The following is a 57671-nucleotide window of genomic DNA, read 5'->3' as shown; positions in this document are numbered from 1 at the left end:
GCAACAGGTGCGCCGGCATTGCCGGGCGCCCGTGCGCGACTTCGCGCACGGCCCACAACAGCCCGGCAAACAGCACCGGCCCGGCCAGCGCGACCAGCAGCTGCAGGATCGTCGCCAGCGCCGGCACCGCCAGGCCCACGGTCATCACCAGCGACGCCAGCAGCCCCCACAAGGCGCCGAGCGCGCCGAGCGCCAGCGGTGCGCGCCGCAGCAGGGCGAAGCCGCCCAGCAACCATTCCGCGCCGTCCGAAGCCGGCAGCTTGCGTATCGTGTCCATCCCGTTCCCGTTGCCGCGCCCCGACGTCGGAGGCGCGCGTGCATTATCGGCCAAGCGCGCGCGGCGGCATACGCCGGCCGCGGGGTTGTTCAGGCATGTCCGGGCCGGGCGGGCGTGCCGCGCGCATGCTGGACGAAGCGTCGCAGCAGCCTGCGCGCCAGCGGCGCGGCGCTGACCTCGCGCGCGACCGTGCGCGGGCAGCGTCCGTGGCGGCGCAGGCAATCGGCGCGCGCGTTGACGTAGCCGCGCATGTGGTGGGTGGCGAACTCCGGGTGGAACTGCACGCCCCAGGCGCGCTCGCCCCAGCGGAAGGCGTGGCAGCCGTCCTGTTCGGACCGGGCCAGCACGGTGGCGCCCTCCGGCGGCCGCAGCACGGTCTGCAGGTGGGTGGCATGGGCGGCGAAGCGCGCCGGCAGCGCCGCGAACAGCGGATCCTCGAACGCGGGCGGGTGCAGGTCGATGAACACCGTGCCCGACTCGCGCCCCGCCGGGTTGTAGTCGACCTGGCCGCCCAGCGCATGGGCCAGCAGCTGGTGGCCGTAGCAGATGCCGAACAGTGGCGTGCCGGCGTGGACGGCCTCGCGCATCCAGCCGGCGGTGCGCTCGCTCCATTCGGCGCGGTCGGTCACGAAGGCGGCCGAGCCGCTGACGATCACCCCGGCCAGGTCCGCGGCCGGCGGCAGCGGGTCGCCGCGTTCGGCGTTGACCTCCACCACCTCGTGCGCCGACAACCCGGCGGCGACCCTGATCCAGTGCGGGAAGCGGCCGTAGCGCTTGAGGCTGTCCACCGGCTGGCCGGTCTCGACGATCAGGAAAGGCGCGCGGGGAACATTCAAGGCGGCGAACCGGCGGAAAAGTAGCCGTTGAAACGGCCGAAACCCGCATGGCACGGGGCTCGGCCCTATACTAGCCCGCTTTTCCGCAGCGCAATAATTCCGATGACCGGACCGACTTTCCAGGGACTGATCCAGGCGCTCAACGCCTACTGGGCCGAGCAGGGGTGCGTGCTGATCCAGCCGCTGGACCTGGAGGTCGGCGCTGGCACCTTCCACCCGGCCACCTTCCTGCGCGCGCTGGGCCCGGAGCCGTGGAACGCGGCCTACGTGCAGCCTTCGCGACGCCCCACCGACGGCCGCTACGGCGAGAACCCCAACCGCCTGCAGCGCTACTACCAGTACCAGGTGGTGATGAAGCCCAACCCGGACAACATCCAGGAGCTGTACCTGGGTTCGCTGAAGGCCCTGGGCATCGATCCGCGCGTGCACGACCTGCGCTTCGTCGAGGACAACTGGGAATCGCCGACCCTCGGCGCCTGGGGCCTGGGCTGGGAGGTGTGGCTCAACGGCATGGAGGTGACCCAGTTCACCTACTTCCAGCAGGCCGGCGGCCTGGAATGCCGGCCGGTGCTGGGCGAGATCACCTACGGCCTGGAACGGCTGTGCATGTACCTGCAGAACGTGGACAACGTCTACGACCTGGTCTGGACGGTCGGCCCGCAGGGCGTGGTCACCTACGGCGACGTCTACCACCAGAACGAAGTCGAGCAGAGCACCTACAACTTCGAGCACGCCGACGTGGCCGAGCTGTTCCACCGCTTCGACGCCTGCGAGGCCGAGGCGCTGAAGCTGGTCGAGGCCGGCCTGCCGCTGCCGGCCTACGAGCAGGTGTGCAAGGCCAGCCACAGCTTCAACCTGCTCGACGCGCGCCGCGCGATCTCGGTGACCGAGCGCCAGCGCTACATCCTGCGCGTGCGCAAGCTGGCCCAGGCCGTGGCCGAGGCCTACCACTCGCAACGCGAGAAGCTGGGCTTCCCGGGCCTGAAGCGCGGAGCCACGGCCTGATGTCCGGCCGCCCCGCAGTCGACGGCACGATGATCCTGATCGGCATGTACGACTCGCCGTTCACCCGGCGCGTGGCGATCGCGCTGGCGCTGCTCGGCTACGAGTTCGAGCATCGCGCCTGGTCGGTCGGCGCCGATTTCGACCGCATCCGCCAGTACAGCCCGCTCGGCCGCGTGCCGGTGCTGGTGCTGGCCGACGGCCAGGTGCTGACCGAGTCGGCCGCGATCCTGGACTGGCTGGAACACGAACCGGGCGGGGCGATGCTGATGCCGGCCGGCGGCGCCGAGCGGCGCGAGGCGATGCGCCTGGTCGGCCTGGCCAGTGGGGCGGCCGACCGCTGCGTGGCCAGCGTGCTCGAGCGCATCTTCCATCCGGCGGAACACCGGTCGGCCGCGCTGCTGGAGCGCAACCGCGTCCAGGTGGAGGGCGCCCTGGCGGCGCTCGACGACGCCTGCGCGGCGCGCGGCGACCGCTGGCTCGCAAGCGGAGCGATGACGCTCGCCGACATCACCGTCGCCTGTTACGCCAACTACGCGGCGCAGTCCCTGCCGCTCGACCTGTCGCCCTGGCCGGCGCTGGAAGCGCACGTCGCCCGCTGCGAGGCGCTGGACGTGTTCCGCGCCCACTACGCCCCCTTCTTCACCCCGCAACCCAAGGGCACCAAGGAATCCATCGCATGAAGCCGTTGCTGATCGAACTGGGCACCGAGGAACTGCCGGTCAAGGCGCTTCCGGGGCTCGCGCAGGCCTTCTTCGACGGCGTGGTCGCGGCGCTGGAAAAGCGCGGCGTCGGCTTCGACGCCGCGGACGCGCGGCCGCTGTACACCCCGCGCCGGCTGGCGGTGCTGCTGCCGGCGGTCGATGCCGAACAGCCCGAGCAGCGCAGCGAAGTGCTGGGCCCGTACCTGAACATCGCGCTGGACGCCGAAGGCAAGCCGACCCGGGCGCTGGAAGGCTTCGCCGCCAAGGCGGGCATCGAGTGGACCGCGCTGGAACGCACCAGCGATGCCAAGGGCGAGCGCTTCGTGCACCGTGCGGTGAAGCCGGGCGCGCAGACCGCCGCGCTGCTGCCGGAGATCGTCGCCGAGGCGATCGCGGCGATGCCGATCCCCAAGCCGATGCGCTGGGGCGACCACGACTACGCCTTCGCCCGCCCGGTGCACTGGCTGGTGCTGCTGCTCGGGTCGGACGTGGTGGAGGCGCAGGTGCTGGGCGTGAAGTCCGACCGGATGAGCCGTGGCCACCGCTTCGAACACGACAAGCCGGTGTGGATCGGCCAGCCGCAGGACTACATCGATGCCCTGCGCGCCGCGCACGTGCTGGTCGACCCGGTCGAGCGCCGCGCCCGCATCGTAGCCGAGGTCGAGGCTGCCGCCCGCCAGGCCGGCGGCAGCGCGCGCATGACCGACGACAACCTCGAGCAGGTGGTCTGCCTGACGGAATGGCCGGCGGCCGTGCTGTGCAGCTTCGAGCGCGCGTTCCTGGCCGTGCCGCAGGAAGCGCTGATCGAGACCATGGAGGTCAACCAGAAGTTCTTCCCGGTGCTCAGCGACGGCGGCAGGCTAACCGAGCACTTCATCGGCATCGCCAACATCGAGTCGCGCGACGCCGCCGAAGTGCGCAAGGGCTACGAGCGCGTCATCCGCCCGCGCTTCGCCGACGCCAGGTTCTTCTTCGACGAGGACCTCAAGCAGGGGCTGGTGTCGATGGGCGACGGCCTGATGACCGTCACCTACCAGGCCAAGCTGGGCTCGGTGGCCGACAAGGTCGCGCGCGTGGCCGCGCTCGCCGAGGCGATCGCCACGCAGGTCGGGGCCGATCCGGCGCAGGCGCGCCGCGCCGCGACCCTGGCCAAGAACGACCTGCAGTCGCGCATGGTCAATGAATTCCCCGAGCTGCAGGGGATTGCCGGCCGTCATTACGCGCTGGCCGCGGGCGAGCCGTCCGAAGTGGCCCTGGCGATCGACGAGGCCTACCAGCCGCGCTTCGCCGGCGACGACATCGCCCTGTCGCCGCTGGGCAAGGTGCTGGCCATTGCCGAGCGCCTGGACACGCTGGCCGGCGGTTTCGCCGCGGGCCTGAAGCCGACCGGCAACAAGGATCCGTTCGCCCTGCGCCGCAACGCGCTGGGGCTGGCGCGGACGGTGATCGAGAGCGGTCTCACACTCGATCTGCAGAAGATGTTGGACGCGGCCATCGAGACCGTCGCCGCCGACATGAAGCGCCTCGGCACACTCAAGCCCGTGAGTGGAGAGGGCAAGCCGTCTCTGGACGAGATCCTCCTGGGCGGCGAGCTCTACGACTTCATCCTCGACCGCCTGCGCGGCTACTACGCCGACAAGGGCGTGCCGGCCGCGCACTTCAACGCGGTGGCCGAGCTCAAGCCGGCCTCGCTGTACGACTTCGACACCCGCATCGACGCGATCGGCACCTTCGCCACCCTGCCGGAAGCCGAGGCGCTGGCCGCGGCCAACAAGCGCATCGGCAACATCCTCAAGAAGGCCGACACCGCCATCCCGGCGATGGAGGATCCGGCGCTGTTCACCGAGCCGGCCGAGCGCGCGCTGGGCGAAGCCGTGGAGGCTGCACTGGACGACACCACCGCCGCCCTGCACCAGCACGACTACGTGCGCGTGCTGAACCGGCTGGCGCTGGTGCGGCCGCAGGTCGATGCGTTCTTCGACCAGGTGATGGTCAACGCCGAGGATCCGGCGATCCGCGCCAATCGCCTGGCCCTGCTCAAGCGGCTGGCCGACCGCTTCGGCGCGGTGGCGGCGATCGGCCAGCTGTCAACCTGAACGTTGCCGCCGTGAGGACGCGCTAACGGGGCCGGTACCGGCCCCGTTATCCTGCGCGCATGCGACCCCGCCCGATCCTCGCGCTGCTCCTGGCCTTGGTGGCCCTGCCCGCCCTGGCCCGCGGCACCATCGAGCGCGTCGAGATCCGCGGCCTGGAGGACCAGCCGGCCCTGCTGAACAACGTCCGCCTGGCCTTGTCGGTCAACGACGAGATCGGCAAGCGCCAGGGCGAGTCGCGGCTGGAGTTCCTGCTGCTGAACGCCGAGCGCGAGGCGCGGCAGGCGCTGGAGCCGTTCGGCTATTACTCGCCGACCATCACCGTCGATTCGCCACGCGACGCCGAGGACCGCATCACCGTGATCGTCACGGTCGAGCCCGGCGAGCCGGTGCGCGTGCGCGAGTCCAACGTGGCCATCGTCGGGCCCGGCGGCGAGGACCAGTACCTGGCGCGCGACCTGGAAGCCTTCCGCCCGCGCCAGGGCGATGCCTTCGACCACGGCACCTACGAAGCCAGCCGCGACGGGATCAGCCGCCGCCTGGCCGAGCGCGGCTACTTCGACGCAGACTTCATGGAGCGCGAGGTGCGGGTGACCCGCGCCGATCTCGCAGCGGACATCGACCTGGTCTGGGACAGCGGCTTCCGCTACGACATGGGGCCGACTACCTTCCACCAGGACTTCTTCCGGCCCGGCCTGCTGGACAAGCTGGTGACCTGGGAGGAGGGCAGCTACTTCCACCAGGGCAAGCTGGACCGCCTGCGGCAGTCGCTGGTCAAGCTCGACTACTTCAGCGCGATCGACATCCAGCCGCTCACCGACCAGGCCACCGACGACCTGCGCGTGCCGATCGACGTCACCCTGGCGCTGGCCAAACGCACGGTCTACACCGCCGGCCTGAGCTACGGCACCGAGAGCGGCATGGGCGTGCGCTTCGGCATGGAGCGCCGCTACGTCAACGACCGCGGCCACAAGCTGGTCACCGACGTGGACTACGCGCAGAACCGCAAGAACCTGCTGGTGCAGTACCGCATTCCCGCGTTCGCGTGGCTCGACGGCTGGTACACCGGCGCGTTCAGCGCCTACGACGAGCAGACCGACTACATCGATTTCCGCAACGTGCGCCTGCTGGCCAGCCGCAGCGGCGAACTGACCGACCGCTGGACCGCGACCGGCTCGCTGATCGCCCTGCGCGAGCGCTGGAGCTACGACATGGACGCTGACACCGGCCAGCGCCTGTACACGTACTCCACGCTGTTCTACCCGGAGGTGACCGGCAGCTACATCGGCGTGGACAACCGCCTGTTCCCGCGCCACGGCCTGAGCCTGAACCTGGCCACGCGCGCCGGCTCCGAAGCCCTGGGTTCGGATACCAACTTCCTCCAGGGCTGGGCCAGCGGCACCTGGTTCCAGGGCGTGGGCGAGGCCGACCGCCTGATCGTGCGCGGCGAAGCCGGCGCCACCTGGACCAGCGACCTGGTGGCCATGCCGCCGAGCCTGCGCTTCTTCGCCGGCGGCGACCGCAGCATCCGCGGCTACGCCTGGCGCGAGGTGGGCCCGCGCACGCCGCCACCGGACAACTTCGCCATCGGCGGGCGCTACGTCGTCACCGGCTCGGTCGAGTACGAGCACTACTTCAACGCGGGGCCGTGGGGCATGGCCGGCTTCGTCGATGCCGGCGACGCGTTCGACAGCCCCAGTGAGTTCGACCTGCGCGTGGGCGTCGGCGTCGGCGCGCGCTGGCGCTCGCCGATCGGCGGCGTGCGCATCGACATCGCCCACGGCCTGGACGACCCCGATTCGAGCTTCCAGATCTACCTCAGCCTGGGGGCGAACCTGTGAGCACGCCGGCATCCCCGCCGTCGCCGTCGCCGTCGCCGGCACCCGCGCCGCGGCCGCGCCCGCGCTTCTACCGCCGGCGCCGGTTCTGGGCCTGGTCCGGACTGGGCGTGCTGGCCATGGTGGTCGCTGCGGTGGTGCTTGTGTACTGGCTGCTGCAGACGGTGGCCGGCCGCGACGTGCTGCTGGCGCAGATCATGTCGCGGCTGCCGGTCGGCGCGACCCTGACCTGGGAGAAGGTCGAAGGCCCGATCGCCGGGCCACTGACGATCCACGGCCTCGATTTCCGCTACGAGGACTACCGCTTCACCGCGAGGCGCGCCTACCTGGACCCGGACATCCGCCCGCTGCTGGGCCGGCGCCTGCGCCTGGATGCGTTCGAGATCGAGGGCGCCACGCTCAACCTGGCGCGCAGCGACGAGCCGTTCGAGCTGCCGCGCTGGCCCGAGTCGCTGCCGCCGATCGAGATGCCGATCGCGATCCAGGCCGACCGGATCGTGATCGACGGCCTCGACGTCAGCTCCGGCGGCGAGCACGTGATCGACATCCGCTCGCTGCGCGGCGGCATCGACATCGCCAACGGCTCGCTGCATGCCGAGCGCCTGGCGATCGACAGCGACCTGGGGCTGTTCACCGTGCACGGCAGCTACGAGCCGGTGCACGACTATCGCAGCGACATCCTGGTGACGGCGGTGCTGCCGGCGCCGCGCGGGCAGAGTCCGGCGCGGCTGGGCCTGCTCGCACGCGGCGACCTGTCAAAGATGGAAGTGGGCATCGGTGGGCGCGCGCCGGACCCGCTGCGCGCCACGCTCACCCTCGGCGGCGACGAGGATGCGCCGGCGTGGCGCCTGCAGGCCAGCAGCAAGGGCCTGGAGCCGGCGTTGTTCACCGGCGGCGAACCGGCGGCCGAGCCGGTCACGTTCGACTTCGTCGCCAGCGGCACCGGCGGCCGCGCCAGCCTGTCCGGCGAAGTCGGCCGCGGCACGCAACAGCTGACCATCGCCCCATCCCAGGTCCACCTCGAGAACCAGGTGCTGACCGTCGCGCCGCTGGTGCTGGAAGCGCAGGGTGGCCAGGTGGTGCTCAAGGGCCGCGCAGACTTCACCGACCCGGAAGACGGCCGCTTCCGCTTCTCGCTGGTGGCCCGCGACCTGGTGTTCGAAGGGGAGGATCCGGCCGCGCCGGCGATCGGCGTCGATGCGGCGCTGGGCCTGGCCGGGTCGCTGCAGCAGTGGGCCGCCTATGGCGATGCGACCCTGCGCCGCGGCGACCAGCAGGCCGACCTGGTGCTGGACCTGCGCGGCGACGAATCGCGCGCACGCATCCACGCGCTGCAGGCGACCATGCCCACCGGCACGCTGCAGGCCACCGGCGAGGCCGGCTGGGACCGAGTGCTGCACTGGGACCTGGCGCTGGTGCTGGAAGGCTTCGACCCCGGCTATTTCGCGCCGGGTTGGGACGGCAATGTCCAGGGCCGCATCGCCACCACCGGCCGTGCCCGCGACACGGGCGGCTTCGACGCGCAGGCCGACGTGCAGTCGCTGGGTGGGCGCCTGCGCGGGCGCCCGCTGTCGGGCAACGGCCGCTTCGTGCTGCGCGGCGACCAGGGCGAGGGCAACCTGGCCCTGTCGCTCGGCAACAGCCGCGTGCGCGCGAACGGCCGCGTCGGGGACCGCCTCGACATCACCGCGCAGCTGCAGCCGCTGCAGCTGGACGACCTGCTGCCGACCGCCGCGGGCACGGTGGAGGGCTCGCTGCGCCTGACCGGCACCCGCCAGGCGCCGAACGTGCAGGCCGACCTGCGGGGTCGCGGGCTGCGCTGGGACGAGTGGAGCGCGAACGCGCTGGACCTGCGCGGCCAGCTGCCCTGGCGGGGCAGCAACGGCGACCTCACCGTGCAGGGCAGCGAGCTCCAGGTGGGAATTCCGCTTCAGCAGCTCACCGTGCATGCGCAGGGGGCGGTGGAGAACCTGCGCCTGCAGGTGCAGGCCGACAGTCCGCAGGCCGCGGGCCTGAGCATCGCTGGGCAAGTGCAGCGCCGCGGCGCCGGCTGGAGCGGCTCGCTGGACCAGCTGCGGATCGAGCCAGCGCGCGGCAACGCCTGGGCGCTGTCGTCGCCGGCCGAGTTCACCCTGGTCGGTGAACGGTTCCAGCTGCAGCCGGCCTGCCTGGCTACCGCCGGCGCCCACGGCGACGCCTCGCTGTGCGCGCAGGCCGACTGGCCGCGCCAGGGCCTGGTGGTGAACAGCGAGCGCCTGCCACTGACCCTGCTGGCACCGTGGCTGCCGGAGCAGGGTGGCCGGGCGCTGGTGCTGCGCGGCGAACTCACCCTGGACGCCGACATCCGCCCCCAAGGCAACCGCTGGGTCGGCGGCGTGCACCTGAAGTCGCCGGAAGGCGGCATGCGCCTGGGCAACAACGCGCGGCGCGAGATCGCCCGCTACGACAACTTCAGCTTCGACCTCACCTTCGACCCGCAGAAGATCCAGGGCCGGCTCGGCACCGGCTTCCAGGGCAACGGCTACGTCGACGCGACCTTCAACACCGGCTGGGATCCGTATTCGCCGTTGACCGGCGAACTCTATACCTACGTTTCGCAGCTGTTCTGGCTGGAGCTGTTCTCGCCGGACCTGGTGCGCCCGCGCGGGGTCGTGCGCGGCCACATGAGCGTGCGCGGCACCCGGGAGACGCCGCTGATGGCCGGGCAGCTGTTGCTGGAGGACTTCCAGGGCGAGTTGCCGGCGCTGGGCCTGAGCCTCACCGATGGCGAAGGCAGCCTGGATGCACAGCAAGACGGCTCGGCACGCCTGTCGGCGTCGGTGGATTCCGGCGGCGGCCGCCTGACCGTGGATGGCAGCCTGTCCTGGTTCGGCCAGGCCACGCCGCTGGAGCTGGACATCCGCGGCCAGGACGTGCTGATCGCCGATACGCCGATGCTCAGGGCCACCGCCAACCCGGACCTGCAGTTCAGCATGGACGGGCCGACCATGGTCCTGCGCGGCCAGGTCGAGGTCACCGAAGCGACGGTCAACCTGGAGCGGCTCGAGCAGGGCGCCTCCGTCTCCGAGGACGTGGTGGTGGTGGACCCGGCGGACCCGGAAGAGCAGGCCAGCGCGCCGCTGGACATGGACCTGGCCCTGATCCTGCGCGACAACAACGTCAGCGTCACCGGCTACGGACTGCAGGGCACGATGGGCGGCCGCCTGCAGGTGCGCTCGCGCCCGGGCCACGAGATGGTGGCCACCGGCGCGCTGGAGGTGGGCGGCCGCTACAAGGCCTACGGCCAGGACCTGACCATCACCACCGGCCAGCTGACCTGGAGCAACAACCAGATCGCCGATCCGCGCATCAACGTGCGCGCCGAGCGCCGGGTCGGCGACGTGATCGCCGGCATCGACGTGTCCGGGCACGTGAGCGCGCCCCAGCTCAACGTCTGGTCGAACCCGTCGATGCCGCAGTCCGAGGCCCTGGCCTACCTGATGCTGGGGCGCAGCCTGGAAGGCGCGACCCGCGACCAGGCCCAGCAGGTCACCGCGACTTCGGCCGCGATGTCGGCGGGCACCGGCCTGCTGGCCGCGCAGATCGGCACGCGGCTGGGCTTCGACGACGCCGGCGTGATGCAGTCGCGCGCGCTGGGCGGATCGGTGGTCGGGGTCGGCAAGTACCTGTCGCCGCGGTTGTATGTCGGCTACGGCGTGTCGATGGTCGGTGCAGGCCAAGTCGTGATCCTGAAGTACCTGCTGCGCAAGGGCTTCGACATCGAGCTGGAATCGAGCACGGTGGAGACGCGCGGTTCGGTCAACTGGCGCACGGAGCGCTGAGCCCGCGCATGACCTGCGGCGGTTGTCCGCGCCGCGCACGGCCGCTAACGTCACCGGTCCGCTTGCATCGATGGACCGCCGATGACCCAGAACACGAAGGCCGCGCGGGCGACGCCGAGCCGCCTCGCCCGCGCCGCCCTGGCCTGCCTGGCCGCCCTGGCCGCGCACGCGCACGCCGACGAAGGCATGTGGATGCCCTCGCAGCTGCCGCAACTGGACCGCCAGCTGCGTGAAGCCGGCTACGCCGGCGATCCAGCCACCCTGGCCGACCTGACCGCCGCGCCGCTCAACGCGGTGGTGCGCGCCGGCGGCGGCACCGGCGCGTTCGTGTCCGCCGACGGACTGGTGCTGACCAACCACCACGTCGCCTTCGGCGTGATCCAGTACAACAGCACGCCGGCGCGCAACCTGATCGACGCCGGTTACGTCGCCGCCGACCGCGCCGGGGAATTGCCGGCCAACCCCGACTTCCGGGTGCTGGTCACGATCGGCTTCGACCAGGTCACCGACCAGGTGCTGGGTTCGGCGCGTGGCAAGCGCGGGCGCGCCTACTTCGATGCCGTCGACGCGGCCAGCAAGCAGGTCGTGGCCGAGTGCGAACGCGAGGCCGGTGTCCGCTGCAGCGTGGCCAACATGTACAACGGCACCGACTTCTACCGGATCCGCCAGCTGGAGCTGCGCGACCTGCGCCTGGTCTACGCGCCGCCGCGCAGCATCGGCAATTTCGGCGACGAGACCGACAACTTCATGTGGCCGCGCCACACCGGCGACTTCACCCTGCTGCGCGCCTATGTCGGCCCGGACGGCAAGCCGGCCGCGTTCGCGCCGGACAACGTGCCCTACCAGCCGCCGTCGCACCTGCAGGTCGCCAGCGAAGGCCCGCACGAGGGCAGCTTCGCCATGCTCGCCGGTTACCCGGGCACCACCTATCGCCACCGCACCGCGGCCGAGTTCGCCGAGCAGGTCCAATGGACCCTGCCGGCGCGGGTGGAGGTATTCGATGCGCTGATCGCGGCGATCGAGGCGGCCGGCCGCCAGGACGCGCAGGCGCGCACGCTGTACGCCTCGCAGCTGCAGTCGCTGAAGAACAACCGCAAGCGCGCCGCCGGCGAACTCGATGGCCTGCGCCGCAGCGACGCGGTCGGCCAGCGCGCGGCGGACGAGCGGGACATGCTGCGCGCGACCGCGCGCGGCGACCGCCGCGAACTGGAGGCACTGGACCAGGTGCTGGCGCAGGCGTCTGCCATGCGCGAGCGCGACCTGCTGCTGGGCCTGGTGGTGTCGCAGAGCCAGCTGCTGCGCTCGGCGCTGGTGCTGGAGCGGCTGCGGATCGAGGCGGGCAAGCCGGACCCGGCGCGCGAAACCGGCTACCAGGCGCGCGACCTGGCCCTGATCGAGGGCACGTTGAAGCAGGTGCAGCGGCGCTACGACCCGGCGGTGGAGCAGGCGTTGCTGGGCGAGCTGCTCGGCCGCTACCAGCGCCTGCCCGATGCGCAGCGGCTGGCGGAGTTCGATGCGGCGTTCGGCCGCACCCCGGCGGAGCTGGCGGCGGCCCTGCAGTCGCTGTACGCGGGCACCGCGCTGGGCGATGAAGCGGCGCGGATGGCGGCCTTCGCGGCGGCCAGGCAGGGCGCCGCCCTGCCGGCCGATCCGCTGCTGCAGCTGGCTGCCCGGCTGGTACCGGCGCAGCTGCGGCTGGAGGACGAACGCAAGGCGCGCGACGGCGAGCTGCTGCGCCTGCGCCCGGTGTACATGGCCGTGCTCGCCGGATGGCGCGCGCACCAGGGCCGGCCGCTGTACCCGGACGCCAACGGCACCCTGCGCGTGAGCTACGGCCGGCTGGAGGCGTTGCAACCGCGCGACGCGGTGACCTATTCGCCGCTGACCAGCGTGGCCGGCATCCTCGAGAAGCACACCGGGCAGGTTCCCTTCGACGCGCCGCAGCCGCTGCTGGACGCGATCGCGCGCGGCGACTTCGCCGGCACCGCCGACGCGTCGCTGGGCACCCAGCCGGTCAACTTCCTCACCAACCTGGATACGACCGGCGGCAACTCCGGCTCGCCGGTGCTCGACGCGCACGGCAGGCTGATCGGCCTGAACTTCGACAGCAACTGGGAAGCGGTCAGCGCCAGCTGGTGGTTCGATCCGCGCTACAAGCGCGCCATCCACGTCGACATGCGCTACATGCGCTGGCTGATGGACCAGGTGTATCCGGCGCCGCACCTGCTGCGGGAGATGGGACTGGATGGCTGATCGCAGCGCGCGCCGCGAATCCGCCCGTCCACAGGAACAACAAGGAACCGCATGAAGACCTTCCCCGCCGCGCTCGTCCTTCTCGCCATCGCCGTGCCGTGCGCGCCGTCGCGTGCCGCAGAGCCGGGGTCGCGCCCGTCGATGCAGGCGCTGCAGAAGATGGTGGCCACCCGGACCCCGGAGACGCGGGTCGATTCGGTCGACCAGGAACGCCTGGTGGTGCGCCGCATCGACGTGGTCGACGAGCACAACGTGATCCGCCTGTCCCTGGCCTCGCCCACGCCGGCGCCGGTCATCGACGGCATCCAGTACAAGCGCGCGTTCCCCGTGTCCGGGCTGGTGATGTTCGATGCCGAGGGCAACGAGCGCGGCGGCTACGGCGTGGCCGACATCGAGGGCACCGCCACGGTGCTGGCCCAGGACCACGTCAACGGCGACGCGGTCGGCTGGCGGGTGATGCCCGACGGCTCGGTCAGCTTCAGCATGAACCAGCGCGCGACCGTGCATCGCGAGCCGGCGCTGGGCGACCGCATCATCCCCGGCACCGACGGCGCCACCCGCATCGCGATGACCGTGGCCGCCGACGGCACGCCGGCGATCGCGCTGGCCGATCGGCAGAACCGGCCGCGCCTGCGCCTGACGGTGACCCCGGAGGGACATGGCGCGATCGAGTTCCTCGACGCGAGCGGGAAGGTGATCGAGACCCTGGCGCCGGAAGCGCGGCGTACGGCGCCCTGAAACCGGCATCCGGCTGCGCGACTGGCGACGGCTTGTCAACGGCTTACATCGGCCGGTGGCGATTGCCACAATCGGACTCCGCTTTCCGCCACAGAATCCGCAGTCCATGACCGAACTCTCCGCCGCGCTCGCGCGCAAGATCGCCCAGACCATCGCCGGGGAGATCGGCGCGCAGCCGGCACAGGTGGTCGCCGCCGTCGACCTGCTCGACGAGGGCGCGACCGTGCCGTTCATCGCCCGCTACCGCAAGGAAGTCACCGGCGGCCTCGACGACACCCAGCTGCGCAACCTCGAAGTGCGCCTGGCCTACCTGCGCGAGATGGAAGAGCGCCGCGCCACGATCCTGGCGAGCATCGACGAGCAGGGCAAGCTGACCGACGAACTGCGCGCCGAGATCGAGGCCGCCGACAGCAAGTCGCGGCTGGAGGACCTGTACCTGCCGTACAAGCAGAAGCGCCGCACCCGCGCGCAGATCGCGCGCGAGGCCGGGCTGGAGCCGCTGGCCGATGGCCTGCTCGCCGATCCCTCGCAGGTGCCCGAGGCGTTCGCCGCGTCGTTCGTCGACGCCGACAAGGGCGTGGCCGACGCCAAGGCCGCGCTGGAGGGCGCGCGCGCGATCCTGATCGAGCGCTGGGGCGAGGACGCCGCGCTGCTCGGCGAGCTGCGCCAGTGGCTGGAGGCCCACGGCGTGATCCGCGCCAAGGTCGTGGAAGGCAAGGAAGCGGCCGGCGAGAAGTTCCGCGACTACTTCGACCACGCCGAGCCGCTGGCGAAGATCCCCTCGCACCGCCTGCTGGCGCTGTTCCGCGGGCGGCGCGAGGAATTCCTGCAGCTGGAGCTCGACCCGGGCACCGACGCCGAGACCGGCAACGCCTACGCCGAGGGCCGCATCGCCCGCCATGCCGGGATCGAGGACCGCGGCCGCGCCGCCGATGCCTGGCTGCGCAATGCCTGCCGCCTGGCCTGGCGCGCCAAGATCCACCTGCACCTGCTGCTGGACCTGTTCAACCAGGCGCGCGAGAAGGCCGAGGCCGAGGCGATCGCGGTGTTCGGCGACAACCTCAAGGACCTGCTGCTGGCCGCACCGGCCGGGCCAAAGGCCGTGCTCGGCCTGGATCCGGGCCTGCGCACCGGGGTGAAGGTCGCCGTGGTCGACGCCACCGGCAAGCTGGTGGCCACCGATACGATCTACCCGCACGAACCCAGGCGCCAGTGGGACGCGTCGCTGGCCTCGCTGCGCAAGCTGTGCGTCGCCCATGGCGTACAGCTGGTGGCGATCGGCAACGGCACCGCTTCGCGCGAGACCGACAAGCTGGCCGGCGACCTGCTCAAGCTGGTGCCCGAACTGAAGATGCAGAAGATCGTGGTCAGCGAAGCCGGCGCCTCGGTGTACTCGGCTTCCGAGCTGGCGGCGAAGGAATTCCCCGGCCTGGACGTGTCGCTGCGCGGCGCGGTCTCCATTGCCCGGCGCCTGCAGGACCCGTTGGCCGAGCTGGTCAAGATCGAGCCCAAGGCCATTGGCGTGGGCCAGTACCAGCACGACGTGGACCAGTACCGGCTGGCGCGCGCGCTCGATGCGCGGGTGGAGGACTGCGTGAACGCGGTCGGCGTGGACGTGAATACCGCTTCGGCCGCGCTGCTGGCGCGCGTCTCCGGCCTGTCCTCGACGGTGGCCGAGAACATCGTCGCCTTCCGCGACCAGAACGGCGCCTTCCCCTCGCGCAAGGCGCTGCTGAAGGTGCCGCGGCTGGGCGAGAAGACCTTCGAGCAGTGCGCCGGCTTCCTGCGCATCGCCGACGGCGAGCAGCCGCTGGATGCGTCCTCGGTGCACCCGGAAGCCTATCCGGTGGTCGAGCGCATCCTCGCCGGCAGCGGCCGCGCGGTGAAGCAGATCATCGGCGACAGCGCGTTCCTGCGCTCGCTCAAGGCCGAGCAGTACACCGACGAGCGCTTCGGCCTGCCGACCGTGCGCGACATCCTCAAGGAACTGGAGAAGCCCGGCCGCGACCCGCGCCCGGAGTTCAAGGCGGCCAGGTTCGCCGACGGCGTGGAGGACATCAAGGACCTGCGCCCGGGGATGGTGCTCGAGGGCGTGGTCAGCAATGTCGCGGCGTTCGGCGCGTTCGTCGACATCGGCGTGCATCAGGACGGGCTGGTGCACATCTCGGCGCTGTCGGACCGCTTCGTCAAGGATCCGCGCGAGGTGGTGAAGGCCGGCGACATCGTCAAGGTCAAGGTGCTGGAGGTCGACGTGGCGCGCAAGCGCATCGCCCTGACCCGGCGCCTGGACGATGAGCCGGGCCAGCCCGCGCCGCGGCCGGGCGACCGCGAGGCCGCACGCCGCGAGGCCGCGCGGACCGGCGCGCCGCGCGACGCGCGTGGCAACGACCGCAATCGCGGCGGCGGCGGCAACGCGCGTCCGGCGCAGCAGGCCGCGCCGTTCAACAGCGCGATGGCCGATGCACTCAAGGGCCTTCGCCGCAGCTGACCCGCGCCCTCGTGCGCAGAGCCGGGCCTGCCCCGTTGCCCTGGTTTCCCCTTGACCGCAACAGCGGGGCATAGCCCCGCTCTACGACGGCGGCCTCACTCGGCCCATCCCCGGTCGGTGGTGAAGGCGATGGTGAGCCAGCGGTCGGGCGAATCGCCGCCGATCGCTTCGCCGATCTCGTCGCGCAGCGCATCCCATTCTTCCAGCGTGCGTGCCGGCCAGCCGGACGGCGCGATGAAGTAAAGCTCGATCTGCCGGCCGCGCCCGACCTTGGCCACGTAGGCGCGATAGCCGGTGAAGCCATGGCGCGCGACCACCTCGCCGGCCACCCGGTCCACGTGCTGCTTCAGTTCGGTCGGCGTGACCAGCAGGATCTCCTCCAGCGCCTGTCGCACAGCGCCGAGCGGGATCGGGAAGACCACCAGGCACACCAGCGCCAGCACCGCCGGGTCGATGTACGGCGAGATCCATTCCAGCGCCGTGCCCTGGATCGCCAGGCCGATGACGAAGGCGGCCAGCAGCGCGGCGGTGATTGCCGCCGACATCAGCCAGCCCCGCACGTCCATCGCGATGAAGTCAGAGCGCAGGCGCCGGTTGGCGCGACGCCCGTACCAGGCCATCGCCAGGCTGATCAGCACGGTCGCCACGGCGTAGACGATGGCCTGGCCGAACTGCAGCGGCCGGCCACCGGCCATGAAGCTGCCGACCGCGTTGATGAAGGCGTAGACCGCGGCGCCGGACAGCAGCAGGCCGGTGGCGCCAAGCACCATCGGTTCCAGGTGCCAGAAGCCCATGGTGAACTTCTCGACCAGGCGCCGGTTCGACGTGCCGCTGGCGTTGTAGTTCGCGATCAGGTTCGCGACCAGCAGCGCGACCACGCTGGTGGCGCCGTCGGCCAGCGAATAGATGCCGTCGAAGACGATCGCGTAGGAGCCCGACAGCAGGCCGAAGGCGATGCCCAGCGCGGCCACCATCGCGGTGGCGATGATCGATACCCGCAGCACCCCCGCTTCGGTGGCGGCGTACCACGGCGTCTTCCCCGGTTCGCCCGGCGCGTGCATGGCCCCAGCCTGCCCCAGCCCCGGCTTCGATGCCAGCACCTGGGCGCGGTGGCGTCCGTAGAGCCGGGCTTGCCCGGCTGACTCCGCCACCTGGGGCGCGTCGCGAGAAGCAGCCGGGCAAGCCCGGCTCTACGACAGGCGAGCCCGGTCCGGTCGCCGGTCAGGCCACCCGGCTGCGCCGCAGGCGCTCCAGGTGGACCAGCAGCAGCGAGATCGCCGCCGGGGTCATGCCGGGAATGCGCTGGGCCTGGCCGATGGTCAGCGGACGCACGCGTTCGAGCTTCTGCTGCACCTCGGCCGACAGGCCGCGCACGGCGGCGTAGTCGAAGGCGGCCGGGATGGCGGTCTCCTCATGCCGCTGCTGGCGCGCGATCTCCTCGCGCTGGCGCTCGACGTAACCGGCGTACTTGATCCCGATCTCGACCTGCTCGGCCACCTGGGCGTCATCCACGCCCGGACCGAGCGCCGGGACCCGCATGAGCGCCGCGTAGCCCAGTTCCGGGCGCCTGATCAGGTCCAGCGCGCTGGTCTCGCGGCTGACCGCCACGCCCAGCACGGCTTCCAACTCGCGCCCCAGCACGTTGGCCGGCGCGGCCCACAGCGCGCCCAGGCGCGTGGTTTCGCGTTCGATCGCCTCGCGCTTGGCCTCGAACCGCGCCCAGCGCGCCTCGTCCACCACGCCGAGCTCGCGACCCTTCGCCGTCAGGCGCAGGTCGGCGTTGTCCTCGCGCAGCTGCAACCGGTACTCGGCGCGACTGGTGAACATGCGGTACGGCTCAGTGGTGCCGTGGGTGATCAGGTCGTCGACCAGCACGCCGAGATAGGCCTCGTCGCGCCGCGGCGACCAGCCGTCGTGGCCGCGCACGAAGCGCGCCGCGTTCAGCCCCGCCAGCAATCCCTGCGCGGCCGCCTCCTCGTAGCCGGTGGTGCCGTTGATCTGGCCGGCGAAGAACAGGCCCGCCACCAGCTTGGTCTCCAGCGTCGCCTTCAGCCCGCGCGGATCGAAGAAGTCGTACTCGATCGCGTAGCCGGGCCGGGTGATGTGCGCGTTCCCGAAGCCGCGGATCGAGCGCACCAGCTCCAGCTGGACGTCGAACGGCAGCGAGGTGGAGATGCCATTGGGGTAGATCTCCACGACGTCCAGCCCTTCGGGCTCGACGAAGATCTGGTGGCTGGCCTTTTCGGCGAAGCGCACCACCTTGTCCTCGATCGAGGGGCAGTAGCGCGGGCCGATGCCCTCGATCTGGCCGGTGTACAGCGGCGAGCGGTCCAGCGCACCGCGGATGATCTCGTGGGTACGCTCGGACGTATGGGTGATCCAGCACGACACCTGGCGCGGATGCTCGCGCACGTCGCCCAGGAACGACATCACCGGCATCGGGTCGTCGCCGGGCTGCTCCTCCATCACCGAGTAGTCGAGCGTGCGGCCGTCGATCCGCGGCGGCGTGCCGGTCTTGAGCCGGTCGATCGCGAACGGGCGCTCGCGCAGGCGCGCGGCCAGGGTGGTGGCGGGCGGGTCGCCCATGCGCCCGGCGGTGTACTGGGTTTCGCCGATGTGGATCTTGCCGGCGAGGAAGGTGCCGGCGGTCAGGACCACGGCGGGCGCGTGGAAGCGCAGTCCGGTCTGGGTGACCGCGCCGCGTACGGCGTCGCCCTCGCCCGTGCCGTTCTGGATCAGCAGGTCGTCCACCGCGGCCTGGAACACGGTCAGGTTCGGCTGGCCCTCGACGATGCGGCGGATCGCGGCGCGGTACAGCGAGCGGTCGGCCTGGCAGCGGGTGGCGCGCACCGCCGGGCCCTTGCTCGCGTTGAGCGTGCGCCACTGGATGCCGGCCAGGTCGGCCGCCCTTGCCATCGCCCCGCCCAGCGCGTCGATCTCCCTGACGAGGTGGCCCTTGCCGATGCCGCCGATGGCCGGGTTGCAGCTCATCGCGCCCACGGTCTCGATGTTGTGGGTCAACAGCAGCGTGCGCGCGCCGGCGCGCGCGGACGCGAGCGCCGCCTCGGTGCCGGCATGGCCGCCGCCGATCACGATGACGTCGTAGTGGTGGAAGGAGTGGCTCATGGGCGGGGTCGGTGCCGGCGGCGGGAAGACTGCCGCGGGGTGGCGATTCTACCGCCAGTCGGCCCAACGGCCTGGCGGCGTTGGCACGCTTCCTGCGGTAACCATCCCGTGCACCCATCGCGGCAATGCGTCGGGGGCGCGGGCTGGAATTGGAACAGGGGCCAGCCACGCGCGCGATGGGGAAGCCGAGGGGCCGGTAGTCGGGGGACTGCCGGCCCCATTTTTTTGTCCCGAGCCCACCCGCCGTGACGACGCCCACAAAAACAGGCAGCCCGGCCGGGGCCGGGCTGCCGTAGGGGCGTCGACGTCCGACAGGGCCGGAACAGGGGGGATCCAGATTTCCCTGCCGGACATCGACATGGACTGGGCCAGTCGGGTCAGAACCTGACGCAACCGGTCACGTACGGCCTTAGATTGCGACCAGACTCAGGCCAAAAGCAAGCGATTTTTCAGGGCTCGATTGTGTCGTGCGTCGCACTCCGGCCCGACCTCTGGCGCGTGGCATCCGACCTCGGAGCGCTGCGCTGGGGCGCGCTCTGGCTGCGCCCGGAGGGACGTGGCGCCATCGAGCGTTCGCCGGCGTCAGCACCCCCCATCCCGGACACCCGCGTGGCCGGGGGACGGTACCCCTGCGGCGGTGCGGGCCGGACCCCATTGCCCGGTCGCGGACCGACCTGGCCGCCGACCACGGGCCCACCGCCCGCGTCGAGCGTGCCCGGTCGCGGCTGGCGCGGCGGCGGCGTGCCTTCGCCGTACTCGCCACGGCGCAGCCGTTCCAGGTCGCGCCAGGGCGCGCGATTGAGCGGCGGCGGCTGGCCGTCGTTGGCGACCGGCGGACGCTCCGGCCGGCCGCCGTGGTCGGGACGGCCGCCGTGGCCATGGTCGTGGTCGTGGTCCGGACGCGGGTGGTAATGCGGTGGCCGCGGGTAGTACGGACGCCCGTAGTACGGCGGGCGATAGGGACCGCCGGGGTAGTAGTAGTACGGGTAGCCATAGGACAGCCCGAACGAGACCCCTGGGCGGTAGGCGTAGTACGGCGCGCCATAACCGTATCCGCCGTAGCCATAGCCGTACCCGGAGTAGCTGTACTGCGTGGTCGGCGCGCCGGTGTAGTAGCCGCCGCCATCGCCCACGTAGCCATACGTGGTGCATCCGCCCAGCGCCAGCGCGAGCGCCGCGCCGGTGATCAGTCGAAGTTTCATGGCGGTCCCCCCGCGTTATGTGGATCCAGCTTCGGCGTGGCGCATTGAATACGTGCTTAACCCACCGGGTCGCGGCGGCAACGGTTCAGGCGCGGCGGCGCGGCGCGCCGATGCGCTAACCTTCGCACATGCCTGCCGCACTGCCCGTCGCCGACGACGTCCTCGCCGCCGCCACCCGCATCGCCGGCCATGCCGACCTGACCCCGGTGCTGCAATCGCGCACGCTCGATGCGATGGCCGGCTGCCAGCTGCTGTTCAAGGCCGAGCACCTGCAGCGCGGCGGCGCCTTCAAGTTCCGCGGTGCCTGCAACGCGGTGTGGTCGCTGTCCGAGGCGGAGGCGGCCCACGGCGTGGTCACCCATTCGTCCGGCAACCACGGCGCCGCATTGGCGCTGGCGGCGCGGACCCGCGGCATCGCCTGCCACGTGGTCGTGCCCGACGGGGCGGTCGCCGCCAAGCTGGCCAACATCCAGCGGCATGGGGCGACCCTGTGGCGCTGCGAGGCGACCCAGGCCGCGCGCGAGGCGACCTGCGCCCAGGTCCAGCAGGCCACCGGCGCGCTGCTGGTGCACCCGTATGCCGATGCCCGGGTCATCGCCGGCCAGGGCACGGCGGCGCTGGAACTGGCCGGGCAGGCGGGCGCACCTGACGTGATGGTCGTGCCGGTCGGTGGCGGCGGCCTGGCTGCCGGCACCGCGCTGGCGCTTGCCGCGGTGGCGCCGGATTGCCGGCTTGTGCTGGCCGAGCCGGCCGGCGCCGCCGACACCGCGCGCTCGCTGGCGGCCGGCGAGCGTCACATCGACTTCGTGCCCGACACGGTCTGCGACGGATTGCGCGGCGCACTGGGCGCACCCAACTTCGAACTGCTGCGAGCCGCCGGCGCCGGGGTCGTGGTGGTCGACGACGACGCCACGATCGCGGCGATGCGCCTGGCCTGGCAGGTGCTCAAGCAGGTGGTCGAGCCGTCCTCGGCGATCGCGCTGGCCGCAGTGCTGGCCGAGCCGGCGCGCTTCGCCGGCAAGCGGGTCGGGCTGGTCCTGAGCGGCGGCAACGTCGACCTCGAGGCGCTGCCATGGCGCGCATGAGCGCGTCGGCGCGGCGCGGGCGCCGCCGCGGCTGGTCCGGCTGGCTGGCGCGCCTGCTGCTGCTCGCGCTGGCCTGGCTGCTCGGCGTGGCCGGCTGGATCGTCTGGGTCGGCCAGCGCGACCAGGCGGCGCAGGCCGACGCGATCATCGTGCTGGGCGCCGCGGCGTACCACAAGAATCCGTCGCCGGTGTTCAAGGAGCGGATCAACCATGGCCTGGACCTCTACCGCCGCGGCTATGCACCGGTGCTGCTGTTCACCGGCGGCTACGGCAACGGTGCGCCGTTCGCCGAATCGCAGGTGGCGCGCAAGTACGCGTTGCAGCAAGGCATCCCCGACTCGGCGATCATGATCGAAGCGGTCTCGCGCAACACCCGTGAGAACCTGCTGCAGGCACGCAAGCTGATGCAGGAGCGCGGCCTGCACCAGGTGATCGTGGTCAGCGACCCGCTGCACATGTCGCGCGCGCTGCGCCTGTCGCGTGAACTTGGCATCGACGCGGTCGGCTCGCCGACGCCGAGCACGCGCTTCCGCACCGTGCACACGCAATGGCGCTTCCTGCTGCAGGAGGTGTACTTCTTCCATCGCGACCTGGTGGCGCGCGTCGCCTGAGCGGGCTGGCGCGCGGGCACGTGCAGGCTGGAGCCCCGCGCCCGGGAGTATCATGCCCCCCCTCGAACTGCGGACATCCCCATGAAGATCGACGGCACCCGCCGCCAGGACCGCGCCATCGAACTCGTCCTCGCGTACTACGCCGCCTTCAACCGTGGCGACCGCGAGGCGATGCTCGCGCTGCTGCATGAGGAGGTGGTGCACGACCTCAACCAGGGCGCACGCGAAACCGGCAAGCCGGCGTTCGCCATGTTCATGCAGCGCATGGATGCGAGCTACCGCGAACAGCTGCGCGACATCGTGGTGCTGGCCTCGCAGGACGGCGACCGCGCCGCCGCGGAGTACGTGGTCCATGGCCAGTACCTGCGCGACGACGAAGGCCTGCCGCCGGCGCACGGCCAGCCGTACGTGCTGCCGGGCGGCGCATTCTTCGACATCCGCGACGACCGCATCGCGCGGGTGAGCAACTACTACAACCTGCAGGACTGGATCGCCCAGGTATCGCGCTGAGCACCGCCATCGGCCGCCTGCTGCCACGCCGATGCGGCGACGCCATGGGGTGACCGGCACAGGCGACGCCACCGGTTCCCCGACGCCCGTGTCGCCCATGCGGATGGCCTCCTACAAAGAGAGGGACCGCCGCCGCCTATGCCGAGAGGCGTCGCTGGCGCTGTAGGAGCCGATCCTCATCGGCGACCCGACGCACGCAGGGACGGGACGCCATGGGTTGCAGGCGCGGGCGAGGCCAGCGGTCGCGCCGCTGAACGTGTCGCCCGGGAAGAGGGGGCCCTACGGCTGCGGCCGCCGGCGGATCGGGATCTGCGACAGCGGTACCGCGGCGACTTCATGGCCGCCTTCGCGGATCGGCATGCCGGGCGCTGGCGCCCAGGCCTGGGCGTAGATCACTTCCCAGCTGCTGGGCAGGCGCCCCTGGCCGTCGCGCAGGGGTTCGTAGGCGGCGGCGGCGGCGGCGAAGCGCGCCCGTCCGGTCAGGCTGCGGCGGCGCGAGGCCATCGCGTTGGTCGCACCGATCGCGCGCAGCTCGCGCATCAGCGCCGGCAGGTCGGGGTAGGTCAGGTTGAACAGGTCGCGGTCGACTACCGGGTCGCGGAAACCGGCCGACAACAGTGCGTCGCCGAACTGCGCGATCGAGGCGAACGGGCTCACGTGCGGGGACGCGTCGGCCTGGGCGAACGCCTCGCGCAGCTCTGCCAGCGTCTCCGGGCCGAAGCTCGAACACAGCATGAGGCCGCCGGGCCGGAGCACGCGGCGGAACCCGGCGAACACCGCCGGCAGGTCCTCGACCCATTGCAGGCACAGGTTGCTGAAGATCACGTCGACGCTGCCTTCGGCCAGCGGCAGGGCGCGCGCGTCGGCGCAGACGCGGTGGAACGGCTTCCACCAGCCGGCCTGCCGGCGCGCCTGGCGCAGCATCGGCAAGGCGAGGTCCAGCGCGACCACCCGCGCCCTGGGCCAGCGCTTCCTCATCGCCGCCGCCGCGTGGCCGGTCCCGCTGCCGACATCGAGCACGACCGACGGCTGGCGGTCGTCGAGATAGGCCAGCGACTCGAGCAGCCGCGTGCGCACCTCGGCCTGCAGCGCGGCGGCGGCGTCATAGCCGGCGGCCGCGCGCGAGAAGGCGCGCCGCACGTGGCGGGAGTCGAACAGCGGGTCCATTGCGGGGAAGGGCGGCGTCAGGGGGCGATATTGTCGGCGAAAGCGCCGATCTCCGCTGCGACGTCGGCCGCGTGGCCCAGGAAAGGCGCGTGCGCGGCCCCGGCCAGTTCGACGAAGCGCGAACGCGGCGCCAGCGCCGCCGCCGCGGCCATGCCGCGCGGATCGACCAGCCGGTCGCGGCGACCGCCCAGCCACAGGCTCGGCACCGCCAGGCGCGGCAGCGCGCGGCGCATGTCGCTGGCCTCCAGCAGGCGCAGGCCCGCCTGCAACGCTTCGGGGTCCGGCTCGCCGCGCGCGTGCAGCAGGGCGCGCAGGGTCTTGAGCTCGGCGCGGCCGTGTTCCGAACCCAGCGTGTCCAGGGCGATGAAGCGGTCCAGGGTGCCGGCGTAGTCGCCCGCCAGCTCCTCGCCGAAGCGGCCGAAGACGGTGGCGTCGACCGCATGCGGCCAGTCCGCGGCGCGGACGAAGCGCGGGGTCGCCGCGACCATCACCAGGCCGCGCACCGTCGGCAGGGTGGCCGCGGCGCGCAGCGCGAACAGGCCGCCCAGCGACCAGCCGAGCCATATCGCCGGCGGCGTGCGCGCGGCGATCATGCTGGCCACGCCGGCCAGCTCCAGCGGCTGGTGCGGATCGCGACTGTAGCCATGCCCGGGCAGGTCGACCAGGTGCAGGCGGAAGCGGTCCGCCAGGTGCTCGGCCAGCGGCGCGAACACGCCGCCGTGCAGCGCCCAGCCGTGGATCAGGACCAGGTCGGGGCCATGGCCCAGGGTTTCGATATGCATGGCGCCATTGTCGCCGACGGCGGCACGGCGCGGGCGCCGTAGGAGCCCATCTTCATGGGCGACACGGGCGTACCGGATCGCGAGGCGCCGCGGGCATGCCGAAGTGCGCCGGGTCGCCGATGAAGATCGGCTCCTACAGCGACGTGGGCGCCGGCCCGCGACGGCCCGGTCAGGCCGCGGCTTCGCGCGCGAGGCGGTCGCGGGCTTCGGCCAGGGCGCCGAGCAGGGCATTGACCTGTTGCGGGGTGTGCAGCGAGGTCAGGGTCACGCGCAGGCGCGAACGCCCCTCGGCCACGGTCGGCGGCCGGATCGCGGTGACCAGGAAACCGCGTCGCTCCAGCGCCGCCGACATCGCGGTGGCCGTGGCTTCGTCGCCGCAGAGCACCGGCTGGATCGGCGTGCTCGAAGGCATCAGCTCCAGGCCGAAGCGGCCGGCACCGGTGCGGAACTGGCCGACCAGTTCCTGCAGCCGCGTCCGGCGCCAGTCGTCGCGGCGGGCGAGCCGCAACGCGGCCAGCGACGCGGCGGCCAGGGCCGGCGGCAGCGCGGTGGTGTAGAGGTAGGGGCGGGCCGTGCCGGCGAGATGCTCGACCAGGTCCGCGTCGCCGGCGACCACTGCGCCGTAGCCGCCCAGCGCCTTGCCGAGCGTGACCAGCTGCAGGGGCACGTCGGCCACGCCCAGGCCGGCCTCGGCCGCGGTGCCGCGGCCCTGCGGGCCCAGCACGCCGACGCCGTGGGCGTCATCGACGTACAGCAGCGCATCCTGGGTACGCGCGACCAGCGACAGCGCGCGCAACGGCGCGATGTCGCCGTCCATGCTGAAAACGCCATCGGTCGCGAGCATCGCCGCGCCGCCCGGCGCGTTGCGCAGCTGGCGCATCGCGCCTTCCGGGTCCAGGTGCGGGTAGCGGCGCAGGCGCGCGCCCGCCAGGCGGGTGGCGTCGATCAGGCTGGCGTGGTTGAGCCGGTCCTGGACGCAGACATCGTCGTCCTCCAGCAGCGCCTGCTGCACCGCCAGGTTGGCGGCGAAGCCGCTGCCGAACAGCAGCGCGCGCGGCACGCCGAGCCATTCGGCCATCTCGCGCTCGAGCTGCGCATGCAGGGCGTGGTGGCCGCAGACCAGGTGCGAGGCGGTCGCGCCGGTGCCTTCGCGCGAGACCGCGTCCTGCAGGGCGGCGCCGACCTCGAACTGCGAGGCCAGGCCCAGGTAGTCGTTGCTGCAGAAGCCGGTCAGCCACTGGCCGTCGACCTCGACCCGCACTCCGTCGCGGCGGGTCACCGTACGCCGCTCGCGCAGGCGCCCCTGCGCGATGCGCTGGCGGCGCTGGGCGAGGACGCGTTCGTGGATGTCGGTACGGGCCATCGTTGCCCCTCCCCCCGGAGAGCGTTGCGCGGCGTGGTCAGGCCGCGCGTCCGCAGGCGGGCGACGGCTCGAGGATGTCGGCATGCACGGTAGCGCCAGCCCCCGTCGAGATTCCGTGACCGGATTCACAATGAACGAGTGGCATGGGCCGCAGACCGAGCCGCGCGAACAGCGCCTGGTCGCGCTCCACGTCGGGATTGCCCGTGGTCAGCAGCTTCTCGCCGTAGAAGATCGAGTTGGCACCGGCGGCGAAGCACAGCGCCTGCAACTCGTCGGACATCGCCTCGCGCCCGGCCGACAGCCGCACCATGGAACGCGGCATGGTGATCCGGGCCACCGCGATCGTGCGCACGAACTCGAACGGATCCAGCTCGGCGGTACCGGCCAGCGGCGTGCCGGGCACCTGCACCAGGCGGTTGATCGGCACCGAGTCCGGGTGCGCCGGCAGGTTGGCCAGCGCCTGCAGCAGGCCCGCGCGCTGGGCGCGGGTCTCGCCCATGCCGACGATGCCGCCGCAGCAGGTCTTCAGCCCGGCGTCGCGGACATGGCCGAGCGTGTCCAGCCGGTCCTGGTAGTCGCGCGTCTGGATCACCTCGCCGTAGAACTCCGGCGCGGTGTCCAGGTTGTGGTTGTAGTAGTCCAGGCCGGCGTCCTTCAACGCGCCGGCCTGGGCCGGCGAGAGCATGCCCAGGGTGGCGCAGGTCTCCAGGCCCAGCGCCTTCACCCCGGCGATCATCTCGGCCACCTTGGGGATGTCGCGGTCCTTGGGGCTGCGCCAGGCCGCGCCCATGCAGAAGCGCGACGCACCGGCCGCCTTGGCCTGGCGGGCCTTCTCCAGCACGTCGGCGGCGTCCATCAGCTTGGTCGCGTCCACGCCGGTGTGGTAGCGCTGCGCCTGCGGGCAGTAGCCGCAATCCTCCGGGCAGCCCCCGGTCTTGACCGACAGCAGGGTCGACACCTGGACCTCGGCCGGGTCGAAATTGGCCCGGTGCACGCTCGCCGCGCGGAACAGCAGTTCCGGCAGCGGCAGGTCGAGCAGGGCGAGCAGTTCCTCGCGACGCCAGTCATGGCGGGTTTCCGAAGGCATGGCGGGAGGTTTCCTGACGGCGGCACTGGACCGGGCGGGGCAGTCTGGAAAGCCACCCGCGACCTGTCAACCCGGAATCCACCCCGATGGTTTACGACCCCTCCACTACCCACCGGAGGCCCGGCCAGCTGGCCGGCCTGCTGGCCGCCCTGGCCGCCCGGCTCCTGCCGCCACGCTGCATGGCCTGCGGCGAGCCGGGCGAGGGCGACCGCGACCTCTGCACCGCTTGCGCGTGCGCGCTGCCCCTGGCCGGCCAGGCCTGCCCGCGCTGCGCACTCCCGCTGCCGGCCACCGCCGCCTGCGGCGCGTGCCTGCAGCGGCCGCCGCCCCTGCAGGCCGCACGTGCGGCCTTCGTCTACGCGGCGCCGGTGGACCGGCTGCTGCGCCGGCACAAGTTCCACAACGACCTGGCGGCCGGGCGCCTGCTGGCGCAGTTGATGGCGCCCGCCTTCGCCGGCTGCGAGCGCCCCGGCGCACTGGTCCCGGTGCCCTTGCACCACGCCCGGCTGCGCGAACGCGGCTACGACCAGGCGCTGGAGCTGGCGCGCCCGCTGGCCCGCCGCTTGCGCCTGCCGCTGCGCACGGACCTGCTCGCGCGGGTCCGCCATACCCCGGCCCAGTCCGAGCTCGACGCCACCGCCCGCCGGCGCAACCTGCAGGGCGCGTTCCGCGTGGCGCGCGGACTGCTCCCCGCGCACGTGGTCCTGTTCGACGACGTCATGACCACCGGCGCGACCCTGCATGCGGCGGCCACCGCGTTGCGCACGGCCGGGGTGGCACGGGTGGATGCGTGGATCTGCGCACGCGTGCCATGAGTGGCGGCGACCCCTCGCCGTGCGCGGGCCGGGGTGGCACGGGGTCTTCATTTGACAGTGGCCGGCGCACAGGAGTATCCCGGGCACGCCGGCGGGCCATCGCGGCTCCCCCTCATGGCGCAGGAGGCAGCATGCAAGCGGGTACAGCGGAAGAGGTACGACGCAGCTGGTGGGTCTCGGTACTGTTCGGCCTGATCGGAATCGCCTTCGGCCTGCTGACCCTGGCCAAGCCGTTCCAGGCGCTGGTGGCGATGGCCTGGGCCTTCGGCATCCTGGCCCTGGCCGACGGCATCGCCAGCCTGCTGGCGCTGTTCGACAAGCGCGTGGCGATCCCCAAGCTCCTGTTGCTGTTCTACGCGGTCGCTTCGATCGCCTTCGGCGTGGTCGCGGTTTCCAACCCGAAGGCCACCGCGGGCATCCTGTTCTTCATGCTGTCGTTCTGGCTGGTCATCGCCGGCATCTTCCGCATCGTCTTCGCCATCCGCGTGCGCAAGGAGATCGTCGGCGAATGGCTGATCGCGCTCAGCGGCGTGCTGGCGATCGTGCTGGGCATCGCGTTCCTGCGCAATCCGGCGATCGGCCTGTTCACCACCGCCATCTGGATCGGTGCCGGCGCGCTGGCCTATGGCGTGCTGCAGGTGTTCGCCGGCTTCCGTTTCCGCAAGCACAAGCCGCTGCAAGCCTGATCCGGCAACCGCGACCCATCGCCGGCGGCCATGGCCGCCGGCGCCAACTCACGCCTGTGGAGTCCGTCATGTCCCGAGCCTGGTGGGTGTTCCTGCTGTACGGCCTGTTCGCGATCGGCTTCGGCCTGTTCGCCCTGTTCCAGCCGCAATCGACCGTATGGGTGCTGATCATGGCCTTCGGCCTGCTGGCGCTGGCGGACGGGGTGGTCAGCCTGCTGAGCGTGTTCCGCAAGGACGTGGCGCTGCCCAACTGGCTGTTGCTGCTGTACGCGGCCGCGTCGATCGGCTTCGGCCTGCTGGCGATCTTCCAGGCGCAGATGGTGGCGACCGTGCTGGTCTGGCTGCTGGCGATCTGGCTGGTCGTCGCCGGCATCGCCAGGATCGTGTTCGCGGTGCAGATGCGCCGCCTGGTCGAGGGCAACTGGCTGCTGGCCCTGAGCGGCATCCTCGCCCTGTTGCTGGGACTGCTGTTCATCGCGCGGCCGAACATCGGCGTGGCCACGCTGGCGGTGTGGCTGGCGATCGGCGCGCTGCTCTATGGCGCGCTGCAGGTCGCACTGGCGTTCTACATGCGCAGGCGGCTGGCCGCCTAGCCGCGTTGCGACCGCCCGCTTCCATCGCCCGACGCGGGCCGGGAGCGGGCGCGGGAGCGGGCGGCTTCCCGCCCCGCGCAACTCCATAGGCAAGGCCGGTCGCCGGTGGGAGAATGCCCGCCTGCATGCCGCGCGGCGCCTATACGAGGCGCCGCAGCGCGCGGCATTCCTCCCGTACCGAACCGAGGCCACCCATGACTCCCCAGCCCGTCGCCGTGAAGATCAATCACGCCGTCACCGTCGCCAACGACGCGCCGTTCGTGCTGTTCGGCGGCCTCAACGTGCTGGAAGACCTCGACTCGACCCTGTTCGCGGCCGAGCGCTACGTCAAGGTGACCGGCAAGCTCGGCATCCCGTACGTGTTCAAGGCCTCGTTCGACAAGGCCAACCGCTCCTCGATCCACTCCTACCGTGGCGTCGGCCTGGAGGAAGGCCTGCGCATCTTCCAGGAGGTCAAGAAGCAGCTCGGCGTGCCGGTGATCACCGACGTGCACGAGGTGGCGCAGGCCGCGCCGGTGGCGGAGGTCGTTGACGTGCTGCAGATCCCCGCGTTCCTGGCGCGGCAGACCGACCTGGTCGATGCGATCGCGCGCACCGGGCGCGCGGTCAACATCAAGAAGCCGCAGTTCCTCAGCCCGTCGCAGATGAAGAACATCGCCAGCAAGATCCGCGAGGCCGGCAACGAGCGGATCATCCTGTGCGAGCGCGGCGCGCAGTTCGGCTATGACAACCTGGTCGTGGACATGCTCGGCTTCCGCGAGATGGTCGAGTCGACCGGCGGCCTGCCGGCGATCTTCGACGTCACCCACAGCCTGCAGCGCCGCGAGTCGGGCGCGGAGGCGTCCGGCGGCCGCCGCCGGCAGGTGCTGGAGCTGGCCCGGGCCGGCATGGCAGTGGGCCTGGCGGGCCTGTTCCTGGAAGCGCATCCGGATCCGGACCACGCGCGCTGCGACGGCCCCAGTGCGTTGCCGCTGGACAAGCTCGAACCGTTCCTGGTCCAGATCAAGGCGATCGACGACCTGGTGAAGGGCTTCGCGCCGCTGGAGATCCGCTGAGCGTAGCGCCGGGCTCGCCCGGCGACGCACGCCGGAGGCCACGCCGGAAGAAGGCCAGCGGGGCAGGCCCCGCTCTACGCCATGGCGTGCACGCGATGCAGGCGAAGTCGCGGGCGCGTCGATGTATGTAGATGACATCTTGGGGAAGAGCAGCGCGTAGAGCCGGGCTTGCCCGGCTGCACACGCCGGATCCGCCGCCTCGCCGGAGCAGCGCCGCCGCCGCGGGTTTACCCGGCGGAGGGCAGGGTGTACTGCACGGCGATGCCGGCGAACACCGCCGCGCCGATCCAGTTGTTGTGCAGGAACGCGCGGAAGCACGGACCGCGCTCGCGATGCCGCGCGATCCAGAATTCCCAGACCACCAGCACCGCAGCGACTCCCAGCGCCGCCCAGTACGCCGTCCCCAGTTGCGCCTGGTGACCGACCAGGACCAGCGCCAGCAGCGTCAACGCATACAGGATGCCCTGCGCGACGAGGTCCAGGTCGCCGAACAGGATCGCGGTCGACTTCGATCCGGCGCGCAGGTCGTCCTCGCGGTCGACCATCGCATACCAGGTGTCGTAGGCCGTGGCCCAGAGGATGTTGGCGCAGTACAGCAGCCAGGCCAGCGCCGGCACCGTGCCCTGGACCGCGGCGAAGGCCATGGGGATGCCCCAGCCGAACGCCATGCCCAGGTAGACCTGCGGCAGGTAGGTGTGGCGCTTGAGGTAGGGATAGGTCGAAGCCAGGAACAGGCCGGCGAAGCTCAGCCACACCGTCAGCCGGTTCAGCGTCAGCACCAGCGCGAACGCGGCCAGCATCAGCACCGCGAACACCGCCAGCGCCTCGCGCCCGGACACCGCGCCGGTGGCCAGCGGGCGCGCCTTGGTGCGCTCCACCTGCGGATCGAGCCAGCGATCGGCGTAATCGTTGATCACGCAGCCGGCCGAGCGGGTCAGCCACACGCCGGCCGTGAACACGAACAGCGTCCACAGCGGCGGCACGCCACCGGCCGCCAGCCACAACGCCCACCAGGTCGGCCACAGCAGCAGCAGCACGCCGATCGGGCGGTCGCCTCGCACCAGCTTCCAGTATTGCGACAGGCGCTCGCGCCACCAGGGTGGCGGCACGTGGACCGGGGTTTCGTAGCGTTCGTAGGGCATGGGGGAAGGATAGCAACCGCATGCGCAGACCAGGGGCGGACGCGCGTGAACGCGTGCAGAAGCTCATCCGACCCGTGAGGGCATCCGCGAGGGCGGAGCCCTGCCGACGCACGCGGCTTCGCCCATCGGGATGGGCTCCTACAAGAGGGGCCTTTCGGAAGCGATAGCCCGGGAGGTACGCGGCCGTGCCCGTCCGCCAGGCGTTTCCGCCCGACGAGTACTCTTAGAAAGCCGTGGCTGCAGTAGCCGTTGACGCCCTTTTCCACACCCCAGAGTTCGTTTCCAGAGCCGGCGATAGCTGGCCCCCGGCGTCCGTAATGGGACGCCGGGCCTACCAGCGCTCGGCGATATCAGACCAGGGGCAATTCGTGTTGCGACTGGATATCGTCGATTGGATTGGAGACATGGAGAATCCCCAGTTCCAGCCCTGCCGCCTGGGGCACTCCCATCGACGGTGACGACCGCACTGCGGCTTCAGCGAACAAGCCGATAGCCGTACCGCCATCGTCGGCGCCGACCAGCACTTCGTGCAGGGCCGGCAGGACGTGCGAACCGGCCGTTGGGAGCTCCCCCTGCATAGCCGTTCCTAGACCGACGCCGGACTCGCACCGGCCCATGATACCCCCGTGGCCACCATCGGGAAGGGTATCGATCGATCCAACCGGCAAGGCCGGAATGCCGTCGCCGGATGCATATGCACCCAGCGGCTGCATCGAGAACATCGCCGCATCGACCACCGGTGTGATTGTGACGTACACGGTGACGTTGGTACTGCCTCCCTGCCCATCGTCCACCCGCACGACGAAATCATCGGTGCCCGTGAAGCCGGACGGAGGCATGTACGTGTAGCTGCCGGTCGCAGTATCGACCACCACGCTGCCGTAACCGGCTCCGCCCCACAGCTGGTAGGTCAAGGTTCCGCCATCGATATCGGTGGCGGTCACGCTTCCGTGCACGGGCGTGTCCTCGATCCCGGACACCATTGCCGGGGTGACGATCGGCGCGTCGTTTACCGGGTTCACCGTGACCATCACTGTCGCAGTCGTGACTCCGCCTCGACCGTCGCTCGTCTCGACCACGAAACTGTCGGGCCCGTTGTAATCCGGGTCGGGGTCGTAGGAATACTGGAGCGTCGTGTGCCCGACCGTACTGATGGTGACGCTGCCATGGGCGGGGGCCGTATGGATCCGATAGACCAGATAGGCTCCGTCGGGATCCGAGAAGGTGATGGAGCCCCATCCGCGGGTGTCCTCATCAACCACGAGCGGTTCGTTCGAAGTGACTATCGGCGCCTGGTTGGGCGGTGCCACCTCCACCGTCAGCCATTCGTCGGAAACGAGGCCTTGGCTGTCGGTCACCCGCACCAGGAACCGGTCCGTGCCCGCGAATCCGGCGGCCGGCGTATAGGTGTATGTACCATCGACGCGCATGTCCACATGACCCGCGGTGGTGCCTGCCGGCACCGGTGCCAGCTGGTACGACATCGCATCGCCATCGAAGTCGATGGCGATGACCGCTCCTGTCAGGGGCGTCTCCGCTTCGGTTGCCAGGGTCTGCGGCAGGATCCACGGTGCGTCGTTCACCGACTCGACCGTGACCGTGACTGTGCTGGTGGCGGTGCCGCCCTTGTTGTCGCGCGCGATGACGGTGAACGTATCCGTGCCATGGAAGTGGTCGTCGGGGATATAGGTGTACGTGCCATCCAAGCGCATGATGAGCCTGCCATGCGCCGGGTCCGACCCTCGGATGTAATCCAGCGCGTCGCCATCGATGTCCTGCGCTATCACCTGGCCGTTGACGGGCGTGTCTTCGAGCGTGGTCACGACCTGGTCTTCCACGGTCGGCGCGTCGTTGACCGGTTCGAAGAAGATCCTCGCGCCGGTAGTGGTGACCCCGCCGTTGCCGTCGCTCACGGTTACCGTGAATTCGTCGTAGCCGTTGACGTCCGCATCCGGAACATAGGTGTAGGTTCCATCGGCGTTGACCGTGACGGTGCCATGAGCCGGCGCCCGGTCCAGGGCGTAGGAGAGCGTATCTCCCTCCGGATCGCTCGCCTTGATCCGGCCATTGAAGACCGCGTCTTCCGGCGAGAAGAATTCCTCGAACAGCGCTGTTGGCGCATCGTTCGCCGGTGCGAGCGTGATGGTCACCTTGTTCAACGCGGTGCCACTATGCCCGTCATCGGCCAGTACCGTGAACGTGTCGACCCCGTGGTAGTTGGCCGCCGGCGTGTAGACGTAGGTGCCGTCCGGGTTGACCACCACGCTGCCGTGTTGCGGACCGGTGGCCAGGCTGTAGACCAGCGTGTCGCCGTCCCGATCCGAAGCGCCGATCGAGGAGGAGAACGACAGGTCTTCCAGTCCCTCATGGGTGTAGTCAATGCCGTACGGTGCATCGTTGACCGGCGTGACCGTCACTTTGACGGTCACCGTCGTGCTGCCGCCCTTGCCGTCCTCCACCGCGATCGCGAAGCTGTCCTCGCCGTGGTAGTGGGCCTTGGGCGTGTAGTCGTAGGCGCCGGTTTTTGGGTCGACGGTCACGCTGCCGTGGGTCGGGCCGGTGGCCAGCCGGTAGGTCAACGTGTTGCCGTCCGGGTCGCTGGCCGTGATCCGGCCCAAGCCCGGCGTGTCCTCGTCCAAGGACAGCGGCTGCGCGGTGGCGGTGGGCGGGTTGTTCACCGCTGGCGCCGGGCTGTCGTCGCCGCCGCCACCCCCGCCGCCGCCGGCCGCCGCCAGGGCGCCGGCACCGCCCAGGCCGGCCAGCACCCAGGGCATGCTGCTGCCACCGGCTCCGGCCGCGGCCGCCACAGGCGCGGCTTCGGCCGGCATCTGGGTGAAGTGGAAGTCCGCACCGGCCCCGGTGCGCTCACCCAGCCAGGACACCCCGTCCTGGCCCTGCAGCACCAGGTCGCTGCCCTGGCCTTGCGCGTCGACGGCGAAGAAGTCCGACACGGTGACCTTGCGGCCGTCCTTGAGCACCAGCACCAGGTCGTCGCCGGCACGCTCCAAGCGCAGCACCGACTGCGGGTCCACGCCCAGCTTCACCGTCGCCGGGCCTTCGAGCTGCATGCTCGTGGCCTCGCTGGCCACGCGTACCCCGTTGGACTTGTAGACCACTTCTGACGTAAGCGACATCGTGCTTGCTCTCCTGGGTTGGAACCGGGCAGCTGCGCTGGCCGGCTGTTGCAGACGGTCGGACTAGCGCTCGCGCAGTGCCTCGCGCGCTCGGTTCATCGGTTTGATCAGGTATTGCCACACCGTCTTGCTGCCGGTACGGATATCGGCGGTGGTGACCATGCCGGGCACGATCGGAAACCCGGTACCGGCCTTGTTGCGCAGCTCGTCGCTGTCGGTGCGCACGAACACGCGGTAGTAGACGATCTCGGGCTTGACCTCGTCGCGGATGGTGTCCGGCGAGACGGTCACCACCTTGCCGGGCAGCCCGCCGTAGATGGCGTAGTCGTAGGCGGTGACCTTGACCAGCGCATCCTGCCCCGGATGGATGAAGGCAATGTCGCGAGGCGATACCCGCGCCTCTACCAGCAGGCGGTCGCCCAGCGGAACGATCGTCATCAGGTTGCCGTTGGGCGGAACCACGCCGCCGAGGGTGGTGACCTCGATGTCCTTGACAACGCCGCGCACGGGCGAGCGCAGGGTCAGCCGGTCCAGCGAGTCGGCACGGCCACGCATCACCGAAGAAAGCGACTCCACCTCGGCGTTGGCCTTTGCCAGCTCCTCGCGGCTGCGCACCATGTATTCCGAGCGCACTTCGGCGATCTTCAGGTCCAGCTCCGAGCGCTGCCTTTGCAGGCGCAGCAGTTCGACGTTGCTGGCCGCGCCAGTCTTGAGCAGCGACTCGGTGATCTCCAGCTCGCGACCGACCAGCTCGCGCGAGCGCTGCAGGCCGGACAACGACTCCTGCAGGCTCGCCCGGCGCTGGCGGAACAACGCGGTCTCGGCCGCAGCCAGGTCGGCATGACCGTCGAGCTCTTCGGGAAACTGCAGGGCCGCTCGGCCATCGACCTCCGCCTGCAACCGGACCGAGGCCGCCCGCGCGGCGCGGTACTTGGCCGCGGTCTCCTCGACACTGGACTCGCCGCGGGTGGCATCGAGCTGGGCCAGCACCTGGCCGGCCTCGACGATGTCGCCTTCGGCCACCGCCAACTGCGCCAGGATCCCACCCTCGAGCGACTGGATGGTCTGTTCGCGCGAGATGGGAATCACCTGTCCGCCGCCGCTGGATACTTCGTCGATCTCGAAGAACCAGGCCCAGCCCAGGAACGCGAGCAGGAACGCCGCGATCCACAGCACCACCCGCGAGGAGCGGCTGGCGCCGGCTTCGTCCAGGTCGAACACATCATCGACGACCGGCCTCATGCGCCCGTTCCTTTGGTCGCCGGGGACTGCGTTGCGGCCTGCGACAGGCGCTTGAGCACCTCATCCCGCGGCCCATCGGCGACGATCCGGCCGCGGTCGACCACGATCACCCGATCGACCAGTTGTAGTACGGGCCTGCGGTGGGTGGCGACCACCAGCGTGGTATCGGGGGTCATGCTGCCCAGGGTGCGGATGACATGCTGCTCAGCGGCCTCGTCCAGCGATGCGGTCGGCTCGTCGAGCAGCAGCACTCGTGGCTGCCGCAACAGGGTACGGGCGAGCAGCAATCCCTGCCGTTGCCCACCGGACAGGCCGAGGCCGCCTTCCAGGATGCGGTGATCCAGGCCCGCCGCCAGGCCCTGCACGAAGTCCCAGGCCTGGGCCGTGCGCAGCGCGTGTTCCAGCTCCCGATCAGTGGCCGACGGTGCACCCAGCTGCAGGTTCTCGCGCAGGGTGCCATGGAACAGGCGCGCTTCCTGCGCGAGGAACCCGACGTCGCGGCGGACATCGCCCGGATCCAGGTGGGCCAGGCTGGCGCCATCGAGCAGGACTTGGCCCGTCGCGGGCATCATCATTCCCGACAGCGCGCGCAGCAGGGTCGACTTGCCGGCGCCATTGCGGCCGAGGACCGCGATCTTCTCGCCGCGCGCGATCGCCAGGGAATCGACTTCCAGCGCCGTGGCCTCGCCATCGTGGCTGAACGCCGCCTCGCGCAGCGCGTAGTCGCCATGCAGCACCGGCCGTTGGATGCGCTGGCCATGCTCGGGTGCGTCGACCGGCAACTGCAACAAGGCATCCAGGCTTTCCTTGGCCACTTTCGCCTGCTGCCAGCGGTTGAGCAGCTGGGTGACGCTGGCCAGCGGCGCCAGCATGCGGCCGGCCAGGATCGAGGCGGCCACCAGCACGCCGGTGGTCATGTCGCCGGCCATCACCATCGGCGCGCCGACGCACACCACGACCGCGAAGACCACGGCCTGCACCGTCTGCGACCAGTTGTTGAGCGTACCCACCAGGTCGCGCAGCCGCATGCCCGAGTCCGCGGCGACCAGGTTGTAGTGGTTCCACTGCTGCTGGAAGCGGGGCTCGGCCTGCAGGAGCTTGATGTCCTCCACGCCCTGCACCACCTCCACCAGCATCGCGTTGCGCAAGGCGCCCTCGCGCATGCCCGCCTGGGCCAGGGCGCGCAGCCGCTTCTGCACCAGCAGCCCCGGCACCACCATGGCGACCATGGCGGCCACCGGAATCCAGACCAGCCCGCCGGCGATGAACCCGAACACCAGGCAGAACAGCACGAAGAACGGCAGGTCGGCGATGGCCGCGACGGTGGTCGAGGTCATCATGTCCCGGACCTGCTCCAGCTCGCGCAGCTGCGAGATGAACGTGCCGGTCGCCTTCGGCCGCGCGGCGTTGGTAACGCGCATGGCGTGGCCGAAGACGCGGTCTGAGATGCGCAAGTCGGCGCGCTTGCCCAGCACCTCGATGATCCGGGTGCGCGCCTGGCGCATGACCCAGGCGAAGACCGTCGCCAGCATCACGCCACCGAACAGCACGTACAGCGTGGGATGCGACTGCGCCGGAATGACGCGGTCGTAGACCTGCATCGAGAACAGCACGCCGGCCAACGCCATGGCATTGGCCACCAGCGATGCCAGCAGGACATGACCGTAGGGCCGCAGGTCGGACAGGACAAGCGATCGCAACCAGTCCGGTGCGAACGGTTTGAGGTAGTCGTCCACGCGCGAATCGGGAGCCGAGCGCAAAGGGCGCATCACCGCCATTCGTCGAATCGAGGACTGCAGCGAGCCGGTTGGCAGGTGACTGTCGAGCCCGGCATCGCCACTGAAGGCCAACGTCCAGCCCTCGCCACCGGCAGCGGTGATTACGCCGACCTGCCCTCCGCGAAGTTCGACCACCACCGGCAGGCGCCAGGACGTGAGCTGCGCGGCATCGGCGGCGACCCAGCGCACGGCCAGGCCAGCCTGGCGGGCGAGGGCGGCCACCGCCCGCTCGATGCCGGCTTCGGTGCCCGCCTGCCGGCCGTTCCAGGCCGAGGCAATGCGGATCGCCTCGCGCGAGCAGTCGATGCGGTAGTGGGCGGCGACCCGCAGGATCGCATCCACCCAGGGCGCCAGGTCGGGGATTGCTGCATCCACCGGAGTAGCCGGCGGCAGGGCATGTGCAACGTTCATCGGAAGGTTTCCAGCGGTTCCAGTTGCGCGGGGTCGGAAGCGAAGGCCTCGCGCATGCGGCCGGACGCGTACAGGCAATCGACCTGCACGCGCTGCAGTTCGTAACGGTTGTTGGCCGCGTCCAGGCGGGCCAGCTGGTATTCCTGCTCGGCATTGAGCAGGTCCAGCAGGGAGCGGGTGCCCAGGTCCAGGTACTGCTGGCGATACAGGCCGCGGGTCTGCTCGATGCTGTCGGTACGACCGGCGAGCAGGCGCTCACGCGCTTGGTAGCCGCTCGCGCGCAGGCGCGCGTCCTGCAACGACTGGCGTGCGTCCAGGCGGGCGCGCTCCAGCGCCGCATCGGCGGCGGTCAACCCGTGGCCGGCGGCGCGCTGGCGCGCCCGGTTGCCGCCGCCTTCGTACAACGGCCCGGAGAGGTTGAGCATCACCGTGCCGTCGTAGTCGCCGTATTGCCGCGAGGCATCGTCCAGGCCGCGGCTGACCGAGCCGTCCAGCGACAGGGTCGGCAGGCTGCCTGCGCGCACGCGGCGAACGTCGGCCTGGGCCGCGAGTTGCTGCGCCTGGGCCATCAGCACCTGCGGCGGCGGCAGCCGGGCCTCTCCGGCTGCGCAAGCCCCTTGCAACTCCGCCGCCGGCTCCCCAGCGGTCTCCGGCAGCGCCCGGGTGCGCGTCAGCAGCTGCAGCCGCGTGCGCCAGCGCTGCAGCTGCGCTTCCGCCTCCACTTCGTTCGCGCGCGCGGCCTCCTCTCGGGACCGCGCCTGCATCTCGTCCGACAGGGGCGCGGCACCGCGGGCATGGCGCTCGCGAACCAGGTCGGCGATGGCGGTTATTCCATGCGATTGTTCGCGCGCGATCTCCAGCAGGGTCTTCTGCCGATCCACCTCGATCCAGGCCTGTGCCGCCTCGCGTGCTACGTCGTCGATCGCCAGCAACACGCCCGCCTGCTCCGACGCCCGTTGTGCCTGCGCCAGGTCGACTTCGCTGGACACCTTGCCGAAGTCGTACAGCATCTGCGAGACGGTCATGGTGAAGCGATGCAGGCGCCGGCTGTCGTAGCCGGCGATCTCGCGGTTTCCCTGCTCGGTGTTCAGGCCGGCGCGGACCTGCGGCAGGTAGCCGGCGCGGGCCACGTCGACATAGTCGCCGTACTGCTGGAAGGAGCCGAGCGCATCGCGGATCCGTGGGTGCCAGGACAGGGCTGCGTCGATGGCCCCGTGCATGTCGAGTGCCGCCGGCGCCGTCGCCGATTGCACGACCTGGCCGGGCGGAGGGGCTTCCTCGGCCCCCGGCTCCCGCGCATGCGCGGCGATCATGCTGGCCGGCAGGACAGCCAGCACCAAAAGCAGGGCATCGCGGCGATTCCGCCGGGGACGCGGGAAGCGGCCGGGACCTTGCGTGGATCGGCCGCAAGGGAACGGGACGGCAGAGAGCGTCGCCGGCGGCGACGCCACTGCGGAACATTCCTGCCGGGCCGGACCAGGACTGGACGAAGTGGGTAGCGTGGGGTGGCCCACTTCGAACTCAAACGACATCCTGCATTCTTCTCTTGCTTCTTCGGCCTGGACACGGGAACCCGGGGCGAGAGGACGCAGGCGGGCGACGCATAGGCGCATGCGTCGCTGGCGGCCGTCGTCGACGACCACCCCGATGAGGTTTATCCGATCCCCCGCCTGCACACGCCAGGCCACCATCCGTCGCCTGGCGCCTCCCTTCCCCGGAGACCCCCCCGCAAACGCGAGGGGCACACGCGCGATTAGCGCATGACGGCACGCATGATAAATCTGACTTTAGTCACATATCCCTTCAGAAGCGCTCGTCGGGTCAACGCCGTGAGGATCCGCTGGCTGGCGACCGTCGCCCGGCGCCGTGCTCGGGCTGGGAGAACCTGCAGGCACCCCCTCGCGCTGGCAGGACCCGGAAGCCTGCCAACGGCGCCAGCCGGGCGATTTCCGCTACAATGCCCGGCCACGCGCCCGTAGCTCAGCCGGATAGAGTAGTGGCTTCCGAAGCCATTGGTCGGGGGTTCGAATCCCTCCGGGCGCGCCAATTCCCTGCGACACGCCGGTCACCGACCGGGACGGCCGGCCATCGCGCGCGCCGTCCGCAGCGCGCGACGATTCCTCGCTCGCCGCATACGCACTGCTTGCACCGGTCCGCGTGAGGGCCACGACCGGCTCGGGCCTGGCTCACCGCTTGCCGGTCATCGCCTCGAAAACGCCATCGCGCCGCACCCAGGCGTGGTGCAGGGCCCCGGCGACGTGGACGAGCACGATGGCGAAAAAGGCATAGCCGAGCGCGCCGTGGGCGCCACGCAGCAGGGTGTAGAGCGCCGGATGCTGGGGCGCCAGCGGCGGCAACGCGAAGCCGAAAGGCAGGGCCACCACGTAGCCGCCGGCCGAGCTCATCGCCCAGCCCAGCAGCGGCATGGCGAACATCAGTGTGTACAGCGCCACGTGAGAGGCACGGGCGAGGCGGGCCTGCAACCGGGGCAGGGAGGCGGGCAGCGGGGGCGGCGGGTTCCGGCGCCGGTGCCATAGCCGGACCAACGCCAGCAGCAGAACCAGCAGGCCCAGCGGCCGGTGGAGGTCGAGCAGCCAGGGGCGCAGCTCGAGCGAGGTGACCATGGCCACGCCGATGAACAGCATCGCCAGGATCATCGCCGCCATCGACCAGTGCAGCCAGCGCGCGGTGCGGGTGAAATGCGTGCGATCGCCACTCATTCGGCGTCTCCCGTGGCCTGGCCGGCGCCGGCGGCAACTTCGCGCAGGCGGCGGTTGAACGACACCGAGTACGCCGCCGCGCGCGCGGCCAGCACCGGATCGCGCGACGGCGCGATCCCCGCCGGCAACACCGTCGGGTCGAAGTTGACGTCGCGGCAGTCACCGGTGGCCTGGTCGTAGGCGCGCTCGAGCACGAGGGTGCCGGCGGCCACGCGCTGCCGCGCTACCGGCCAGGGCTGCGAGGGATCTTCGATCGGGTCGCCCGGCTCGGCGAGGGTCAGCTCGAGCGTCCAGCGCAACGGGCCTTTGGCCAACCGGGCGGCCAACTCGTCGGTGAGATAGCCGGCCTCGGCCGCCTGGCGCTGCGCCGGCGCCAGCGGCTCGAACGGCGCCTGCGGCACGAAGGACCAGCGCACATAGCGGCGCTCACCTTCCGCATTGGTGAACGCGAAGGCATGCACGCCGTTGTAAGCGGTGTTGGCGAAGCTGCTCGACCACGGCGCCGACCCGGCCCATGCCATGAAGCGGGCGGCCTCGGGGTGGCGCCCGAGGAAGGCCTGCATCTTGCCCGGGTCGGGCTTGCCGGTGGCCGGGTCCGGCCGCGAGGCCACGACCTGCTCGGCGAACGCCTGCGGCGTGGATACCGCGAAGAACGGGAAACTGTTCATCGCCAGCCGCCACTGCTGGCCGTCGTCGGTATCCAGCTGGAGCGCCAGGCTGCGCACGCGTGCCTGCGCCTCGGCGCCCAGCGGGTCGCCGCCACCGATCGACATGCGACCGATGGCAGGCGTGCGCGCCTGCGAGAACACCCGGGCCCGCGACAGCGACGTCGCCTCGGCCGTGGGCTCGAACCACCCCGCCACGCACACACCACGCGCGTGCGCGCGCCGGAAGCCCGCATGGGGCTCGCCGTTCTCGATGGCGTCCACCAGCCGTGGCGCAGTGACGCGCTCCGGGGTCAGCCAGCCCGCCGTCCAGGCGAAGGCGGCGGCCAGGCCACCCACCACCATGGCGATGCCGGCGAACGGAAGCAGTGACCGCCAGCGTGGCGGGATACGCAGTCGGCGCGTGGTCATACCGTTACACCTCCACGGGCGTTCTTCCGCATGGCCTCGGTCGCATGGTGCCCGAGTCGCCGGGCGGGTACGAGGGGCACGATGCCCTGGTGACCGGCCAGGATGGATTGCGCCGATGTGTGGCCGGGCATCGGACATCCGCCTGCGTCGACGAGGATCACCGCTTCCGGCCGCGCCGTCCAGCCACGTCGCCATCCGTGCCGGCATCGATGAGTCGGCGCAACCTCACGGGCCAACAATCTTCTGCGGCATAGCCGCTATGCGCATCGCCCATAGGCCCCGCACGCGCGCCGCGGGTACGCTTGCCCGGCGCGCCGCTGCGGCGCCGATTCCGCCACGCGAGCGCCCCGCATGAACACTTCCGCTTCCGCCCTGCCCGACTTCCGTTCGCGCGAGTTCCTGCTCGGACACGTGCGCGACACCATGGCCTTCTACCATCCGCGCTGCATCGATCCGGCCGGCGGCTTCTTCCAGTTCTTCAAGGACGACGGCACGGTCTATGACCCGCGCACCCGGCACCTGGTCAGCAGCACGCGCTTCGTCTTCAACTACTCGATGGCCTGGCAGGCGTTCGGCGACCCGGCCTACCGAGAGGCGGTGCGCCACGGCATCGCCTTCCTGCGTGACGCGCACCGCAATCCCGGTACAGGCGGCTACGCCTGGGTGCTGCATGACGGCCAGGTGCAGGACGCGACCAACCACTGCTACGGCCTGGCCTTCGTCGTGCTCGCCTATGCCAAGGCGCTGGAAGCGGGAATGGAGGAAGCACGCGGCTGGCTGGAGGAGACCTGGCAGCTGATGGAACGACGCTTCTGGGAACCGCAACACGGCCTGTATGCCGACGAGGCGACGGCGGCCTGGCAACTGTCGCGGTACCGCGGCCAGAACGCGAACATGCACGCCTGCGAAGCGTGGCTGGCGGCGTTCGAGGCCAGCGGCGAGCCGCGCTACCTGCAGCGCGCGCAGCTGCTGGCGGCGAACATGACCGGCCGCCAGGCCGCGCTCGCCGGTGGCCTGGTCTGGGAGCACTACCGCGACGACTGGTCGGTGGACTGGGACTACAACCGCGGCGACCGCAGCAACATCTTCCGCCCATGGGGCTTCCAGCCCGGCCACCAGGTCGAGTGGGCCAAGCTGCTGCTGGTCCTCGACCGCCACGCGCCCGATGCCGGCCACCTGCCACGTGCGCGCGCGCTGTTCGACCGCGCCGTGGCGATGGCCTGGGATCCCCGTCACGGCGGCCTGGTCTACGGCAACGACATGGAAGGCGGCTTCTACGACGATGACAAGTACTTCTGGGTGCAGGCCGAGGCGCTGGCCACCGCCGCGCTGCTCGCCGGGCGCACCGGCGAGGCGGGCTACTGGCAGTGGTACGACCGCCTCTGGGACTACAGCTGGCGCCATTTCGTCGACCACGAGCACGGCGCGTGGTACCGCATCCTCGGGCCGGACAACCGCAAGCTCACCGACGAGAAGAGCCCGGCCGGCAAGACCGACTACCACACCATGGGCGCGTGCTACGAGGTGTTGCGGGTGGTGTAGGCGATGCCACCCGGGATTGCGCGTGCCGTCGGTGCCCGTGGATGCCTCGGGTCGCCCATGAGGATGGGCTCCTACAGCAGGGGGCCTCGACTTCGTGGCGGGGGACGCCGGTGTAGGAGCCGATCCTTATCGGCGCCCCGAGGTCCCTGTCGACATGGCGGGTGGCGGTTCCTTGCTCGCCTGAAGCGATACATCGGATCGACCCTGCGCGTCCTTGGACGTCCTCGGGTCGCCCATGAGGATGGGCTCCTACAGGAGGGCCTCGACTTCGGCGCGGGACGGGGCGTGCGCGCCCGGACGAGTACAGGCGGCGGCGGCGGTCGCGGCGGCGAAGCGCACGTGGGTCGCCAGGGCGGCATAGGGCGCCTGCAACCGGCTCGCCAGGAACCCGCCGACGCAGGCGTCGCCAGCGCCTACCGTATCGGCCACCGCCACTAGGAACGCCGGCTGTTCGATCGCCGCGCCATCGTCCGACCAGGCGGTCATCCCGTCAGCGCCGCGGGTGTAGAGCAACGTCGCGTGCGGCGCCAGCGCACGCACCCGGGCCAGGGCCGCGTCCATCGGCAGCCCGGGATACACGTGGCGCAGGTCCTCGTCGGACAGCTTGATCGTGTCGGCGAGCGCGGCCATGCGCTCGAACAGCGGCGGGTAATCCGCGCCCATCAGGTTGCGGCAATTCGGGTCGAAGCTCAGCGGCACGCCTGCCGCGTGCAGCGACTCGGCAAGCGCGACCAGGCGCGCGCCCAGCGGCTGCCGGACCAGGCTGATGCAGCCGAAGTGCGCGTACTCGCAGGCGCGTTCCCATCCGGCCGGCAGGCGCGACGGATCGAAGGCCAGGTCGGCCGAACCGGTGAAGAAGTACTGCGGCGGCGACAGCTGGTGGACCATCGCCAGCAGCGGCGGCGCATCGACCACCTGGGCGAAGCGCGGGTCCAGGCCAGCGTCGCGCGACTTGTCGATGAGGTCGCGGCCGAACAGGTCGTCGCTGACCGAGCCGGCCCAGCCAGTGGGCACGTCCAGCGTCGCCGCCACGCGTGCCACGTTCCAGCACGCACCGCCGGCGACGCTGCGCCAGGTGTCCGCGCCGGTGCGGACGAAGTCGGTCAGCGCCTCGCCGAACACCAGCAAGCGTGGCAGCGCGCGCGCCGGCTCGTCCGCCACGGCTCAGGCGTCCGAAGCTACCGGTGCCGGCGCCGCGGGTGCCGAGCCGATCATCCCGGCTTTCACCAGCAGGCCGTAGGCGGCGATCCACAGGTAGCACACCGCCGGCACCAGCAGCGCCAGCGCCAGGCCGATGCGGTCGGCGGCCAGGCCCATCAGCAGCGGCACGATCGCGCCGCCGACGATCGCCAGGCAGAGGATGCCCGACGCGCCCGGCGTGTCCTCGCCCAGGCCGTCGATCGACAGGGTGAAGATGGTCGGGAACATCACCGAGTTGAACAGGCCGATCGACAGGATCGCCACCGCCGCGACGGTGCCTTCGAGCACCGTGCCGGCCAGCACCGCCAGCGTCGCGGCGCTGACCGCGCATACCGCCAGCACCAGCCCCGGGGCGACGAAGCGCAGCACCCACGAGCCGATGAAGCGGCCGACCATCGCCAGGCCCCAGTACACCGCGATCAGGTTGCCGGCGGCGTGCTCGGAACTGGTCGCGCCGGCCATGATCAGGTAGTTGACCAGGGCGCTGCCGATCGCCACTTCGGCGCCGACGTACAGGAAGATCGACAGCGCGCCGAGGCTGACCCGCGGCATGCCGAGCAGGCGCCGGTAGTCGGCGTGCCCGACCGGGCGCACCGCCGGCACCGGCGAGCGCCGCACCCACCAGCACAGTGCGGCCAGGCCGACCAGCACCGCGGCGATGATCATGTAGGGTAGGCGCACGTGGCCGGCCTGCTCGACCCGGAATGCGGCCAGCGCGGCCGCGTCCATGCCCGGGGTCGGCTCGGACACCCCGGCGGCGAGTATCAGCGCCGAGCCGAACAGCGGGCCGATCATGGTGCCGAACGAATTGAACGCCTGCGCCAGCGTGAGCCGGCTGTGCGCGCGCGCCGGATCGCCGAGCCCGGCCACCAGCGGGTTGGCCGCGACCTGGACCAGGGTGATGCCGCCGGCCAGCACGAACAGTGCGGCCAGGAACGCCGGGTACCAGCCTGACGAGGCCGCCGGCGAGAACATCAGGCAGCCGCCGGCCATCACCAGCAGGCCGAGCACGATGCCGCGCAGGTAGCCGATCCGGCTGACCAGCAGGCCGGCCGGGATCGACACCACGAAGTAGGCGAGGAAGAAGCAGAACTGGGTCAGCATCGCCTCGGCGTAGTTGAGCGAGAACGTCGCCTTGAGCTTGGGGATCAGCACGTCCACCAGCACCGTGCAGAAGCCCCAGGCGAAGAACAGCGTGATCACCAGCGGCAGCAGCCGCGAGGACGGTGCGGTGCCGGTGCCGGCGGTGCCGGCGGTGCCGGCGGCGCCGGCATCCTGTGGGTGGTTGATGTGCATCGACGCTGTGCTCCCCGGTCTGTCGAAGCTGCCGATCATGCCCGGTCCGGCTGCCCGGCGCCGCATATGCCGTGGCTGGCGGGGCGCCATCCCCGGGCGGAATACCCGGCCTTCATCCGCCGCCAACGCCGGGCGCGACAGGCTGGAGGCCCGAATTCCCCGGAGCCGTGCCATGTCCCGCATCCTCGCCTGCAGCCTCGCCACCGCCACCTGCCTGCTCGCCGCCTGCGCCGGCCCGCAGATCGCCGGGGTCGCGCCGATCGACGGCACCATTTCCGGCCAGTGCCATACGGAAAAGGTGCGCGGCGCGGTCGGCCTGGCCGCCTCCGATGCCACGATCCAGCGCGCGCGCGTGGACAGCGACAGCACCGAGGTGCAGGTGGTGCGCGGTGCGGAAATGCGCCCCGGCGGCGCGAATGCGCCGGTGCCGGTGACCAGCGGCGGCTCGCGGCTGACCGTGGAAACCGGCCGCAACAACGCGATCACCGGCCTGTCCTGCAGCTAGGACGCGGCTTGCCCCGTGCCGCGCCGGGCGCGCACCGGCCGATGCGCGCGGCGCAGGAACACGAGCGCGGCCTGCTCCCACTGGCGCGGGCCGCGGCAACGCCCGGCGATGCCGTCCAGTTCGCCGCGGCGCCAGCCCTCGAATACAGCCGGATCGATATAGGCCTTGCGGCACACGGCCGGGGTATTGCCCAGTTCGTCGGCGACCGCACGCACCACCTCGCCCTGCAGGCGCGCGCATTCGCGTTCGGCCTCCGGCGCCACGCCCAGTGCCGCCAGGCCGCGCATCGCCGCCACGGTGCCGCCCCAGGTGCGGAAGTCCTTGGCGGTGAACGCCTCGCCCATGGCCTGGCGCAGGTATTCGTTGACCTCGCTGGAGCGCACCGGCACCAGCGCGCCGTCGTCGTCGCGGTACTGGAACAGGCACTGCCCGGGCAGCTCGCGGCAGCGGCGCATCAGCCGCACCAGGCGGCGGTCGTCCAGGACCGCTTCCTGCGGCTGCCCGCCCTTGCCGCGGAAGGCGATCCGCGCGCGGCCGCCGGCCAGGAACGCGACGTGGCGGTTGCGCAGGGTAGTGAGGCCATAGGAGCGGTTCTGCCGGCGGTAGGCGTCGTTGCCGATCCGCAGCAGGGTGTCGTCCATCACCGCCACGACAATGGCCAGGACCTTCTCGCGCGGATGGCCCTCGCGCGCCAGGTCGCGGCGCAACTGCCGGCGCAGCGCCGGCAGGGCATGGCCGAAGGCGACGATCCGCTCGAACTTGCCGCTGCCCCGGTGCCGCGCCCACTCCGGGTGGTAGCGGTACTGCTTGCGCCCGCGCGCATCGCGGCCTGTGGCCTGCAGGTGGCCGCGCGGATCGGCGCAGATCCACACGTCCTGCCAGGCCGGCGGGATCGCCAGCGCGCGGATGCGGGCCAGGGTGCGCGGGTCGCGAACCGGGCCGCCACCGGCGCGGCGATAGGAGAAGCCGCAGCCCTGCCGGCGCCGGCGGATGCCAGCTTCGCCGTCGGCCACGTGGACCAGGCCGGCGCGGTCGGCGTCGTGTGCGTTGTCGCTGCTGGCGGCGGAGGAAGCGGTCGACATCGGCCATGCCTGGAACCAGGGAGGCGACAGTCTCGGCAGGGCGGCGCAGTGTCCACGTCAACGCGTCCCGCGGCGGCTTAACGGTTAACGCATCGCGAATGTTCCCTGCGGCACTCTGGATGTCGACCTCAACCGGGAAACCGCCCATGACCGCACCTGCCACCCGCCTCCTGCCGCTCGCCCTCGTCGCCGTCCTGGCCGCCTGTTCGCCGGGCAACACGCCCGAAGACGACGGCACCGAGCAGGAGCAGGCGATCACCGCCGCACAGCAGGCCGCCGAGTCGGCCAAGGTGCCGCCGCCCAATGGCGCCGCCGATGCGCCGCCCCCGGCGCCCACCTGCGACGCCACCCAGGTCCAGGGCCTGGTCGGCCAGGTGCTGGAGGATGCCACCGCCGAACAGGCCCGCGCCGACGCCGGCGCCAAGACCGTGCGCGTGCTCGAACCCGACCAGATGGTGACGATGGAATTCGACGGCGAGCGCCTGAACATCGAAGTCGATGCGACGAAGAAGATCGTCGCCGTGCGCTGCGGCTGACGCGGTAGAGCGGGCTTGCCCCGCTTCCCACGCACCCGTAGAGCCGGGCTCGCCCGGCTGAAGCCACCCGTGGAAAATGCCGGAACCGCCCGGCTGCACGCGCGATCGCAGGCGCGCCCAAAGCCGGGCACGCCCGGCTTCACGCGACGGTTTCGAATGCATCTTTTTTGCCTGGCGGAGGCCGGTTGCGGCACCGCAACACTTATGTTTTAGTCGGGCTTCCGGTGACATTCAGGTAGCGCCAGTTTCGAAAGAAACCGGTGCGGTGTCGCCTTCGCTTGCGTCCGGGAAACAGCGCCCGGCACGCCTGTTTTTTCCGAGATGCAGATGGCCCCCCGCAACCGCCACGGGCTTTACGACCCGAACTCCGAACGCGACGCCTGCGGCTTCGGCATGATCGCCCAGCTCGACGACCAGCCCTCCCGCGCGCTGGTCGACACGGCGATCGCCGCGCTTTCGCGCATGACCCACCGCGGCGGCGTGGCCGCCGACGGACTGACCGGCGACGGTTGCGGCCTGCTGATCCGCAAACCGGCCGCGTTCCTGCGTGCGCTCGCCCACGAGGCCAACATCGTGCTGGGCGCGAACGCGCGCTTCGCCGCCGGCCTGGTGTTCCTGCCGCACGACGAAGCCCAGGCCGCCCATTGCCGCGACGTACTCGAGGGCGAATTGCATCGTGTCGGAGTGGTGGTCAAGGGCTGGCGCGTGGTGCCGACCGACCCCGGCGTCTGCGGCCAGCTGGCGCGCGACACCCTGCCGGCGATCCAGCAGCTGTTCGTCGAGGCCGGCAGCGGCCAGGACGACGAGGCCTTCGCGCTGGCGCTGTTCCTGGCGCGCCGCCGCAGCGAACAGCGCCTGCGTCCCGACTCCGGCGAAGGATGCGCCGACTACTACGTGGTCACGCTGTCGCCGCATTCCATCGGCTACAAGGGCATGGTCCTGCCGGACAAGCTGGCCCGCTTCTACACCGACCTGCAGCGCGCCGACCTCGCCTCCAGCGCGATCGTGTTCCATCAGCGCTTCTCGACCAACACCCTGCCGCGCTGGCCGCTGGCGCATCCATTCCGCATGCTCGCCCACAACGGCGAGATCAACACCATCGAGGGCAACCGGCGCTGGGCGCAGGCCCGCGGCAAGGTGTGGAAGACGCCGAAGTTCGACGTCGCCGAGCTCGAACCGATCGTGTCGATGCACGGCTCGGACTCGCAGAGCCTGGACAACATGCTCGAGCTGCTGGTGTCCGGCGGCATGGAGCTGATCCAGGCGCTGCGCATCCTGGTGCCGCCGGCGACCCAGTCGCTGGAGTTCAAGGACCCGGACCTGGCCGCGTTCTACGAGTTCTACGGCCTGAACACCGAGCCGTGGGACGGGCCGGCCGGCATCGTCTCGCTCGATTCGCGCTACGCGGTCTGCACGCTGGACCGCAACGGCCTGCGGCCGTCGCGCTGGCTGCTCACCTCCGACCGCCACTTCATCGTCGCCAGCGAGGCGGGCGTGTGGGAGGTGCCGACCGAGCGGGTCGTGCGCAAGGGCAAGCTCGGCCCGGGCGAGATGATCGCCATCGACCTGCGTCGCGGCGACTTGCTCGACAGCGAGGCGGTGGACCGGATCAACCGCGGGCGCGCGCCGTACAAGCAGTGGCTGCACCAGGGCGTGACCTACCTGCAGACCGAACTGATCGACCCGTCGCTGGCCGAGGAGCCGTTCGACGAGAAGACCCTGCGCAGCTACCACAAGCTGTTCCAGCTCAGCACCGAAGAAGTGGAGCTGGTGCTGCGGCCTATGGCCGAGACTGAGCAGGAAGCGACCGGCTCGATGGGCGACGACACGCCGATGGCGGTGCTCAGCCAGCGCAACCGGCCGCTGTACGACTACTTCCGCCAGGCGTTCGCGCAGGTCACCAACCCGCCGATCGACCCGCTGCGCGAAGACTGCGTGATGTCGCTGGCCACCCAGCTGGGCAAGGAGACCAACATCTTCCATGCCGGCCCGGAGACGGTGAACCACATCATCCTCAACTCGCCGGTGCTGTCGCAGCGCAAGCTGCGCCAGCTGATGGTGATGCCGCAGTACGCCGAGAAGAACCGCCTGGTCGACCTGTCGTACAGCACCGAGGAAGGCCTGAAGGCCGGTATCGAGCGGATCTGCCGCGAGGCCGAACAGGCCGTCCGCGACGGCATGGTCATGCTGCTGCTGTCCGACCGCTATCCGGTGCCGGGCCGGCCGATGGTGCATGCGCTGCTGGCCACCGGCGCCGTCCACCACCACCTGTGCAAGGTCGGCCTGCGCTGCGACGCCAACCTGATCATCGAGACCGGCACCGCGCGCGACCCGCACCACATGGCCTGCCTGCTCGGCAACGGCGCCACCGCGGTGTACCCGTACCTGTCGTACCAGACCCTGTTCGACATGGGCCGGCGCGGCATCCTGCAGCTGAAGAAGGGCGGCGAGACGGCGCAGGTCGGCCGCAGCTACCGCAAGGGCCTGTACAAGGGCCTGTCCAAGATCATCTCGAAGATGGGCATCGCCACGATCGCCAGCTACCGCGGCGCGCAGCTGTTCGAGATCGTCGGCCTGGAGCAGGAGGTGGTCGACCTGTGCTTCGGCGGCACGCCGTCGCGCGTGGGCGGGGCCGGCTTCGAGCGGCTGGACCGCGACGCCCGCGAGCTGCAGGCCGCGGCCTGGAACGAGCTGAAGAAGCCCGAGGTCGGCGGCCTGATCAAGTACGTGCACGGCGGCGAGTACCACATGTACAACCCGGACGTGGTCATGACCCTGCAGCGCGCCACGCGCACGGGCGATGCCGCCGACTGGAAGGCCTACACCGAGGCGGTGCACTCGCGTCCGCCGTCGGCGCTGCGCGACCTGCTGGAACTGGAGAAGGCCGAGGTGCCGCTGCCGCTGGAGCAGGTGGCGCCGGCCTCGGACCTGCTGCGCCGCTTCGACACCGCCGCCATCTCGCTGGGCGCGCTGTCGCCGGAAGCGCACGAGGCGCTGGCGATCGCCATGAACCGGCTGGGCGGGCGTTCCAACTCCGGCGAGGGCGGCGAAGACCCGGCCCGCTACGGCACCGAGAAGCGCAGCAAGATCAAGCAGGTCGCCTCGGGCCGCTTCGGCGTCACCCCCGAGTACCTGGTCAATGCCGAAGTGCTGCAGATCAAGGTCGCCCAGGGCGCCAAGCCCGGCGAAGGCGGGCAGCTGCCCGGGCACAAGGTCAACGAGCTGATCGCGCGCCTGCGTTACGCGCGTCCGGGCATCGGCCTGATCAGTCCGCCACCGCACCACGACATCTATTCGATCGAAGACCTGGCCCAGCTGATCTACGACCTCAAGCAGGTCAACCCGCAGGCGCTGGTGTCGGTGAAGCTGGTCTCGCACGCGGGCGTGGGCACGATCGCGGCGGGCGTGGTCAAGGCCGGCGCCGACCTGATCACCGTGTCCGGCCATGACGGCGGCACCGGCGCCAGCCCGATCAGCTCGATCCGCTACGCGGGCGGGCCCTGGGAACTGGGCCTGGCCGAATCGCACCAGGCGCTGGTCGCCAACGACCTGCGCGACCGCACCATCCTGCAGACCGATGGCGGCTTCAAGACCGGCCTGGATGTGGTCAAGGCCGCGCTGCTGGGCGCCGACAGCTTCGGCTTCGGCACCGCGCCGATGATCGTGCTGGGCTGCAAGTACCTGCGCATCTGCCACCTCAACAACTGCGCCACCGGCGTGGCCACCCAGGACGAGCGCCTGCGCGAGCAGCACTTCACCGGCCTGCCCGAGCGCGTGGAGAACTTCTTCCGGCTGCTGTCGGAGGAAGTGCGGCAGTGGCTGTCGGTGCTGGGCGCGCGCTCGCTGGACGAGATCGTCGGCCGCACCGACCTGCTGCGCCAGCTCGACATCGCCCCGCGCGAAGGCGTGCGCGTGGACCTGTCGCGGCTGCTGCATCCGGCGCCGCGCGACGAGGACCGCTGCGCCGCCGCGCGCCTGTACGAATCGCCCGACAGCCTGGCGACCCAGCTCGACATCCAGCTGGCCGATGCGATCGCCCACAAGTCCGGCGGCGAGCATCGTTACCTGATCCACAACACCGACCGCAGCATCGGCGCGCGCCTGTCCGGCGCGATCGCCAAGGCGCACGGCAACCACGGCATGGACGAGGCGCCGATCACCCTGCACTTCCGCGGCACCGCCGGGCAGAGCTTCGGCGCGTTCAACGCCGGCGGCCTGCACCTGGAGCTGGAAGGCGAGGCCAACGACTACGTCGGCAAGGGCATGGCCGGCGGCCGCCTGGTGGTGCGCCCGCCGCGCGGCGCGCGCTACGAGGCACGCAGCACGCCGATCCTCGGCAACACCTGCCTGTACGGCGCCACCGGTGGCGAGCTGTTCGCCGCCGGCCGCGCCGGCGAGCGCTTCGCGGTGCGCAACTCCGGCGCGCTGGCGGTGGTGGAGGGCGCCGGCGACCACTGCTGCGAGTACATGACCGGCGGCGTGGTGCTGGTGCTGGGCAAGGTCGGCCTGAACTTCGGCGCCGGCTTCACCGGCGGCCTGGCCTACGTGCTGGACCAGGACCGCGACTTCGTCGACCGCTACAACCACGAGCTGATCGACATCCACCGGATCAGCCCGGAAGGCTTCGAGAACTACCGCCAGCACCTGCACCGCCTGGTCAGCCGCCACCGCGAACTGACCGGCAGCATCTGGGCGCAGCAGATCCTGGACGAGTTCCGCGACTACGTCGGCAAGTTCTGGCTGGTCAAGCCGAAGGCGGCGAGCATCGAGTCGCTGGCCGACACGTTGCGGAGAGCGGCATGACGGGTGCCGCTTCCATGCTCCGCATAGAAGCTCCCGCAGTTTGCGTTGCAAACTGTGGGCCCCACTTCGCACTTCCGATCCCCGCCCCTTCGGGGCGCCCCCTTGCCAAGGGGGCTTTCCTCCAGCGGGGTCCACGAATTACTACGTCGCTCCCGCGCAGGCGGGAGCCCAGCGCCTTCGGCGCGCGGGCGCGAAAACCCGCGACCGCCTGAAGACCCAACGAAGCGTAGTCACTGGGTCCCCGCCTACGCGGGGACGACGGAAAAGACAGCCATGAGCCGCAAGCAAGTTTTCCAATTCCTCGACCTGCCGCGCGAGATGCCGCGACGCATCCCGCTGGAGCTACGCACTTCCGGCGACTGGGGCGAGCTGTACGGCAAGTTCGGGCAGGCCGAAGCCGCGCACCAGTCCGGGCGCTGCCTGGACTGCGGCAACCCGTACTGCAGCTGGAAGTGCCCGGTGCACAACGCCATCCCGCAATGGCTGCAGCTGGTCCAGGAGAACCGCATCCTCGAGGCGGCCGAACTGTGCCACTCGACCAACCCGTTGCCGGAAGTGTGCGGCCGCGTCTGCCCGCAGGACCGCCTGTGCGAGGGCAGCTGCACGCTCAACGACGGCTTCGGCGCGGTGACCATCGGCGCGGTGGAGAAGTACATCGTCGACACCGCCTTCGCCCAGGGCTGGCGCCCGGACCTGTCCGAGGTCGTGGCCACCGGCAGGCGGGTGGCGGTGGTCGGCGCCGGCCCGGCCGGCATCGGTTGCGCCGATCGCCTGGCGCGCGCCGGCATCCACGCCGTGGTGTACGACCGCTACGAGCAGATCGGCGGCCTGCTCCAGTTCGGCATTCCGACCTTCAAGCTCGACAAGGCGGTGATCGCCAAGCGCCGCGAGGTGCTCGAAGGCATGGGCATCGAGTTCCGCCTGGGCGTGGAAGTCGGCCGCGACGTGACCATCGAACAGCTGCTGGAAGAGTACGACGCGGTGTTCCTCGGTACCGGCGCCTACCGCTACACCGATGGCGGCCTGCCCGGCCAGGACGGCGAGGGCGTACTGCCGGCGCTGCCGTTCCTGGTGCAGAACGGCCGCATCGTCGCCGGCAACGACACGTGGGGAAGGCCGATCGCCGGCTGGGAAGACAAGATCAAGCTGCCCGACCTGGCCGGCAAGCGCGTGGTCGTGCTCGGCGGCGGCGACACCGGCATGGACTGCGTGCGCAGCGCGATCCGGCTGGGTGCCGGCAAGGTGACCTGCGCCTACCGCCGCGACGAAGCCTCCATGCCCGGCTCGGCGCGCGAGGTCGGCAACGCGCGCGAGGAAGGGGTGCGCTTCCTGTTCAACCGCCAGCCGCTGGCGATCGAGACCGACGCGGACAATCGCGTCACCGGCGTGCGGGTCGTTGAAACCATGCTCGGCGAGCCGGACGCGCGCGGCCGCCGCAACGCGGTGCCGATCGAGGGCAGCGAATCGGTGATCGAAGCCGACGTGGTGGTGATCGCATTCGGCTTCTCGCCCGAGGTGCCGGAGTGGATGTCGGCGCTGGGCATCGAAGGCACGCCCAACGGCCGGATCGTGGCCGGCGGCAGCGACCGCCTGCCGTACCAGACCACCCATCCGCGCGTGTTCGCCGGCGGCGATGCGGTGCGCGGTGCCGACCTGGTGGTCACCGCGGTCGCCGAGGGGCGCGATGCGGCGCAGAGCATCGCCGAGCTGCTGGCGGTTCAGGCGCAACCGGCCGAGCCGGCGGCGGCCTGAGCGCACTTGAAAGGCGACGTACGAAGGGCCCCGGGAGACCGGGGCCTTCTCTTTATCCACTTCCGGTTGCGGGCAGGGCCGACTGAAGATGGCTGGGTCCCAGCCCAGGCCCACGCCCGAGCCCAGGCCCAGGCCCAAGCGAACACCAAAGCCAAATGCAGGCGGGTGTCGGCTCCGGAGGGGGCCGCCGTTCTGCCGCACCGGGGGTCGTCGCTCATACCGGCGTCCGTGCCGCAAATCGCGAGCGCGGCACATCCCTGTGCCGCTCGACCCCCGGTGCGGCAGAACGACGTCCTCGGGTGCATTGGGTTCGTGGCTTCGTCGTTCCGATGCCCAGGAGTGATGGCACTCCACGAGGGGTCGCGGCTGCGCTGGCGTGGCGTTCGGGCTTTTCCTGATCGAAGCCACGACCTTGAAGATCGCCGAGGACGTCGCACCCCGGGGCCATGGCCCAAGTGGCACAGGGATGTGCCACGGCCCTTCGTAAAGACAGGACGTCGTCCCGAAGGGTGGGCCATGGCCCCGGGGTGCGGCGGCCCCCGAAGGAGCCAGCGCTTCGTCCAGCCAGGATCGAAGCCAGCGCATCGATCGGCTGGCCACGATCACCGAAGACTGCCGACCGCAGTCAGGCCGCCATGTCCAGCACGATACGGCCCTCGATCTCGCCCCGATGCATGCGCGCGAAGATGTCGTTGATGTTCTCCAGCCGGTCGGCGGCCACGGTCGCGGCGACCTTGCCCTGCGCGGCGAACTCCAGCGATTCCTGCAGGTCCAGCCGGGTGCCGACGATCGAGCCGCGCACGGTGATCCCGTTGAGGACCATGCCGAAGATGTCCAGCGCGAAGCTGCCCGGCGGCAGGCCGACCAGCGAGACCGTACCGCCGCGGCGCATCATGCCCAGCGCCTGCTCGAACGCCTTCGGCGACACCGCGGTGACCAGCGCCCCGTGCGCGCCGCCGATCTCCTTCTTCAGGAACGCCGCCGGATCGGTGGTGCGCGCATTGACCGTGACGGTCGCGCCCAGCCGCCTGGCCAGCGCCAGCTTGCCCTCGTCCACGTCCACCGCGGCCACGTTCATCCCCATCGCCCTGGCGTACTGCACGGCCATGTGCCCCAGGCCCCCGATGCCGGACACGACCACCCATTCGCCGGCGCGGGTGTCGGTCATCTTCAGGCCCTTGTAGACGGTCACGCCCGCGCACAGCACCGGCGCGATCTCGACGAAGCCGATGTCCTTTGGCAAGTGGCCGACATAGCCGGCGTTGGCCAGGGCGTACTGGGCGAAGCCGCCGTTGACCGAATAGCCGGTGTTCTGCTGCGCCTCGCACAGCGTCTCCCAGCCCCCGAGGCAGTGCTCGCAATGGCCGCAGGCCGAGTACAGCCAGGGAATGCCGACCCGGTCGCCTTCGCGCACATGCACGACCCCGGTGCCGACGGCGACCACGTGGCCCACGCCCTCGTGGCCTGGGATGAACGGGGGATTCGGCTTGACCGGCCAGTCGCCTTCGGCCGCATGCAGGTCGGTGTGGCAGACGCCGCAGGCTTCGATCCTGACCAGCACCTCGCCCGGGCCCGGGCGGGGCACGGCGACTTCCTCGATCACCAGTGGCTGGCCGAAACCGCGCACGACCGCGGCCTTCATCGTCTTGTCCATGGTCGATCCTCGCCGGATGGGACAGGGGGAAGTCCAACGTATCCCCGTGCCGTGGCCGCTTCCTTGATCACGGTCAATCCGGCCGCCGGCGGCCAGGCCCGGCCGCGGGCCAGCCCTGCTACGATCCGCGCACGTCCCACCCGACGGGAGTAGTGCGATGGACCACGCGTTCCTCTGGGGCGTGATCGCCCTGGCTTGCGGCACGGTAATGATCGTGTACGGCGCCACCATGTTCCGGGTCGTGCTGGCCTTCGCCGGCTTCTACATCGGCTTCGGCCTGGTCTCGGCCACGCTGGGCACGATCAGCGGCGGACCCAGCCCGGCGATCCAGACCATCATCGCCATCATCCTCGGCGCGGCACTGGGCGGGGTGCTGTACTCGTTCGCCTCGCTGGCCGTGTACGCGGCCGGCGCGATCCTCGGCCTGGTGCTGGCGCTGTTCTTCGCCTCGCTGGTCGGCATCGGCGGCAGCTGGCTGCTGACCGTGCTGGCGCTGGCCGGCGTCGGCGCCGGGGCCTTCGGCGGACGCTACCTGGGGCAATGGCTGACGATCCTGTCCTCGGCGATCGCCGGGGCCTACTTCAGCGTCACCGGGCTGGCCCTGATCTTCGGCGCGCAGGCCGCGAACGGCATGATGCCGGTCACCGCGCGCACGCTGGTGGTGTTCGTGCTGCTGGCGACGATCAGCTTCCTAGCCCAGGCGCGCACCCGCAACCTGCGCCGCAGCGGGGCGTTCATCCGCTGACCGGCCGCCGGCCCGGCCCTGCGCCGGGCCGGTCGTCGTCCACTTGCCGGCACGCAGCGTCGCGCGCGGCGGGTCCCGCGCGTCGCGCGTGCACGCCACAATGGCGGCGATGAGCGCATCCACGTTCCGTCGCCTGCTGCGCGACCAGTCACTGTCGGCCATTGCTGCCGGCTTCGTCACCGTACTGGTGGGTTTTGCCAGTTCGGTGGCCATCGTGTTCCAGGCCGCGCAGGCGCTGGGCGCCACGCCGGCGCAGACGGCTTCGTGGATGTGGGCGCTGGGCATCGGCATGGGCCTGACCTGCATCGCGCTGTCGCTGCGCTGGAAGATGCCGGTGGTCACCGCCTGGTCCACGCCGGGCGCGGCGATGCTGGTGGCCAGCACCGCCGGCGTGCCGATGGACGAGGCGGTCGCCGGCTTCCTGCTGGCGGCGCTGCTGGTGGTGGTGGCCGGGTTCAGCGGGATCTTCGAGCGCATGCTCGGGCGCATTCCGCTGCCGCTGGCCGCGGCCATGCTCGCCGGCGTGCTGCTGCGCTTCGGCCTGGATGCGTTCGGCGCGATCCAGGCCCAGCCGTTGCTGGTGCTGGCGATGCTGGCCGCCTGGCTGGTCGCGCGGCGCCAGTGGCCTCGCTACGCGGTGATCGCAACCCTGGCGGCCGGCGTGGCCGTGGCCGCGGCCACCGGCCTGATGCGCATGGACGGGCTGTCGCTGGAACTGGCGCGCCCGGTCTGGACGACGCCGAGACCGAGCCTGGCGGCCGTGCTGGGCGTGGCGCTGCCGCTGTTCGTGGTGACCATGGCCTCGCAGAACGTGCCGGGGATCGCGGTGATCCGCGCCTCGGGCTATCCGGTCCCGGTCTCGCCGGCGATCGGCTGGACCGGCGTGGCGACCGTGCTGCTGGCGCCGTTCGGTGCGTTCTC

Annotated in this window: 42 protein-coding genes and 1 tRNA gene (2 of these 43 cut by a window edge); 23 read left to right on the top strand and 20 right to left on the bottom strand. The window is 71.1% G+C overall.

Annotation, left to right across the window (positions count from 1 at the left end; all coding sequences use genetic code 11):
* Together ABKA19_RS02435 and ABKA19_RS02430 are read right to left on the bottom strand one after the other, a co-directional pair.
* Positions 1 to 277: the 5' end (the start) of a BPSS1780 family membrane protein gene (locus tag ABKA19_RS02435; protein WP_353687497.1), read on the bottom strand. It extends 617 nt beyond the left edge of the window; only the first 277 of its 894 coding nucleotides appear in the window; it begins with the start codon at positions 275 to 277; its stop codon lies beyond the left edge, outside the window.
* A gap of 89 nt (positions 278 to 366) precedes the next feature.
* The gene (locus ABKA19_RS02430; RefSeq protein ID WP_353687496.1) at positions 367 to 1113 is read right to left on the bottom strand and encodes a glutamine amidotransferase; all 747 of its coding nucleotides are present in this window, start codon (positions 1111 to 1113) and stop codon (positions 367 to 369) included.
* Positions 1114 to 1215: 102 nt separating this feature from the next.
* On the opposite strand from ABKA19_RS02430, the gene glyQ reads away from it, so the two are divergent.
* From glyQ to ABKA19_RS02390, 8 genes are all read left to right on the top strand, one after another.
* A complete protein-coding gene (gene glyQ, locus ABKA19_RS02425) occupies positions 1216 to 2118 on the top strand; it encodes a glycine--tRNA ligase subunit alpha (RefSeq protein ID WP_353687495.1) in 903 nt (300 codons plus the stop codon).
* On the top strand, positions 2118 to 2798 hold the full coding sequence (locus ABKA19_RS02420; RefSeq protein WP_353687494.1) for a glutathione S-transferase family protein: 681 nt from the start codon (positions 2118 to 2120) through the stop codon (positions 2796 to 2798). The genes glyQ and ABKA19_RS02420 overlap by 1 nt, the downstream gene beginning before the upstream one ends.
* Positions 2795 to 4915, top strand: coding sequence for a glycine--tRNA ligase subunit beta (gene glyS, locus ABKA19_RS02415; RefSeq protein WP_353687493.1), 2121 nt, complete (start codon positions 2795 to 2797; stop codon positions 4913 to 4915). The genes ABKA19_RS02420 and glyS overlap by 4 nt, the downstream gene beginning before the upstream one ends.
* A gap of 59 nt (positions 4916 to 4974) precedes the next feature.
* On the top strand, positions 4975 to 6753 hold the full coding sequence (locus ABKA19_RS02410) for an autotransporter assembly complex protein TamA (protein WP_353687492.1): 1779 nt from the start codon (positions 4975 to 4977) through the stop codon (positions 6751 to 6753).
* Positions 6750 to 10571: a translocation/assembly module TamB domain-containing protein gene (locus ABKA19_RS02405; protein WP_353687491.1), complete on the top strand. Its 3822-nt coding sequence runs from the start codon at positions 6750 to 6752 to the stop codon at positions 10569 to 10571. Before ABKA19_RS02410 ends, ABKA19_RS02405 begins: the two co-directional genes overlap by 4 nt.
* A gap of 81 nt (positions 10572 to 10652) precedes the next feature.
* Positions 10653 to 12824: a S46 family peptidase gene (locus tag ABKA19_RS02400; protein ID WP_502945690.1), complete on the top strand. Its 2172-nt coding sequence runs from the start codon at positions 10653 to 10655 to the stop codon at positions 12822 to 12824.
* 51 nt (positions 12825 to 12875) lie between these two features.
* Complete coding sequence (locus ABKA19_RS02395; protein WP_353687490.1) at positions 12876 to 13562, top strand: hypothetical protein; 687 nt, start codon at positions 12876 to 12878, stop codon at positions 13560 to 13562.
* A 106-nt stretch (positions 13563 to 13668) separates the two neighbouring features.
* Positions 13669 to 16050, top strand: a complete 2382-nt coding sequence (locus ABKA19_RS02390; RefSeq protein ID WP_353687489.1) for a Tex family protein — start codon at positions 13669 to 13671, stop codon at positions 16048 to 16050.
* Positions 16051 to 16145: 95 nt separating this feature from the next.
* Here ABKA19_RS02390 and ABKA19_RS02385 read toward each other — a convergent pair whose 3' ends face one another.
* The 3 genes from ABKA19_RS02385 to ABKA19_RS02375 all read right to left on the bottom strand — a co-directional run bounded on the left by ABKA19_RS02385 (position 16146) and on the right by ABKA19_RS02375 (position 20378).
* Complete coding sequence (locus ABKA19_RS02385; protein WP_353687488.1) at positions 16146 to 17111, bottom strand: cation diffusion facilitator family transporter; 966 nt, start codon at positions 17109 to 17111, stop codon at positions 16146 to 16148.
* Positions 17112 to 17271: 160 nt separating this feature from the next.
* Positions 17272 to 19176: a tRNA uridine-5-carboxymethylaminomethyl(34) synthesis enzyme MnmG gene (mnmG, locus tag ABKA19_RS02380; RefSeq protein ID WP_353687487.1), complete on the bottom strand. Its 1905-nt coding sequence runs from the start codon at positions 19174 to 19176 to the stop codon at positions 17272 to 17274.
* A 449-nt stretch (positions 19177 to 19625) separates the two neighbouring features.
* The gene (locus ABKA19_RS02375) at positions 19626 to 20378 is read right to left on the bottom strand and encodes a hypothetical protein (protein ID WP_353687486.1); all 753 of its coding nucleotides are present in this window, start codon (positions 20376 to 20378) and stop codon (positions 19626 to 19628) included.
* Positions 20379 to 20506: 128 nt separating this feature from the next.
* Here ABKA19_RS02375 and ABKA19_RS02370 point away from each other — a divergent pair, with 128 nt between their 5' ends.
* The 3 genes from ABKA19_RS02370 to ABKA19_RS02360 all read left to right on the top strand — a co-directional run bounded on the left by ABKA19_RS02370 (position 20507) and on the right by ABKA19_RS02360 (position 22584).
* Complete coding sequence (locus ABKA19_RS02370) at positions 20507 to 21463, top strand: pyridoxal-phosphate dependent enzyme (protein WP_353687485.1); 957 nt, start codon at positions 20507 to 20509, stop codon at positions 21461 to 21463.
* Positions 21460 to 22074 (top strand): YdcF family protein, encoded by a 615-nt coding sequence (locus ABKA19_RS02365; protein ID WP_353688027.1) that lies wholly within the window; start codon positions 21460 to 21462, stop codon positions 22072 to 22074. Before ABKA19_RS02370 ends, ABKA19_RS02365 begins: the two co-directional genes overlap by 4 nt.
* Before the next feature lie 81 nt (positions 22075 to 22155).
* Positions 22156 to 22584 carry a ketosteroid isomerase-related protein gene (locus ABKA19_RS02360; protein ID WP_353687484.1) on the top strand — a complete coding sequence of 143 codons (429 nt, stop codon included), beginning with the start codon at positions 22156 to 22158 and terminating at the stop codon, positions 22582 to 22584.
* Positions 22585 to 22863: 279 nt separating this feature from the next.
* On the opposite strand, the gene bioC is transcribed toward ABKA19_RS02360, so the two are convergent.
* The 4 genes from bioC to bioB form a co-directional block, all read right to left on the bottom strand.
* Positions 22864 to 23751 (bottom strand): malonyl-ACP O-methyltransferase BioC, encoded by an 888-nt coding sequence (bioC, locus tag ABKA19_RS02355; protein ID WP_353687483.1) that lies wholly within the window; start codon positions 23749 to 23751, stop codon positions 22864 to 22866.
* A gap of 17 nt (positions 23752 to 23768) precedes the next feature.
* Positions 23769 to 24533 (bottom strand): pimeloyl-ACP methyl ester esterase BioH, encoded by a 765-nt coding sequence (bioH, locus tag ABKA19_RS02350; protein ID WP_353687482.1) that lies wholly within the window; start codon positions 24531 to 24533, stop codon positions 23769 to 23771.
* A gap of 169 nt (positions 24534 to 24702) precedes the next feature.
* Positions 24703 to 25896 carry an 8-amino-7-oxononanoate synthase gene (bioF, locus tag ABKA19_RS02345; RefSeq protein WP_353687481.1) on the bottom strand — a complete coding sequence of 398 codons (1194 nt, stop codon included), beginning with the start codon at positions 25894 to 25896 and terminating at the stop codon, positions 24703 to 24705.
* Positions 25897 to 25933: 37 nt separating this feature from the next.
* Positions 25934 to 26983 (bottom strand): biotin synthase BioB, encoded by a 1050-nt coding sequence (gene bioB, locus ABKA19_RS02340; RefSeq protein ID WP_353687480.1) that lies wholly within the window; start codon positions 26981 to 26983, stop codon positions 25934 to 25936.
* Between the two features lie 86 nt (positions 26984 to 27069).
* Between bioB and ABKA19_RS02335 the strand changes: the two genes are divergently transcribed.
* From ABKA19_RS02335 to kdsA, 4 genes are all read left to right on the top strand, one after another.
* Positions 27070 to 27798: a ComF family protein gene (locus ABKA19_RS02335; RefSeq protein ID WP_353687479.1), complete on the top strand. Its 729-nt coding sequence runs from the start codon at positions 27070 to 27072 to the stop codon at positions 27796 to 27798.
* A 131-nt stretch (positions 27799 to 27929) separates the two neighbouring features.
* Positions 27930 to 28484 carry an HdeD family acid-resistance protein gene (locus tag ABKA19_RS02330; protein ID WP_353687478.1) on the top strand — a complete coding sequence of 185 codons (555 nt, stop codon included), beginning with the start codon at positions 27930 to 27932 and terminating at the stop codon, positions 28482 to 28484.
* A 68-nt stretch (positions 28485 to 28552) separates the two neighbouring features.
* Positions 28553 to 29077 carry an HdeD family acid-resistance protein gene (locus ABKA19_RS02325; RefSeq protein WP_353687477.1) on the top strand — a complete coding sequence of 175 codons (525 nt, stop codon included), beginning with the start codon at positions 28553 to 28555 and terminating at the stop codon, positions 29075 to 29077.
* A 194-nt stretch (positions 29078 to 29271) separates the two neighbouring features.
* Positions 29272 to 30132, top strand: a complete 861-nt coding sequence (gene kdsA, locus ABKA19_RS02320) for a 3-deoxy-8-phosphooctulonate synthase (RefSeq protein WP_353687476.1) — start codon at positions 29272 to 29274, stop codon at positions 30130 to 30132.
* A gap of 227 nt (positions 30133 to 30359) precedes the next feature.
* Here kdsA and ubiA read toward each other — a convergent pair whose 3' ends face one another.
* The 5 genes from ubiA to ABKA19_RS02295 form a co-directional block, all read right to left on the bottom strand.
* Positions 30360 to 31274: a 4-hydroxybenzoate octaprenyltransferase gene (gene ubiA / locus ABKA19_RS02315; RefSeq protein ID WP_353687475.1), complete on the bottom strand. Its 915-nt coding sequence runs from the start codon at positions 31272 to 31274 to the stop codon at positions 30360 to 30362.
* Positions 31275 to 31624: 350 nt separating this feature from the next.
* Entirely contained in the window at positions 31625 to 34408 is a 2784-nt protein-coding gene (locus ABKA19_RS02310; protein ID WP_353687474.1) for a tandem-95 repeat protein, read from the bottom strand.
* 63 nt (positions 34409 to 34471) lie between these two features.
* Positions 34472 to 35650 carry a beta-barrel domain-containing protein gene (locus tag ABKA19_RS02305; protein WP_353687473.1) on the bottom strand — a complete coding sequence of 393 codons (1179 nt, stop codon included), beginning with the start codon at positions 35648 to 35650 and terminating at the stop codon, positions 34472 to 34474.
* Positions 35647 to 37839 (bottom strand): type I secretion system permease/ATPase, encoded by a 2193-nt coding sequence (locus ABKA19_RS02300; RefSeq protein WP_353687472.1) that lies wholly within the window; start codon positions 37837 to 37839, stop codon positions 35647 to 35649. Before ABKA19_RS02300 ends, ABKA19_RS02305 begins: the two co-directional genes overlap by 4 nt.
* Positions 37836 to 39176: a TolC family outer membrane protein gene (locus ABKA19_RS02295; RefSeq protein WP_353687471.1), complete on the bottom strand. Its 1341-nt coding sequence runs from the start codon at positions 39174 to 39176 to the stop codon at positions 37836 to 37838. The genes ABKA19_RS02300 and ABKA19_RS02295 overlap by 4 nt, the downstream gene beginning before the upstream one ends.
* A gap of 632 nt (positions 39177 to 39808) precedes the next feature.
* On the opposite strand from ABKA19_RS02295, the gene ABKA19_RS02290 reads away from it, so the two are divergent.
* Positions 39809 to 39885, top strand: a tRNA-Arg gene (locus tag ABKA19_RS02290).
* Between the two features lie 140 nt (positions 39886 to 40025).
* On the opposite strand, the gene ABKA19_RS02285 is transcribed toward ABKA19_RS02290, so the two are convergent.
* Entirely contained in the window at positions 40026 to 40559 is a 534-nt protein-coding gene (locus tag ABKA19_RS02285; protein ID WP_353687470.1) for a cytochrome b, read from the bottom strand.
* Complete coding sequence (locus ABKA19_RS02280) at positions 40556 to 41635, bottom strand: catalase family peroxidase (protein ID WP_353687469.1); 1080 nt, start codon at positions 41633 to 41635, stop codon at positions 40556 to 40558. Before ABKA19_RS02280 ends, ABKA19_RS02285 begins: the two co-directional genes overlap by 4 nt.
* A 351-nt stretch (positions 41636 to 41986) precedes the next feature.
* Here ABKA19_RS02280 and ABKA19_RS02275 point away from each other — a divergent pair, with 351 nt between their 5' ends.
* The gene (locus tag ABKA19_RS02275; RefSeq protein ID WP_353687468.1) at positions 41987 to 43177 is read left to right on the top strand and encodes an AGE family epimerase/isomerase; all 1191 of its coding nucleotides are present in this window, start codon (positions 41987 to 41989) and stop codon (positions 43175 to 43177) included.
* Between the two features lie 249 nt (positions 43178 to 43426).
* Here ABKA19_RS02275 and ABKA19_RS02270 read toward each other — a convergent pair whose 3' ends face one another.
* Together ABKA19_RS02270 and ABKA19_RS02265 are read right to left on the bottom strand one after the other, a co-directional pair.
* A complete protein-coding gene (locus ABKA19_RS02270) occupies positions 43427 to 44338 on the bottom strand; it encodes a carbohydrate kinase family protein (protein ID WP_353687467.1) in 912 nt (303 codons plus the stop codon).
* A gap of 3 nt (positions 44339 to 44341) precedes the next feature.
* Positions 44342 to 45673, bottom strand: a complete 1332-nt coding sequence (locus ABKA19_RS02265; RefSeq protein ID WP_353687466.1) for a sugar MFS transporter — start codon at positions 45671 to 45673, stop codon at positions 44342 to 44344.
* Between the two features lie 172 nt (positions 45674 to 45845).
* On the opposite strand from ABKA19_RS02265, the gene ABKA19_RS02260 reads away from it, so the two are divergent.
* A complete protein-coding gene (locus ABKA19_RS02260) occupies positions 45846 to 46178 on the top strand; it encodes a hypothetical protein (protein ID WP_353687465.1) in 333 nt (110 codons plus the stop codon).
* Here ABKA19_RS02260 and ABKA19_RS02255 read toward each other — a convergent pair.
* Positions 46175 to 47260 carry a DNA topoisomerase IB gene (locus ABKA19_RS02255; RefSeq protein ID WP_353687464.1) on the bottom strand — a complete coding sequence of 362 codons (1086 nt, stop codon included), beginning with the start codon at positions 47258 to 47260 and terminating at the stop codon, positions 46175 to 46177. The two genes, ABKA19_RS02260 and ABKA19_RS02255, sit on opposite strands and share 4 nt — an antisense overlap.
* Before the next feature lie 146 nt (positions 47261 to 47406).
* Between ABKA19_RS02255 and ABKA19_RS02250 the strand changes: the two genes are divergently transcribed.
* The 3 genes from ABKA19_RS02250 to ABKA19_RS02240 all read left to right on the top strand — a co-directional run bounded on the left by ABKA19_RS02250 (position 47407) and on the right by ABKA19_RS02240 (position 54351).
* A complete protein-coding gene (locus ABKA19_RS02250; RefSeq protein WP_353687463.1) occupies positions 47407 to 47796 on the top strand; it encodes an I78 family peptidase inhibitor in 390 nt (129 codons plus the stop codon).
* Between the two features lie 327 nt (positions 47797 to 48123).
* Positions 48124 to 52599: a glutamate synthase large subunit gene (gene gltB, locus ABKA19_RS02245; protein ID WP_353687462.1), complete on the top strand. Its 4476-nt coding sequence runs from the start codon at positions 48124 to 48126 to the stop codon at positions 52597 to 52599.
* A 273-nt stretch (positions 52600 to 52872) separates the two neighbouring features.
* A complete protein-coding gene (locus tag ABKA19_RS02240; protein WP_353687461.1) occupies positions 52873 to 54351 on the top strand; it encodes a glutamate synthase small subunit GltD family protein in 1479 nt (492 codons plus the stop codon).
* A 625-nt stretch (positions 54352 to 54976) separates the two neighbouring features.
* Here ABKA19_RS02240 and adhP read toward each other — a convergent pair.
* Positions 54977 to 56005, bottom strand: coding sequence for an alcohol dehydrogenase AdhP (gene adhP / locus ABKA19_RS02235; protein WP_353687460.1), 1029 nt, complete (start codon positions 56003 to 56005; stop codon positions 54977 to 54979).
* Between the two features lie 157 nt (positions 56006 to 56162).
* Here adhP and ABKA19_RS02230 point away from each other — a divergent pair, with 157 nt between their 5' ends.
* On the top strand, positions 56163 to 56750 hold the full coding sequence (locus ABKA19_RS02230) for a TM7S3/TM198-like domain-containing protein (RefSeq protein ID WP_353687459.1): 588 nt from the start codon (positions 56163 to 56165) through the stop codon (positions 56748 to 56750).
* A gap of 109 nt (positions 56751 to 56859) precedes the next feature.
* Positions 56860 to 57671, top strand: the 5' portion of a protein-coding gene (locus ABKA19_RS02225) for a benzoate/H(+) symporter BenE family transporter (RefSeq protein WP_353687458.1). 379 nt of this gene lie beyond the right edge of the window; 812 of the gene's 1191 nt are visible here — the first part of the coding sequence; the start codon lies at positions 56860 to 56862; the stop codon falls past the right edge of the window.

This window comes from Pseudoxanthomonas sp. Soil82, assembly GCF_040446535.1.
GTDB classification, from domain to species: Bacteria; Pseudomonadota; Gammaproteobacteria; order Xanthomonadales; family Xanthomonadaceae; genus Pseudoxanthomonas; species Pseudoxanthomonas kaohsiungensis.
Note: the sequence above shows the minus strand (reverse complement) of the source record. Positions and strands in the feature narration are given on the sequence as shown.

Coding starts and splice junctions, on each gene's coding strand:
- glyQ (WP_353687495.1), top strand. CDS start 1,216: ATGACCGGACCGACTTTCCAGGGACTGATCCAGGCGCTCAACGCCTAC.
- ABKA19_RS02420 (WP_353687494.1), top strand. CDS start 2,118: ATGTCCGGCCGCCCCGCAGTCGACGGCACGATGATCCTGATCGGCATG.
- glyS (WP_353687493.1), top strand. CDS start 2,795: ATGAAGCCGTTGCTGATCGAACTGGGCACCGAGGAACTGCCGGTCAAG.
- ABKA19_RS02410 (WP_353687492.1), top strand. CDS start 4,975: ATGCGACCCCGCCCGATCCTCGCGCTGCTCCTGGCCTTGGTGGCCCTG.
- ABKA19_RS02400 (WP_502945690.1), top strand. CDS start 10,653: ATGACCCAGAACACGAAGGCCGCGCGGGCGACGCCGAGCCGCCTCGCC.
- ABKA19_RS02395 (WP_353687490.1), top strand. CDS start 12,876: ATGAAGACCTTCCCCGCCGCGCTCGTCCTTCTCGCCATCGCCGTGCCG.
- ABKA19_RS02390 (WP_353687489.1), top strand. CDS start 13,669: ATGACCGAACTCTCCGCCGCGCTCGCGCGCAAGATCGCCCAGACCATC.
- ABKA19_RS02385 (WP_353687488.1), bottom strand. CDS start 17,111: ATGCACGCGCCGGGCGAACCGGGGAAGACGCCGTGGTACGCCGCCACC.
- mnmG (WP_353687487.1), bottom strand. CDS start 19,176: ATGAGCCACTCCTTCCACCACTACGACGTCATCGTGATCGGCGGCGGC.
- ABKA19_RS02375 (WP_353687486.1), bottom strand. CDS start 20,378: ATGAAACTTCGACTGATCACCGGCGCGGCGCTCGCGCTGGCGCTGGGC.
- ABKA19_RS02370 (WP_353687485.1), top strand. CDS start 20,507: ATGCCTGCCGCACTGCCCGTCGCCGACGACGTCCTCGCCGCCGCCACC.
- ABKA19_RS02365 (WP_353688027.1), top strand. CDS start 21,460: ATGAGCGCGTCGGCGCGGCGCGGGCGCCGCCGCGGCTGGTCCGGCTGG.
- ABKA19_RS02360 (WP_353687484.1), top strand. CDS start 22,156: ATGAAGATCGACGGCACCCGCCGCCAGGACCGCGCCATCGAACTCGTC.
- bioC (WP_353687483.1), bottom strand. CDS start 23,751: ATGGACCCGCTGTTCGACTCCCGCCACGTGCGGCGCGCCTTCTCGCGC.
- bioH (WP_353687482.1), bottom strand. CDS start 24,533: ATGCATATCGAAACCCTGGGCCATGGCCCCGACCTGGTCCTGATCCAC.
- bioF (WP_353687481.1), bottom strand. CDS start 25,896: ATGGCCCGTACCGACATCCACGAACGCGTCCTCGCCCAGCGCCGCCAG.
- bioB (WP_353687480.1), bottom strand. CDS start 26,983: ATGCCTTCGGAAACCCGCCATGACTGGCGTCGCGAGGAACTGCTCGCC.
- ABKA19_RS02335 (WP_353687479.1), top strand. CDS start 27,070: ATGGTTTACGACCCCTCCACTACCCACCGGAGGCCCGGCCAGCTGGCC.
- ABKA19_RS02330 (WP_353687478.1), top strand. CDS start 27,930: ATGCAAGCGGGTACAGCGGAAGAGGTACGACGCAGCTGGTGGGTCTCG.
- ABKA19_RS02325 (WP_353687477.1), top strand. CDS start 28,553: ATGTCCCGAGCCTGGTGGGTGTTCCTGCTGTACGGCCTGTTCGCGATC.
- kdsA (WP_353687476.1), top strand. CDS start 29,272: ATGACTCCCCAGCCCGTCGCCGTGAAGATCAATCACGCCGTCACCGTC.
- ubiA (WP_353687475.1), bottom strand. CDS start 31,274: ATGCCCTACGAACGCTACGAAACCCCGGTCCACGTGCCGCCACCCTGG.
- ABKA19_RS02310 (WP_353687474.1), bottom strand. CDS start 34,408: ATGTCGCTTACGTCAGAAGTGGTCTACAAGTCCAACGGGGTACGCGTG.
- ABKA19_RS02305 (WP_353687473.1), bottom strand. CDS start 35,650: ATGAGGCCGGTCGTCGATGATGTGTTCGACCTGGACGAAGCCGGCGCC.
- ABKA19_RS02300 (WP_353687472.1), bottom strand. CDS start 37,839: ATGAACGTTGCACATGCCCTGCCGCCGGCTACTCCGGTGGATGCAGCA.
- ABKA19_RS02285 (WP_353687470.1), bottom strand. CDS start 40,559: ATGAGTGGCGATCGCACGCATTTCACCCGCACCGCGCGCTGGCTGCAC.
- ABKA19_RS02280 (WP_353687469.1), bottom strand. CDS start 41,635: ATGACCACGCGCCGACTGCGTATCCCGCCACGCTGGCGGTCACTGCTT.
- ABKA19_RS02275 (WP_353687468.1), top strand. CDS start 41,987: ATGAACACTTCCGCTTCCGCCCTGCCCGACTTCCGTTCGCGCGAGTTC.
- ABKA19_RS02265 (WP_353687466.1), bottom strand. CDS start 45,673: ATGCACATCAACCACCCACAGGATGCCGGCGCCGCCGGCACCGCCGGC.
- ABKA19_RS02260 (WP_353687465.1), top strand. CDS start 45,846: ATGTCCCGCATCCTCGCCTGCAGCCTCGCCACCGCCACCTGCCTGCTC.
- ABKA19_RS02255 (WP_353687464.1), bottom strand. CDS start 47,260: ATGTCGACCGCTTCCTCCGCCGCCAGCAGCGACAACGCACACGACGCC.
- ABKA19_RS02250 (WP_353687463.1), top strand. CDS start 47,407: ATGACCGCACCTGCCACCCGCCTCCTGCCGCTCGCCCTCGTCGCCGTC.
- gltB (WP_353687462.1), top strand. CDS start 48,124: ATGGCCCCCCGCAACCGCCACGGGCTTTACGACCCGAACTCCGAACGC.
- ABKA19_RS02240 (WP_353687461.1), top strand. CDS start 52,873: ATGAGCCGCAAGCAAGTTTTCCAATTCCTCGACCTGCCGCGCGAGATG.
- adhP (WP_353687460.1), bottom strand. CDS start 56,005: ATGGACAAGACGATGAAGGCCGCGGTCGTGCGCGGTTTCGGCCAGCCA.
- ABKA19_RS02230 (WP_353687459.1), top strand. CDS start 56,163: ATGGACCACGCGTTCCTCTGGGGCGTGATCGCCCTGGCTTGCGGCACG.